Annotated in this window: 45 protein-coding genes, 1 tRNA gene and 1 pseudogene; 19 read left to right on the forward strand and 28 right to left on the reverse strand. The window is 56.9% G+C overall.

Annotated features, from left to right (window positions below):
• Positions 1-143 precede the first annotated feature (143 nt).
• Positions 144-1,538 (reverse strand): glutamate--tRNA ligase, encoded by a 1,395-nt coding sequence (gltX, locus tag ACTF5F_RS12055; RefSeq protein WP_438957122.1) that lies wholly within the window; start codon positions 1,536-1,538, stop codon positions 144-146.
• Positions 1,539-1,728: 190 nt separating this feature from the next.
• On the opposite strand from gltX, the gene ACTF5F_RS12060 reads away from it, so the two are divergent.
• Positions 1,729-2,418 (forward strand): DUF4131 domain-containing protein, encoded by a 690-nt coding sequence (locus tag ACTF5F_RS12060; protein WP_438957164.1) that lies wholly within the window; start codon positions 1,729-1,731, stop codon positions 2,416-2,418.
• A 145-nt stretch (positions 2,419-2,563) separates the two neighbouring features.
• On the opposite strand, the gene lexA is transcribed toward ACTF5F_RS12060, so the two are convergent.
• The 4 genes from lexA to trpC all read right to left on the reverse strand — a co-directional run bounded on the left by lexA (position 2,564) and on the right by trpC (position 5,788).
• Positions 2,564-3,253: a transcriptional repressor LexA gene (gene lexA, locus ACTF5F_RS12065; RefSeq protein WP_438957123.1), complete on the reverse strand. Its 690-nt coding sequence runs from the start codon at positions 3,251-3,253 to the stop codon at positions 2,564-2,566.
• An 83-nt stretch (positions 3,254-3,336) separates the two neighbouring features.
• Complete coding sequence (locus ACTF5F_RS12070) at positions 3,337-4,509, reverse strand: molybdopterin molybdotransferase MoeA (RefSeq protein ID WP_438957124.1); 1,173 nt, start codon at positions 4,507-4,509, stop codon at positions 3,337-3,339.
• Positions 4,506-4,979, reverse strand: a complete 474-nt coding sequence (gene moaC, locus ACTF5F_RS12075; RefSeq protein ID WP_438957125.1) for a cyclic pyranopterin monophosphate synthase MoaC — start codon at positions 4,977-4,979, stop codon at positions 4,506-4,508. Before moaC ends, ACTF5F_RS12070 begins: the two co-directional genes overlap by 4 nt.
• Positions 4,979-5,788, reverse strand: a complete 810-nt coding sequence (trpC, locus tag ACTF5F_RS12080) for an indole-3-glycerol phosphate synthase TrpC (protein WP_438957126.1) — start codon at positions 5,786-5,788, stop codon at positions 4,979-4,981. The genes moaC and trpC overlap by 1 nt, the downstream gene beginning before the upstream one ends.
• Before the next feature lie 108 nt (positions 5,789-5,896).
• Here trpC and ACTF5F_RS12085 point away from each other — a divergent pair, with 108 nt between their 5' ends.
• Positions 5,897-6,181: a hypothetical protein gene (locus ACTF5F_RS12085; RefSeq protein ID WP_438957127.1), complete on the forward strand. Its 285-nt coding sequence runs from the start codon at positions 5,897-5,899 to the stop codon at positions 6,179-6,181.
• Between the two features lie 248 nt (positions 6,182-6,429).
• Here the strand turns inward: ACTF5F_RS12085 and trpD are convergent, their stop codons facing one another.
• Together trpD and ACTF5F_RS12095 are read right to left on the reverse strand one after the other, a co-directional pair.
• A complete protein-coding gene (gene trpD / locus ACTF5F_RS12090) occupies positions 6,430-7,449 on the reverse strand; it encodes an anthranilate phosphoribosyltransferase (protein WP_438957128.1) in 1,020 nt (339 codons plus the stop codon).
• Positions 7,446-8,027, reverse strand: a complete 582-nt coding sequence (locus ACTF5F_RS12095) for an anthranilate synthase component II (RefSeq protein ID WP_438957129.1) — start codon at positions 8,025-8,027, stop codon at positions 7,446-7,448. The genes trpD and ACTF5F_RS12095 overlap by 4 nt, the downstream gene beginning before the upstream one ends.
• A 245-nt stretch (positions 8,028-8,272) precedes the next feature.
• Between ACTF5F_RS12095 and ACTF5F_RS12100 the strand changes: the two genes are divergently transcribed.
• The 3 genes from ACTF5F_RS12100 to ACTF5F_RS12110 all read left to right on the forward strand — a co-directional run bounded on the left by ACTF5F_RS12100 (position 8,273) and on the right by ACTF5F_RS12110 (position 9,675).
• Positions 8,273-8,725, forward strand: a complete 453-nt coding sequence (locus ACTF5F_RS12100) for a hypothetical protein (protein ID WP_438957130.1) — start codon at positions 8,273-8,275, stop codon at positions 8,723-8,725.
• A gap of 216 nt (positions 8,726-8,941) precedes the next feature.
• Positions 8,942-9,400 (forward strand): hypothetical protein, encoded by a 459-nt coding sequence (locus ACTF5F_RS12105; RefSeq protein ID WP_438957131.1) that lies wholly within the window; start codon positions 8,942-8,944, stop codon positions 9,398-9,400.
• Positions 9,397-9,675: a divergent polysaccharide deacetylase family protein gene (locus ACTF5F_RS12110; RefSeq protein WP_438957132.1), complete on the forward strand. Its 279-nt coding sequence runs from the start codon at positions 9,397-9,399 to the stop codon at positions 9,673-9,675. The genes ACTF5F_RS12105 and ACTF5F_RS12110 overlap by 4 nt, the downstream gene beginning before the upstream one ends.
• On the opposite strand, the gene ACTF5F_RS12115 is transcribed toward ACTF5F_RS12110, so the two are convergent.
• The 7 genes from ACTF5F_RS12115 to fabI form a co-directional block, all read right to left on the reverse strand.
• A complete protein-coding gene (locus tag ACTF5F_RS12115) occupies positions 9,655-10,575 on the reverse strand; it encodes a DMT family transporter (RefSeq protein WP_438957133.1) in 921 nt (306 codons plus the stop codon). The two genes, ACTF5F_RS12110 and ACTF5F_RS12115, sit on opposite strands and share 21 nt — an antisense overlap.
• Before the next feature lie 50 nt (positions 10,576-10,625).
• Positions 10,626-12,134, reverse strand: a complete 1,509-nt coding sequence (gene trpE / locus ACTF5F_RS12120) for an anthranilate synthase component I (protein ID WP_438957134.1) — start codon at positions 12,132-12,134, stop codon at positions 10,626-10,628.
• Between the two features lie 5 nt (positions 12,135-12,139).
• A complete protein-coding gene (locus ACTF5F_RS12125; protein ID WP_438957135.1) occupies positions 12,140-13,981 on the reverse strand; it encodes a peptidyl-prolyl cis-trans isomerase in 1,842 nt (613 codons plus the stop codon).
• A gap of 76 nt (positions 13,982-14,057) precedes the next feature.
• Complete coding sequence (locus tag ACTF5F_RS12130; protein WP_438957136.1) at positions 14,058-15,233, reverse strand: aminotransferase; 1,176 nt, start codon at positions 15,231-15,233, stop codon at positions 14,058-14,060.
• A 26-nt stretch (positions 15,234-15,259) separates the two neighbouring features.
• A complete protein-coding gene (gene gpt, locus ACTF5F_RS12135) occupies positions 15,260-15,778 on the reverse strand; it encodes a xanthine phosphoribosyltransferase (RefSeq protein WP_438957137.1) in 519 nt (172 codons plus the stop codon).
• A gap of 12 nt (positions 15,779-15,790) precedes the next feature.
• Positions 15,791-16,408 carry a LysE family translocator gene (locus ACTF5F_RS12140; RefSeq protein ID WP_438957138.1) on the reverse strand — a complete coding sequence of 206 codons (618 nt, stop codon included), beginning with the start codon at positions 16,406-16,408 and terminating at the stop codon, positions 15,791-15,793.
• Positions 16,409-16,411: 3 nt separating this feature from the next.
• Positions 16,412-17,218 (reverse strand): enoyl-ACP reductase FabI, encoded by an 807-nt coding sequence (fabI, locus tag ACTF5F_RS12145; protein WP_438957139.1) that lies wholly within the window; start codon positions 17,216-17,218, stop codon positions 16,412-16,414.
• 129 nt (positions 17,219-17,347) lie between these two features.
• On the opposite strand from fabI, the gene pdxH reads away from it, so the two are divergent.
• The 5 genes from pdxH to ACTF5F_RS12170 all read left to right on the forward strand — a co-directional run bounded on the left by pdxH (position 17,348) and on the right by ACTF5F_RS12170 (position 23,458).
• The gene (pdxH, locus tag ACTF5F_RS12150) at positions 17,348-17,953 is read left to right on the forward strand and encodes a pyridoxamine 5'-phosphate oxidase (protein ID WP_438957140.1); all 606 of its coding nucleotides are present in this window, start codon (positions 17,348-17,350) and stop codon (positions 17,951-17,953) included.
• A gap of 117 nt (positions 17,954-18,070) precedes the next feature.
• Entirely contained in the window at positions 18,071-18,589 is a 519-nt protein-coding gene (locus tag ACTF5F_RS12155; protein WP_438957141.1) for a cold-shock protein, read from the forward strand.
• 104 nt (positions 18,590-18,693) lie between these two features.
• Positions 18,694-19,059, forward strand: a complete 366-nt coding sequence (locus ACTF5F_RS12160) for a DUF192 domain-containing protein (protein ID WP_438957142.1) — start codon at positions 18,694-18,696, stop codon at positions 19,057-19,059.
• A gap of 52 nt (positions 19,060-19,111) precedes the next feature.
• Positions 19,112-19,188: transfer RNA gene (locus tag ACTF5F_RS12165), tRNA-Pro, on the forward strand.
• 613 nt (positions 19,189-19,801) lie between these two features.
• Positions 19,802-23,458, forward strand: coding sequence for a vitamin B12-dependent ribonucleotide reductase (locus ACTF5F_RS12170; RefSeq protein ID WP_438957143.1), 3,657 nt, complete (start codon positions 19,802-19,804; stop codon positions 23,456-23,458).
• A 57-nt stretch (positions 23,459-23,515) separates the two neighbouring features.
• On the opposite strand, the gene ACTF5F_RS12175 is transcribed toward ACTF5F_RS12170, so the two are convergent.
• The 9 genes and pseudogenes from ACTF5F_RS12175 to tyrS form a co-directional block, all read right to left on the reverse strand.
• On the reverse strand, positions 23,516-23,932 hold the full coding sequence (locus ACTF5F_RS12175) for a hypothetical protein (protein ID WP_438957144.1): 417 nt from the start codon (positions 23,930-23,932) through the stop codon (positions 23,516-23,518).
• Between the two features lie 283 nt (positions 23,933-24,215).
• Positions 24,216-24,635, reverse strand: a complete 420-nt coding sequence (locus ACTF5F_RS12180) for a cupin domain-containing protein (RefSeq protein ID WP_438957145.1) — start codon at positions 24,633-24,635, stop codon at positions 24,216-24,218.
• On the reverse strand, positions 24,625-25,230 hold the full coding sequence (locus tag ACTF5F_RS12185; RefSeq protein WP_438957146.1) for a GNAT family N-acetyltransferase: 606 nt from the start codon (positions 25,228-25,230) through the stop codon (positions 24,625-24,627). The genes ACTF5F_RS12180 and ACTF5F_RS12185 overlap by 11 nt, the downstream gene beginning before the upstream one ends.
• On the reverse strand, positions 25,230-26,507 hold the full coding sequence (eno, locus tag ACTF5F_RS12190; protein WP_438957147.1) for a phosphopyruvate hydratase: 1,278 nt from the start codon (positions 26,505-26,507) through the stop codon (positions 25,230-25,232). Before eno ends, ACTF5F_RS12185 begins: the two co-directional genes overlap by 1 nt.
• A gap of 35 nt (positions 26,508-26,542) precedes the next feature.
• Positions 26,543-27,436, reverse strand: a complete 894-nt coding sequence (locus ACTF5F_RS12195) for a DMT family transporter (protein ID WP_438957148.1) — start codon at positions 27,434-27,436, stop codon at positions 26,543-26,545.
• Complete coding sequence (locus tag ACTF5F_RS12200; protein WP_438957149.1) at positions 27,433-27,852, reverse strand: Fur family transcriptional regulator; 420 nt, start codon at positions 27,850-27,852, stop codon at positions 27,433-27,435. The genes ACTF5F_RS12195 and ACTF5F_RS12200 overlap by 4 nt, the downstream gene beginning before the upstream one ends.
• Positions 27,853-27,916: 64 nt before the next feature.
• Positions 27,917-28,563: pseudogene (locus ACTF5F_RS12205) on the reverse strand (PhzF family phenazine biosynthesis protein).
• Positions 28,533-28,763, reverse strand: a complete 231-nt coding sequence (locus ACTF5F_RS12210) for a PhzF family phenazine biosynthesis protein (RefSeq protein WP_438957150.1) — start codon at positions 28,761-28,763, stop codon at positions 28,533-28,535. The pseudogene ACTF5F_RS12205 and the gene ACTF5F_RS12210 overlap by 31 nt, the downstream one beginning before the upstream one ends.
• A gap of 18 nt (positions 28,764-28,781) precedes the next feature.
• Positions 28,782-30,032 carry a tyrosine--tRNA ligase gene (gene tyrS, locus ACTF5F_RS12215; protein ID WP_438957151.1) on the reverse strand — a complete coding sequence of 417 codons (1,251 nt, stop codon included), beginning with the start codon at positions 30,030-30,032 and terminating at the stop codon, positions 28,782-28,784.
• Between the two features lie 63 nt (positions 30,033-30,095).
• Here tyrS and ACTF5F_RS12220 point away from each other — a divergent pair, with 63 nt between their 5' ends.
• A complete protein-coding gene (locus tag ACTF5F_RS12220; RefSeq protein WP_438957152.1) occupies positions 30,096-31,196 on the forward strand; it encodes an anhydro-N-acetylmuramic acid kinase in 1,101 nt (366 codons plus the stop codon).
• Here the strand turns inward: ACTF5F_RS12220 and ACTF5F_RS12225 are convergent, their stop codons facing one another.
• Positions 31,197-32,756 (reverse strand): trimethylamine methyltransferase family protein, encoded by a 1,560-nt coding sequence (locus ACTF5F_RS12225; protein ID WP_438957153.1) that lies wholly within the window; start codon positions 32,754-32,756, stop codon positions 31,197-31,199.
• Positions 32,757-33,191: 435 nt separating this feature from the next.
• Here ACTF5F_RS12225 and ACTF5F_RS12230 point away from each other — a divergent pair, with 435 nt between their 5' ends.
• Entirely contained in the window at positions 33,192-33,395 is a 204-nt protein-coding gene (locus ACTF5F_RS12230; RefSeq protein WP_438957154.1) for a hypothetical protein, read from the forward strand.
• The gene (locus ACTF5F_RS12235; protein ID WP_438957155.1) at positions 33,370-33,576 is read left to right on the forward strand and encodes a hypothetical protein; all 207 of its coding nucleotides are present in this window, start codon (positions 33,370-33,372) and stop codon (positions 33,574-33,576) included. The genes ACTF5F_RS12230 and ACTF5F_RS12235 overlap by 26 nt, the downstream gene beginning before the upstream one ends.
• Positions 33,577-33,759: 183 nt before the next feature.
• Here ACTF5F_RS12235 and ACTF5F_RS12240 read toward each other — a convergent pair whose 3' ends face one another.
• Positions 33,760-34,020 carry an isocitrate lyase/phosphoenolpyruvate mutase family protein gene (locus ACTF5F_RS12240; protein ID WP_438957165.1) on the reverse strand — a complete coding sequence of 87 codons (261 nt, stop codon included), beginning with the start codon at positions 34,018-34,020 and terminating at the stop codon, positions 33,760-33,762.
• On the opposite strand from ACTF5F_RS12240, the gene ACTF5F_RS12245 reads away from it, so the two are divergent.
• From ACTF5F_RS12245 to ACTF5F_RS12260, 4 genes are all read left to right on the forward strand, one after another.
• On the forward strand, positions 33,998-34,324 hold the full coding sequence (locus ACTF5F_RS12245; RefSeq protein ID WP_438957156.1) for a hypothetical protein: 327 nt from the start codon (positions 33,998-34,000) through the stop codon (positions 34,322-34,324). The genes ACTF5F_RS12240 and ACTF5F_RS12245 overlap by 23 nt on opposite strands.
• Positions 34,325-34,466: 142 nt before the next feature.
• Complete coding sequence (gene cysS / locus ACTF5F_RS12250) at positions 34,467-35,834, forward strand: cysteine--tRNA ligase (protein WP_438957166.1); 1,368 nt, start codon at positions 34,467-34,469, stop codon at positions 35,832-35,834.
• A 124-nt stretch (positions 35,835-35,958) separates the two neighbouring features.
• On the forward strand, positions 35,959-37,578 hold the full coding sequence (gene cimA / locus ACTF5F_RS12255; protein WP_438957157.1) for a citramalate synthase: 1,620 nt from the start codon (positions 35,959-35,961) through the stop codon (positions 37,576-37,578).
• Complete coding sequence (locus ACTF5F_RS12260) at positions 37,575-38,342, forward strand: squalene/phytoene synthase family protein (RefSeq protein WP_438957158.1); 768 nt, start codon at positions 37,575-37,577, stop codon at positions 38,340-38,342. Before cimA ends, ACTF5F_RS12260 begins: the two co-directional genes overlap by 4 nt.
• Positions 38,343-38,346: 4 nt before the next feature.
• Here the strand turns inward: ACTF5F_RS12260 and ACTF5F_RS12265 are convergent, their stop codons facing one another.
• From ACTF5F_RS12265 to cobA, 3 genes are read right to left on the reverse strand one after another with little or no spacing between them, the layout of a single operon-like run.
• On the reverse strand, positions 38,347-39,558 hold the full coding sequence (locus ACTF5F_RS12265; protein ID WP_438957159.1) for an MFS transporter: 1,212 nt from the start codon (positions 39,556-39,558) through the stop codon (positions 38,347-38,349).
• 42 nt (positions 39,559-39,600) lie between these two features.
• Positions 39,601-40,863: a cobyrinate a,c-diamide synthase gene (locus ACTF5F_RS12270; protein WP_438957160.1), complete on the reverse strand. Its 1,263-nt coding sequence runs from the start codon at positions 40,861-40,863 to the stop codon at positions 39,601-39,603.
• A complete protein-coding gene (cobA, locus tag ACTF5F_RS12275) occupies positions 40,860-41,711 on the reverse strand; it encodes a uroporphyrinogen-III C-methyltransferase (RefSeq protein ID WP_438957161.1) in 852 nt (283 codons plus the stop codon). The genes ACTF5F_RS12270 and cobA overlap by 4 nt, the downstream gene beginning before the upstream one ends.
• 97 nt (positions 41,712-41,808) lie before the next feature.
• Between cobA and ACTF5F_RS12280 the strand changes: the two genes are divergently transcribed.
• Positions 41,809-42,855, forward strand: coding sequence for a cobalt-precorrin-5B (C(1))-methyltransferase (locus ACTF5F_RS12280; RefSeq protein ID WP_438957162.1), 1,047 nt, complete (start codon positions 41,809-41,811; stop codon positions 42,853-42,855).
• Positions 42,852-43,110: precorrin-6A/cobalt-precorrin-6A reductase (locus ACTF5F_RS12285; RefSeq protein ID WP_438957163.1), on the forward strand; the 259-nt coding region annotated here is incomplete at its 3' end. The genes ACTF5F_RS12280 and ACTF5F_RS12285, both read left to right, overlap by 4 nt.

The raw sequence follows: 43,110 nt of genomic DNA on the forward strand, positions 1-43,110 counted from the left end.
CTTGCCCATCAATAGTCAGCGTCGCGGTTTTCTTGGCTTCAGACATCTCTCTCTACCTCATAGCGCGGCGCGTGCGGATGCCCGCGCCGGTGTTTCAGTTGTAGCCTTTGGTGGACTTAACGAGGGTCCGTTACAGTCGCGTGTCAGGCGGATGCTTCTTCCAGACGCGCGATGGTTTCGTCACGCCCGATGACCAGCATCATGTCAAAGACCGAAGGGGATACAGACCGGCCAGCCAAAGCGGCCCGAAGCGGCCCAGCAAGTTTACCAAGTTTTGTCCCATGCGCCTCTGCAAGTGCGGCGACGAGACCCTCCAGCGTTTTGCGATCCCAGCTAACAGTTTGCAGCTGCGGCGTCAATTCACTCAGTATACTACGGGATACTGGGTCAAGCATTTTTTCTGATTTTTCATCTTGATCAAGAGTGCAAAAATTTAGAAAAAAATGTGCGTTATCAATAATTTGCCCAAATGTCTTTGCGCGATCTTTTAGGCAATACATGGCCTTCAATAGACCGTCATTTTGTGTGTCAGTCAGAGGAGCGGCATCCTTTGCGGCCAGAAATGCCTGAATTTCATGCAGCAGCGCAGCATCGTCCGCAGCAGCGATGTGTTGTCCGCAGATATTTTCAAGCTTTTTGAAGTCAAACCGCGCTGGTGATTTGCCGATCCCATCCAGATCGAACCACTCTTTGGCTTGGGCATCGGTGAAGAATTCGTCGTCGCCGTGGCTCCACCCCAGACGGGCGAGGTAGTTGCGCATGCCCGCCGCAGGATAGCCCAGCTTTTGGTATTCAGCAGCACCGGTCGCGCCATGTCGTTTTGAAAGCTTTTTACCGTCTGGACCAAATATCAGGGGGATATGCGCCAGTGTCGGCTTGTCCCAGCCCATCGCGTCGTAAATCAGGTTTTGGCGGAAGGCATTGGCAAGGTGATCATCGCCACGTATTACATGCGTGACGCCCATGTCATGGTCGTCGATCACGACAGCCAGCATATAGACCGGCGTTCCGTCGGACCGCAGGAGGATCATGTCGTCCAATTGTTCGTTTTTCCATGTGACATTGCCTTGCACTTCATCTTGGAGGGTGGTCGCGCCTTCACGCGGGGCCTTGATCCGAATGACGAAAGGCGCGTCAGGGTATGTGCTCTCATCTGCATCTCGCCACGGGGAGCGGAAGAGGGTCGATGTTTTCTCCTCCCGTGCTTTCTCGCGGAAGGCTTCGATTTCTTCGGGGGTGGAGAAGCATTTGTAGGCTTTGCCCGCCTCAAGCAGCGCATTGGCAACCTTTGCGTGGCGGTCTGCGCGGGCGAATTGGCTTTCAGGCTCACCGTCCCAATCGAGACCGAGCCAAGTCAATCCATCTAAGATCGCTTGAGTGTTCTCATCCGATGACCGCGCGCGATCGGTGTCCTCAATCCGCAACAAGAATTTACCACCGCGCCCCCGTGCATAAAGCCAATTGAAAAGGGCCGTCCGTGCACCGCCAATGTGGAGCGAGCCGGTGGGAGACGGAGCAAAACGGGTGACGACTGTCATGAGCGGTTAACCTTTGATTTACCTTGAAGAGCCACTGTGGCGTTGTTCAGGGGATACGAGAGACGGGAGGCGAGAACAAGTGCAGCCCGTCAGGTTCGTGGTGGACGGTTTTCTTGCCCAACGCGGTCATACGTATGGCTGGGTGCCTGTCTGTCTTGCCATGAGGATTGAGGCGTAATTTTCGTTCTAGATTGAGCCGGAAACGGCACATTGGTGGGGCCTCGTCGCGGCCTCGCTTTGCATGAGTTTCGTGGGCTTTTTCATCAACGCCAACTTTCGACCCATTCTGATTGCGTTGCTTCTGGTCGCGGTTGGATTTGGCTTCGCGAAAACACGGACGGAGGCGTTGTGGGGTCCGGTGCTGGAGTTTCGCTACGATGGACCCATTCAGGGGCGGGTTGTGAATATCGACCGTTCCGCCAGTGAGGCCGTCCGTTTGACGCTGGATCGTGTGGTGCTGTCGAACGTCGCAACACTGAAAACCCCTAGCCGGGTGCGCGTGCGGTTGCATGGCACCCAACCGCTGACCAACATTGCACTGGGCGATACCTTGACGATGACAGGAAATCTATCCCCACCGTCGGGCCCAGCTGAACCGGGCGGGTTTGATTTCCAGCGCCACGCTTGGTTTCTGCGGCTGAGCGGTGTGGGCTACATGCGGACACCTGCGTTACGGTTATTTCCGCCGGAAGGGGATCCGGCGCTGGCGCTTTTCAAACTCCGCGTTGGGTTAGCTGCGCAACTTGTGGAGCAGATTGCGCCCGACACTGTAGGCATCGCCGCTGCCATCACAACAGGCGACCGATCTGCTATCCCAGCCGAGACGTTGGAGCACCTGAGGGCTGCTAATCTTGCGCATCTTTTGGCGATTTCGGTGTAGGAGGATCACCTTGTCATCACGTCGTCCAGACACCTCACCGGTTATCGCGCGTGGAATGCAACGCGTGTGTCGAATTTACCAACAGAGTTTGTTCTAAACTGAAAAAGGCGGCCGAAGCCGCCCAATTCCAAATTTGTCACGCCGGTCAGTAGGACCGGATCAAACCAGCCAGCTTGCCTTGAACCTTGACCTGATCATCGCGGAAGATGCGGGTCTCATAGGCGGGGTTAGCGGCCTCCAGTGCAATGGAGCCTCCTTTGCGGCGAAGCGTTTTCAATGTCGCCTCTTGCCCTTCGACGAGGGCCACAACGATATCACCGTCATCCGCGACAGCGGTTTCGCGCACAATCACGATGTCACCATCATTGATGCCCTCGTCGATCATCGAGTCGCCTTTGACCTCCAACGCGTAGTGGTTACCCTTAGACAGCATCGAACTGGGGACGGAGACGTTGTGCGACCGGTTCTGAATTGCCTCAATCGGAACACCAGCAGCGATCTTGCCCATTAGCGGCACGTCCGTCGCGCTCCCCTCTACAGCCAAAGCGGCGGGCGGCGTTTCATCTGGGCGGTCGCCTTCGATCACGCGCGGTGTAAACCCGGAGGGCGCAGCGCCCATGCTGTCGGGCAGCTTCACAATCTCCAAGGCGCGGGCGCGGTGGGCGAGGCGACGGATGAAGCCGCGCTCTTCCAACGCGGTGATCAAGCGATGAATGCCGGACTTAGATCGCAAATCCAGCGCTTCTTTCATTTCATCAAAGGAAGGAGGAACACCGTCGCGTTGTACGCGCTTATGGATAAATTCCAACAGATCGAGTTGTTTCTTCGTCAGCATCGAAAACCTCGTTTTTCGCGCGAAAGCGCCCTTAGTTTTCTTTACGTTCTACACATGTTCTTGTTTTGTGTCAACAAACGGTGTCAAAGTGGGATGATCTCGACGGTTTCGCCCTTTGCGGCGGTCGCCGCGTAGGGAGGTCGGACGCAGAGGCAGTTTGCTTCTGCAAGAACGGTGAGAAGGGCGCTGTCTTGGCGTTCAAAGACAGTGACCTCACCGTTCTTAAGTTGCGCGCGCATGTAATGCTCCCGCGGGCCGTTGGCGGGGAAGTCATTGGCGAGGGGGGCCGTTTGCCGTTTGGCCGGTGCTGCACCGAGGCCAAGCATCTTGTGAAGGACCGGCAAGACGAAGACATGCCCGCAAACCATTGCCGAAACAGGATTGCCGGGCAGACCGATCATTGTGGCGCTGCCAAGCCGCCCGGCCATCAATGGTTTTCCAGGGCGCATGGCGATTTTATAGAACGACCGCTCCATTCCGCGGCTCGCCGCTGCATCTGCTACCAGATCATGATCGCCGACTGATGCGCCGCCGATGGTCACTACCAAATCTGCACCATCGGCCAATGAGAACGCCAGCTCGAGCGATGCAAGATTGTCGCGCGCGATGGGGAGAAGGCGGACTTCAGCCCCGTGATGCTCCAGCAGCGCCTTTAGACCATAGCTGTTGGAGGCGATGATCTGATCTGGCCCAGGGGTTTCGCCGGGCTGCACCAATTCATCGCCCGTCGCGATGATCGCTACAACAGGCTTGCGCGTGACCTCGACCGTCGGATGGTTCATCGCGGCGAGAAGCGCAATGTCGGAAGGCGTCAGGTGCCGTGGTGCGGTCAGTGCGTCGCCCGCTTTGAAATCCGCGCCGGAGGCCCGGATATAAAGTGCGCTAGCAATCTCTCTGCCAATCATGATCGTGTCTGCGTTGCGGGTCACATCTTCTTGGATGACGACACGTTTCGCCCCATCTGGTAGCGGCGCACCGGTGAAGATGCGAATGGCTTGGCCCACTGAGAGGGTGCCGTCGAAGGCATGGCCAGCGGCCGCCTCCCCAATAATGGCGAACGTGTCGCCGGTGTCCACTTCTGCCACAGGCACCGCGTAGCCATCCATGATCGAGGCGGCGAAGGGCGGTTGGTTTCGGGTAGCGTGTGCGTCTTTGGCAAGGATGCGGCCCGATGCTTCGGTGAGCGGCACGGTTTCAGAGGGCAAAGGTGCGACAAGCGCAAAGAGCGCGTCGAGCGCCTCAGTGACGGAGATCATGGGGCCTCGAAACGGCCGGATTTTCCGCCGTCTTTCAACGTCACACGAATGTCGCCGATCACCATGTCCTTTTGCACGGCTTTCACCATGTCATGCACGGTCAGCGCCGCGGCTGAGACGGCGGTGAGCGCCTCCATCTCCACTCCCGTTTGGCCGGTTGTCTTTACCGTCGCGCTGATCCGAATACCCGGCAGGTCGGTGTCAGGTGTGAGATCGAGGCTAACTTTTGAGATCGGCAGCGGATGACAGAGCGGGATCAGGTCGGCGGTCTTCTTAGCCGCCATGATCCCTGCGAGCCGTGCGATGCCAAGCACATCGCCTTTTTCTGTCCGGCCTTCGGTGATCAATGCCAACGTCTCCGCCGACATGGTGATATGCCCCTCGGCCATAGCGATCCGCGCGGTGATGTCTTTGTCCGAGACATCCACCATATGCGCTTTGCCGCTGTTGTCGAAATGGCTGAGCGGCATCACATGCCCCCTGCGGTCAGCGGGTTCGCCAGAAGGTCGCGCGTGGCTTGGGCCACATCGTCCTGCCGCATCAAGCTTTCGCCAATCAAGAACGTGCGGGCGCCATAGCGGGCCATGTCCGCCAGATCATCTGGCGTAAAGAGCCCACTCTCGCATACGATCATGCGATCAGCGGGCACTTGATGGCTGAGGTCGCGTGTGGTGTCGAGTGTGACGTCGAAGGTTTTGAGATTGCGGTTGTTGATGCCCATCAGGGAAGATTTGAGCTTGCTTGCACGCTCAAGCTCTTCGGCGTCATGCACCTCCAGCAGCACATCCATGCCCCAGTGGAAGGCTGCGTCTTCCAGCTCTTGCGCTTGGGCGTCGCTGACGCTGGCCATGATGATCAGGATGCAGTCTGCATGAAGCGCACGAGCCTCCGCCACTTGATAGGGGTCATACATGAAGTCCTTGCGCAACGCGGGGAGGGAGACTGCGTCTCGCGCTTCGGTCAGGAAACTGTCGGCGCCTTGGAAACTTGGACCATCGGTGAGGATGGAAAGGCAGGTCGCGCCACCTTCTTCATAGGCTTTCGCCAAAGCCGGTGGATCGAAGTCAGGGCGTATCAGTCCTTTCGAAGGGCTCGCCTTCTTGATTTCCGCAATCAGGCCATAACCCTCGAGGCTCGCCTCTTGCAGTTTTTTGTGGAACCCCAGCGTCGGTGGCGCGGCTTTTGCTCTCGCCTCAACCTCGCTCAACGGCACAGAGGCTTTGCAAGCTTCGATGTGCTCAAGCTTGTAGGCTTTGATCTTGTCTAAAATATCAGTCATGGCCGGTCCAGTTGATCGGGGTGTGCCCCCGTTCAATAAGCCACTGATTGACCCTTGAAAATGGGCGGGAGCCGAAAAAAAACCACGGTAGGCTGACAAAGGCGACGGATGCGCCGTTTCGATTTTGAGATGATTGGGTCCGAGGGGCGCGTCAAACGCCTGCGCTTGTTTGCCCCAAATGAGCCACGCCCCGTACTGGTCGGAGAGCTTGTCGACCACCTGACGTGTCAATGCGGCCTAGCTAAGTTTAGCATGAACGCCTGCCTGATGCGGCAGGACGGACAGGGATGTGTTGAGAAGAAAAACCCGTTGCTCGGCCCAGTGGTGGAGATTGGGGGAAGAGGGTTTTGCGCAAAGATCATCCCCTATCTCACTGAAAGTATTCGTCAATGATTTGGGGTATGGGACGACTGAAGCATCAGCTGATAACGCCAAACCATGCGCATACCCCGGCGATGGGTGCGGATCTTGGCCGAGGATGACGACCTTGGTGTAGCTCGGTTGGCACAGTTTGAGCGCTGCGAATGTTTGGTGTGGTGGCGGCAGGATGTCTTGTCCTACCAGCGCGATTTCTATTTCAGGAAGGGGATCTGAAAAGAACAACAGATCGACCCAATCATCAAGCCCCGACAGGTCAAACACTAGGCAGCGGAAGTAACGCGGGCAAGCGCTTCAACGGAGGATTTCGCCTTGCCGCTGTCGATGCTTTCCGCTGCAATTTCAACACCTTCTTTCAGGTTGCCCGCGCGATCTGCTACGACCAGAGCCGCAGAAGCGTTCAAGAGAACTGCGTCTCGGTAGGCATTCTGTTCCCCACCCAAAAGTGCACGGAATGCGACCGCGTTTTCTGCTGGTGTGCCGCCCAAAATGTCTTTGAACGGGTGGACCGGCAGCCCTGCATCCTCCGGATGTATTTCCATAGACTTGATCTTGCCATCCGTGCCCAAGGCGGCGACAGCTGTCGGGCCGCAGATTGTGGTCTCATCCGTGCCGTCTGACCCGTGGACCAGCCATGCGGCCTCCGACCCCAATTCCTTGAGGGTTTCTGCCATTGGGAAAATCAAATCAGGCGCGAAGGCCCCCGTCAATTGACGCTTGGCACCAGCGGGATTTGTCAGTGGCCCCAATATGTTAAAGATTGTTTTGCATCCAAGTTCTTGGCGCACCGGCATCACATGTTTGACGGCTGGATGGTGCATTGGGGCCATCATGAAGCCGATGTTGGCTTCCGCCAGAGCAGTCTCCACCACATCCGGCCCGACCATAATGTTGACGCCCATTTCAGTGAGGATGTCGCCCGCGCCTGAAAGCGAGGACAGGTTTTTGTTGCCATGTTTAGCCACTGGCACGCCTGCGCCCGCAACCACAAAGGCCGACGCGGTCGAAATATTCAGTGTTTTCATCCCGTCGCCGCCAGTGCCCACGATGTCGATCGCACCTTCTGGTGCTTTGACAGCGTTGCATCGCGCCCTCATCACGGCTGCGGCGGCGGCATATTCGGCGACGGACTCACCACGGGCTCGCATCGCCATCAGCAAGCCACCGATTTGGGAGGGCAAAGCCTCCCCATCAAAGAGGAGCGCAAACGCTTCTTCGGCTTGCACTTTGGACAGGGGACCTTCGCTCGCCGCGAAGATAAGGGGTTTCATGGCGTCGCTCATGCCGGTACCTTTACGAGATCAAGAAAGTTTTGCAGCAGCGCATGACCATGCTCGGATGCGATAGATTCGGGGTGAAACTGGACTCCGTGAATAGGCAAAGTTTTGTGCTGTAGGCCCATGATTGTGCCGTCTTCAAGTTCAGCCGTGATCTCAAGACAGTCGGGCAGGCTTTCCCGCTCCACCACCAAGGAATGATAGCGGGTTGCTTCAAATTCTGCTGGCAAGCCTTTGAAAAGGCCTTTGCCCTTGTTTTTCATGGTCCCCATTTTACCGTGAACGATTTCATGACAACGGACCACTTTGCCGCCAAACGCTTCTCCGATGGTTTGATGTCCAAGGCAGACACCCATCAGCGGAATATCCGTTTCAGCCGCTGCTTCTGTGAGCGCTAGGCAAATTCCTGCCTGTGCTGGGTCGCACGGTCCTGGCGACAACAGGATCATTTCGGGGCGCAACGCCATCGCTTCTTGCACGTTAAGCGCATCATTGCGGTGCACTTGAACATCAGCGCCTAGTTCGCCCAAATAGTGGACCAAATTATAGGTGAAGCTGTCGTAGTTATCTATCAGTAGGAGCATGTCTGGCGTCACTTGCTAAATTAAGGCTACCGCTTGCAGGTAGGGTGGCGGTATGGTCATGGCAATACATGAGGCAAGCGGGCAGACCGCGTCAAGACCAGCTGGACGTTCAGAAAGACGACAGGGTAGTTAGATCATTTCTTATGGGCGCGCTCGGCGCCACGGCTTGAACGAGTCTTTGTCTCGTCTCTCTGGTGCTTTTGACACCGTCTCCGATCACAGACGAACCACCGGCGACGGCACAGATGGAACCGTCATCTGATGAGCCGCCGGTTACGCCACAGACAGAGTTGGAGGTTGAAGCGGAGACACCTGAGATTGTTGACGCGATTGAGGTTGAGACACCAGCGACCGACGATGAAGAGGTTGCTGTCACAGATGCGCCCGACGTCACTACACCAAGCGTCGATGCAGTCGAGGATGTGGCTGATGCTGACCCGCTCGACAAAGCTGAGGCAACGATTGTTGAGGCTGAGATTGAAGCGGCGGCTATGGATGAAACGGCAGGCGTGGAGACCGCGACCATGGACACGGTACTGATCGCATCCCAAGGTAATGCACCGCAAGCGCCACAAACCGACCAGATCGCAGATGTGTCAACGCAGTCGGCTGATCCGATTGCCGTGCCTGACGCATCTGGGGAGGAACTCACTTATGACAGTGCGGAACCTAGTGCCGACGTATCCGCAGAAGCCTAAGAGACTTCCGAACCCGCGGCACCTGAAGCGCAAGCAGAGCAAGTTATTTCACTTTCAGAACCGTTTACGCTGCCTGAGAACGAAGAAGACAGCGCAAGCTTAAGCCAGACGATTGAATTCCCGAACCCAAATGACGCGGAAGAGCGGACAACGCCACGGGTCATCAAGCTTTGGGAGGGCAGCAACAACCTCCCGACTGGGGATTCGGGTGTGCGCGTGAACCGCGTCATTACCGACACTGCGCCTGAAGCCGTTGAAATCGACGTGCCTGCTGCGGTGCCCTCAACAGCCTTCGATCGCTTTGTGGCGGATTTCGACAATCCGCAAGGAAAGCGGTTAATGGGCGTTGTTCTGTTGCATGAGGGCAGCTTGCTTGAGACGATTGACCATATTGCGACCTTGCCTTTACCAGTGACGGTTGTGCTCGACAGCGGCGATGAGCAGGTTCGCTCGACGATGTTGGACTATCGCACGGCGGGGGCCGAGGTGGCGCTCAAGGCCGATTTCCCCACGGGCGCGCGGGCCAATGATGTTGAGGTCGCGATGCAATCAGCGCTTGGCCTTGTACCCGACGCCGTCGCATTCGTTGATCCAGGCGATACGGGGACGCAAGACAGCCGTGATGTGACCAACCAAACCATCGAAGTGCTCGCCGTCGATGGGCGAGGTCTATGATTGCCAAGAAAGGGCTTAATGCTGCGCTGCACGTGGCTAAGGGTGCGGGCATTCCATCCGCGACTATCTATCGGGAACTAGATGCGGAAGGTCAAACCGCGCGGGTGATCGGTCGCTTCCTTGAACAAGCGGCGTTCCTAGCGCGGCGAGATGATGGTGTCATCCTTTTGGGTCGTATGAGTGATGAGATGATTGAGGCTTTGCGCAAATGGGCAGAGCTAAACGAAACTGGGCGTGTGACGCTGGGGCCGCTTTCAGCTGCGCTTCAGCCGTGATGCGGCAAGGGCGGGCAACCGCCCATCTGTGACGCATAACCCCACCGCTATGAACGCAAAGCCCGCCCAAGCGGTCGGCGTAAGACGCTCGTCCAGAAACGCGGCCCCCAGCAGGATCGCAAAGGGTGGTATCAGGAGTGTGACAAGCATGAGATTGGCTGCACCCGCCCGCGTCAGAATCGCGAAATAGAGCACGTAGGCCAAGACGGTAGACAGCGCTGCGAGACCAAAAACGGATGCTGTGGTTGTTGATGAAAGTGCGTAGGTCGGTGGCCCATCCACAATCAGAACAATGGGCAGCATCATCAAGCTGCTGCCCGCCACCATGCCAAATGCATTGACCAGCGCTGGCTGTGTGGAGAGTTGCGTCTTGGCCCAGACGCTTGCAAAGGCATAGGACAGTGCGGCGAGCACGACTGCACCTTGTCCAAGGTTAGTAGGCGAAAGCTCCGTCAAAGCGCTAGGTCCGATGATGACGGCAACACCGAGCAGGCCGAAGCCCGCGCCAATGAGCTTGCTTAGGGTCAGGGGTTCGTCTTTCAGAAGCATCCCAGCCACAACAGCACCGAAAAGCGCGGTGGTACCATTGAGGATAGACGCCAACCCGCTTTCAATTTGCGTTTGGCCCCAAAAGATGAGCGAAAAGGGGATGGCGTTGTTAAGCGCGCCCATCACGAGGAAGGCAAACCAGATGCGTGGGTCACGGGGCAGCGGGATTTTCCGGATTATAACAATCGCCAGAAGGATCGGGCAGGCCCATGAAACGCGGTGAAACGTCACTGTCAGTGGTGGCACCTCCTCCAACGCGACTACAGCAAAAAAGAATGACCCGCCCCAGACCGCCGCAAGGGCGAGGAGCATGAGTGTTGCTGAGAGTATCAGGCGTGGTGATTGGGTCATAAGCGAATCGTAGCTGTCGCTTTGCGGTCAAGCGACCCGTTTCTTGTGCCTTAGCCGTTGCCGTCGCCGGTAAACATGCCCGCGTCCGCTGCTGCCTTGCGAATGGCGTTTGATTTGTGGACGGTTTCCATATATTCCGCCTCTGGCTCACTGTCATAGACGACACCGCCGCCAGCCTGAATATAAAGTTTTTGGTCCTTCACCACGGCCGTGCGCAGCGCGATGCACATATCCATGTCGCCATTGACGGAGAAATACCCGCAGCCGCCGCCATAGACACCACGCTTTTCCGGCTCAAGCTCGTCGATGATCTCCATCGCACGAACCTTTGGTGCGCCCGATACGGTGCCCGCGGGCATCCCCGCGAAATAGGCGGAAAGGGCGTCTTGATCCTCCGCCAGCTCACCCGTCACGTTGGAGACAATGTGCATCACATGGCTGTAGCGTTCGATGATGAACTGCTCAGTGGGCTTCACCGTCCCGATTTTGGAGACTTTGCCAGTGTCGTTGCGCCCAAGGTCAAGCAGCATCAAATGCTCTGCCATTTCCTTGGCATCCGCCAACAAGTCCGCTTCGTTGGCGTCATCCTCTGTCGGCGTTGCGCCGCGCGGGCGGGTGCCTGCGATTGGGCGGATGGTGACTTCGCTGCCAAAGACGCGGACGAGGATTTCTGGGCTCGCACCCACAACTTGAAAACCGCCAAAATTGAAGTAGAACATGAACGGTGACGGGTTCGTGCGGCGCAGTGATCTATAGAGCGCGAAGGGTGGCTGCGGGAAGTCCTGCGTCCAGCGTTGCGACGGGACAACCTGAAAGATGTCGCCCGCACGGATGTATTCCTTGGCCTTTTCAACAGCGTCGAGATAGCCCTGATGCGTGAAGTTCGACGTCGGCTCCCGATCTGGCGCCGGTTCGCGGAAATCGCGGTCGTTGGGGATGGGCCGATCCAAGGCGCGTTTCGCGTCCATCACCCGCTCCGCCGCTTGAGCGTATGCCGCTTTGGCCGACAGACCCGAGCCTGTCCATGCAGGCGATACAAGGATCACATCGCCCTTAACGCCGTCAAGCACCGCGACCACAGACGGGCGCATCATAATGCCATCGGGCAGGCCGAGTGGGTCAGGGTTGATGTTGGGCAAATGCTCGACCAAGCGGATGGTATCATAGCCTAGATAGCCGAAAAGCCCCGCAGAAGCGGCGGGCAGGTCGGCAGGAAGGTCCATCCTGCTTTCTTCCAGAACCCCGCGAAATGCTGTCAAAGGATCGTCATCGCAATCGGTGAAGGCGTCCAAATCGACACGCGCGTTGCGGTTGATCTGTGCCTTGGTGCCATGACATTTCCAGATAAGGTCGGGGTTCATGCCAACCATCGAATAGCGCCCGCGCACCTCGCCACCAGTGACTGATTCGAGGATGAAGCTGTGTGTCCCAGCATTCGCCAAACGCAACATTAGCGAGACGGGCGTGTCAAGGTCGGCCGCCAATCGCGTGTAGACCACCTGACTTTCGTCCGCATCATATCGCGCGGCAAAGTCATCATATGCCGGTTGGATCGCCATAAGTTTTATTGAAACTGACTGTGAACCGCGTCGATAATCGCGGCATCAAGCTGCACATCGGTCCGGCGCTGCACGGCACCGGCGTAGGCATCAAACAAATCCTGCGCGATGCCACCCTGGGCAAGGCCGCTGATCTGCTCACGCTCTGCCGATGTCATGGTATTTTCTGGATTGGGCGGGTTGATTGCATCCACGCGGGCGATGATCGCGCCGGTTGGGGTTTCAACCACGACCGTTTCGGACAGCGGAGTTGCGAAAACCTCTGTTATAAACGCAGGTGGGGTGCCTTCAACAAAGCTGCGACGGGTGAGGCCGAACTCATTGATCGATGCCAGATCGAGGCTTGCAAAATCGGTTAGTGGATCGATTTGGGTTGACATCTCTTCTGCAAGCTCCACCACAGCCTCGCGTTCTTGATCGGCGGTCCAGAATGCAATCACTTGCTCTCTAACGCCCTCAAACGGGATCACGCTTGGCGGTGTCACACCATCAAGGCGCAGGGCAAAGATGCCACCGTCGGACAGGTTGTTGATCGCAGGAAAGTCGCTCTCGCTCGCCGTCGATGCTGCTACGCGGAACTCACCATAGGCTGCAATCTCGTCCGCGCTGTCAGGGGTGAGGCTAATTTGGCCAAACTGCATATCAGTTTCGTTCGCCAACTCTTCCAACGACGCGCCACCCACCAGCAAGTCCGTGATAAACTCAACCGACCCGTCAATCACGCGCCGCGCGCGGTCTGCTGAGGCTTCGACGCGCAACTGGTCAGCAGCGTCCTCAAAGCTTGTTTCTTGCGCATTCAAAACCGCGTTCATGCGGAACAGTGCTGGACCGATGGACGAATTAAGTGGCCCAACCACATCGCCAGCTTCCGCTCCAAACACTGCTTCGCCCGCAGCGCCCAATTCGTCCTTATCCACGTCGCCCAGATCAACATCGGCAAGGTCCAAGCCGCGCTCTTCTACCAGCGCGTCAAAATCGATCTCGCCGGCGTCGAGTTGGGCTTTCGCCGCAGTGGCAGACGCTTCGTCCACGAAGACCAACCGTTCCACCAAACGGCGCTCCGGCTGCACAAACTCAGCGATCCGATCGTTGTAGATTTGGCGAAGCGTGTCTTCCTCAATCTGAAGATCATCTTGGATCATGTCTGGCGTCAACCATGCAAAAGAAATCTCCCGCGCCTCTGAGGTGGTGAAGAGGTCTGGATTGGCCTCAAAAAACGCTCGTAGGTCTTCGTCCGTTGGCGCCGCAATCGCCGTCTCAAGATCATCAGCGGTCAGATTGGCAAAAACGAAGTCGCGCTGCTCCCCATAGAACTGAACCAGTTGGTCGGTGTAGGCCTCTGGCGCGGTAATGCCACCAACGATGGCGGACTGTAGGATTGTGCGGGCCGCGCTTTCGCGGATTGAGGTTTCGTAAAGCGCTTCGGTGATCCCATTGCGGCGCAGGGCGCTGCGGTAAGCTTCGCGGTCAAACGACCCGTCAAGACCACGGAAGCTCGGCACGCGAAGCACTTCTTCGCGGACGCGCTCATCACCGACGGAGAGGCCCATTTGCATCGCCTCATTGTCCAGCGTCCGTGCCGTGATCAGTTGCGATTGGGCGAGGGCGACAACGCCTAGGCTTTCCGCTTCTTGAAAGGTGATGCGGCTGCCCAGTTGCGATTCAAACGCGCTCAGTTGTTGGTTTAAAGCATTGCGGTAAGAGGTGACGGATACATCTTTGTCCCCAACCGTGCCGATTGAGCGGACATTGCTGTTAAATCCACCGGTGCCAAAGCCCAGCAAACCAACACAGAGCAACAACATAATTGCCCAAAGAAAATAACGTGGTTTCTTCTGTTCAGCCATCTGCGTGGATACCCTGTGCAATGAGCGGTTTTTGCTTTTGCAACTGCATATGGTGCAGGCGGGCGGGGCGCAAGGGTTAGGGGATGAAAGCCACCAGCCTGTCGAACAATTTTGCGATGCCAGAACGGTCGATATTGGCGAAAGCGACGCGCAGCTGCTGTGCACCCGACGGATCGCTGTCTGGAACGAACATTGTGCCGGGCAGCAATAGGATGCCTGCGTCTTTCACCAAGCGCGGGGCAAGGTCGGCTGACGACAGATCAAAAGGGTGTTTCATGTAGGCAAAATAGGCGCCGCATCCCAAAAGCTCCCAACCCTTTGCTTCGAGCTTTGGCATATTGTCCGCGATGGCCGCGCGGCGGTCTAAAATCTCCAACCGTTCGCCGGCGACCCAGTCGGACAGGTGTTGCATCCCCCAAAGCGCGGCGCGTTGGCCCAATTGGTTTGGGCAGATGGTGACAGTGTCGAGGAATTTCTCCATCTCCCTCAAACGCCCTGGTGCCGCAACAACAGCCCCGACGCGATGCCCCGTGAGACGATAGGCTTTGGAAAAGGAATAGAGGTGGATCAATGTCGCGTCCCAATCCTGCTGCGTAAACAGCGGGTGGGGTGCTCCCTCCCGACTGTCGAAATCGCGGTAGGTCTCATCAATGATCAGCGCAATGCCGTGGGCCTGCGCCAGCTTGAAAAAGGCGAGCACCGTGTCCGCAGGATATTCGACACCGCAGGGGTTGTTTGGGCTGACGAGTGCGATGGCACGAGTTTTGGGGGTGATCAACGCTTCGGCATCGCTGGAAATAGGGATCGAATTATCGCCGGTTTTGAGCGGTACCGTTTTGACGCCGCTCATGTCGAGCCACATTGCGTGGTTGAAGTAATAAGGCGTCGGAATGATGACCTCATCCCCATCGCTACAGAGCGACGCAATGGACGCGGCGAAGGCTTGGTTGCAGCCTGAGGTGATAGCTACCTTCTCCTCAGTAATCGCTGCGCCATAGGCATCTGACCACCGCGCCGCGACCTCTTGTCTGAGTGCTGGCAGACCCAAAACGGGGCCGTAGATATGGCTTGTTGGATCTTCAACAATCATCTGGGCCATCGCCGCCCGCAGGTTTTCAGGCGGGGGATCGACGGGTGCTGCCTGACTGACGTTGAGCAGTGGACGGTCGCCGGGATGATCCACGCCCTCAAGCCAGCGACGCGCCTCCATTACGGGCGGCGCAAAGGTCGAAGCGGTGCGGGGTTGGGTCATGTCAGTAGTGTCCTTGGCGGCTGAGATCAATCTTTGCCGCGATACGGCTCCACATATTGTAGGGCCATGTCCCATGGAAAAAAGATCCACGTGTCTTGGCTGACGCCCGTGATGAAGGTGTCGACCTGTGGCTCCCCTTCAGGCTTGGCATAGACGGTGGCGAAATGTGCGCGTGGGTAAAGCTGGCGCACGAGTTCCAGCGTCTTACCGCTGTCGACAAGGTCATCGACGATCAGGATGCCGGTGCCGTCGCCCATTATGTAAGTGTCAGGGGATTTGAGAACTTTCGCCTCCCGCCGCTGGTCGGCTTTGCCGCCGCCGGAGTGGTAAGACATAACAGAGATCGTATCGACCGTGCGGATATCAAGCTCCCTAGCCACGATCATGGCAGGGGCCATCCCGCCGCGCGTGATCGCAACCACGGCGCGCCATGCCCCGTCATCAGGGCCCTTGCCATCAAGTCGCCATGCCAACGCACGGCTGTCGCGGTGAATTTGGTCCCAAGAAATGTGGAACCCTTTTTCGTGTGGAAGGCGATCTGTCATGCTCAGCTCCGGTCAGGTCAGTGCGATTTTCATGCCCAACAGGGCGAGGAACGTGCCAAAAGTCCGGTCGATCCAGACCTTTGCACGGCGATAGCCACTTCGGGCTTTTTCAGTTGAGAAAAGCCCTGCAACTATCAAATACCAAAGGGTTTCATTAATAAGGATGATGATAACAATGGCCGTTTTCCAGCCGAGCGCCGTGTCTGGTGGCACCAATCCAATAAACACAGCGCCAAAGAAAACGGCTGATTTTGGATTGCTCAAGAAGGTCAGGTAGCCAAGGCGGATCGCGCTCCACGATGTGTGCGGATTCGCAGTGACTTCGCTAACGTCTGCCGTCGGCTCCTTTGCGTGCCGCCACATGCTGCAAGCAATGAAAAGGACGAAGGCCGCGCCTGCGAGTTTGAGGCCAACAAACAGGTAGGGTACCAGTTCGAAAAGAACGGCTACCCCCGTCATCGCCGCTATTGCCCATGTCGCAGCGCCCAAACCAAATCCTAAAGCCAATCCTGCCGCTGGTCCGAACCCTTCGGCGGCAGCAACCCGCAAGGAGACGATAAAGGCCGGGCCGGGGCTGATCGCGGCGGCCAAATGGATGGCCGCAATGGCGAAGAAAGCCGTCAGCGTCACTTATTATTCCTTCGTGATATCAGGGGCATCGACGGCTTTCATGCCAACGACATGGTAACCTGAATCAACGTGCAGCACTTCGCCGGTCGTGCCAGAGCCGAGGTCGGACAACAGGTACAGCGCGGATTTACCCACATCTTCAATCGTCACAGTCCGGCGAAGCGGGGAGTTGTATTCATTCCACTTCAGAATATAGCGGAAATCGCCGATGCCAGAGGCGGCGAGCGTCTTGATGGGACCAGCGGAGATCGCATTGACCCGAATGCCGTCTTTGCCGAGGTCTTCGGCCAGATAACGCACCGATGCCTCCAACGCCGCCTTGGCGACGCCCATGACATTATAATGTGGCATCACGCGTTCCGCGCCGTAGTATGTCAGCGTCAGGCAGGAGCCGCCATCGTTCATTATCTTTTCGGCACGTTGCACGACGGCGGTGAAAGAATAGACGGAGATATCCATCGACATCGCAAAATTGCCGCGTGTCGTATCCACATAGCGACCACGTAATTCATTTTTATCAGAAAAACCAATGGCATGCACGACGAAGTCCAAGCTGCCCCATTCCTCTTTCAATCTGTCAAAGAGTGCGTCAATCGACGCTTCATCGCCCACGTCGCACGGGAGGACCAAGTTGGAACTGACAGACTCAGCCAGCGGTCCCACGCGCTTTTTCAAAGCCTCGCCCTGATAGGAAAACGCAAGTTTTGCGCCGGCATCCGCGCAGGCTTTCGCAATTCCCCATGCAATTGATTTGTCGTTGGCGAGGCCCATGATCAGGCCGCGCTTACCGGCCAAAAGCTGATTGGACATATGCTCCGCTCCATCTATGTTTTTTTCGGGTGTAGGCTATTGCGTTTTTTGCCGCAAGCGCACTTGATCCGGATCAATCGAAGATCGGGTGGCGTTATCTATAGGTATCGTATCATGAAAGGGGACGCGATGTCGGAACGAACTGGTATTTTTGCGGGGGACAACCCGTTTGAGCTCGCGCGGTCTTGGTTGTCGGAGGCTGAGGCGTTGGAGCCGAATGATCCGAACGCCGTGTCGCTGGCGTCAGTGGATGAAAGCGGGATGCCCAACGTCCGCGTGGTTTTGCTGAAATCGATCGAGGATGATGCGTTTGTCATCTACACAAATTACACAAGTGCTAAGGGCCGTGAAATTCTGGGGTCGGGGAAAGCTGCGTTTGTGATGCATTGGAAATCATTACGTCGGCAAGTCCGCGTGCGCGGTTTGGTTAAGCGGGAAGATGGCGAAATCGCCGACACCTACTACAAAAGCAGGCCGCTTGAGAGCCGTTATGGGGCGTGGGCCTCGCGTCAGTCACAACCGCTTGGATCAAGAGATGAGTTGATGGCCGAACACGCCAAAGTGCAAGAACGCCTTAGCAACGATCCGGATCGACCTCCCTTTTGGGGCGGGCTACGTATCATCCCGGTGGAAATGGAGTTTTGGGCCGATGGGGAGTATCGACTGCATGACAGATTTAAGTGGGAACGTGCAACACTCGACACCAATTGGAAAATTTCGCGTCTATTTCCCTAAAAAGGGGTTGGTTTTTCCCATGTGTTAACTGTAGCGTATCGGGGTTAGACAGTTAGTAGACTGACAACCCACTCAAACCTTGCTCGGCACGACCGCGCACCCACAAAAGAGCGCTTAATGACCACTGACGACACGAACCAGGTGAATGGCCAAATCAAATGGTTTGACCCTGCGAAAGGTTTTGGATTCGTCGTGTCAGATGAAGCCGGTCCAGACATTCTCTTGCATGCCAATGTTCTACGGAATTTTGGGCAGGGGTCTGTCTCTGATGGGTCGCGGATCGAGATTGTTGTTCAGCGCACTAATCGTGGCCTGCAGGCGGTTGAAATCGTCTCAATCCAGCCGCCGGAAGATGATGGCACTCCACCGCTCGGCGACATGCAGGAAGTGACCGCAGAAGAAATCGCGGCGAGCCCTGTGCATCCAGCGCGGGTGAAATGGTTCGATGAGGGCAAGGGTTTTGGTTTCGCGAATGTCTTTGGCGATGACCGCGATGTCTTCTTGCATATCGAAGTACTACGTCGTTCTGGTTTAGCTGATCTTGCAACAGGCGAAGCGATCGCAATGCGCATGATGAATGGCAATCGTGGGATGATGGCGATTGATATTCTGAGCTGGGAATCTGCCGCCAAATGACGCGCGCGGCGTCGTTCGCAGTAATCTTTTATTTATCGTTACTTGGGCCAGCGGCCTCTGCTGCCTGTTCAGACGATCGCGTTACAGTCTTTGGGGACTGGGGTATGGCACGGTTTACGGTGCAAGTCGCCGATGACGCGGCCGAACGCAGTCAGGGTCTGATGTTTATAGAACAGATGCCAACACTCGAAGGTATGCTCTTTGTTTATGAGCGGCCACAGCGTGTGGCGTTCTGGATGCGCAACACGCTTATCCCTCTCGATATGATATTTGTCGAACCGGATGGTGTGATTTCCAAGATCCATAAAGAAGCAGTGCCGCTTGATGAGACAGGGATCCCAGGCGGTGACAATGTCCAGTATGTGTTGGAAATCAATGGTGGGCTGAGCGATCGGCTGGGCATCAGCGTAGGTGACATTCTCCAGCATCCATTTATCGGCCCCGGCGCTGCGAAACCTTGCGCAAATTAAACGCGATTAGGGTCTTTTCAAATCAGTTTCGTGAGCGTAGATAAGCGTCGATCGGGGCATAGCGCAGCCTGGTAGCGCATCTGTTTTGGGAACAGAGGGTCGGGAGTTCGAATCTCTCTGCCCCGACCATAAAAAAACGGTAGGCCAAATGGCCTGCCGTTTTTTTGTGATTACGGTGGATGTGGCAACGCTTTGACGCAGCGGGTAGCGGCGTCTTCGTGTGTCGTAACTCGTGTGACCGTGGCTAAATGAACACGTGTGTCCGGCTCGACAAAATTTGGAACCATGTCTGTGTGACGTCGTTAAGCAGTGTTAAGGGCGGTGGAATTCTTCACTCAAAACCTCAGCAAGATTTGCCAAGGTGCCGTGATTATTCGGATTCTTCTTATTCAACGATCGGATGATCACTGTGGACATCGATGTTGAGGAATCGGCAATTGTAAAAGCGGGGCCTGACTTCGCCAGTCGTCAACTTAAAAAACCCAATATTTAGTAAAGAAACCCGTTGACCCACTAGGTGTAGTTGTTCCAAGTTGTGCAGGCTGGCGCGGACAACACTACATGTGGTGTCAGCACGGGGATTGACAAACACAACCAGCGTATCGCGCCGGACGACCTGCTTGTAGCGGGCCGCTAAAGATTTGTCTCAATCGTGGTACCGCATAGCAATGTTGAGGGCGCACTGCTGTGCGCAGACTGATTTAAAAGTGCCGCAACGACGGCGATGACAGGGGCAGACGCGATGAAGATTGAACGTAACTTCACCACTTCCGGTAAAGATGCATACGATGGTTTGGACTTCTCCAACACCAGTTCCGAGATTCGGAACCCAGATGGAACCATTGTGTTCAAACTGGACGACTGTGAAATTCCAACATCTTGGAGCCAAGTAGCGAGCGACGTCATCGCGCAGAAGTATTTCCGGAAAGCAGGCGTCCCGTCAGTTCTGAAGAAAGTGAAAGAGAAGGGTGTGCCGGAGTTCCTGTGGCGATCCGAGCCGGATGAAGGCGCCGAGATGGGTGGGGAAACATCTGCAAAGCAGGTTTTCGACCGTTTGGCCGGCGCTTGGGCTTACTGGGGCTGGAAAGGCGGCTATTTCTCCACGGAAGAGGACGCGCGCACCTATTTTGACGAAATGCGCCACATGCTGGCCACTCAGCGCGCCGCGCCAAACTCCCCACAGTGGTTTAACACTGGCCTGCACTGGGCCTATGGCATCGACGGTCCTGCACAGGGGCACCACTATGTCGATTACAAGACAGGTGACCTGACGAAATCAAAGTCCTCTTACGAGCATCCACAGCCGCATGCTTGCTTTATCCAATCCGTCTCTGACGACTTGGTCAACGATGGCGGCATCATGGACCTCTGGGTCCGCGAAGCACGTCTGTTTAAATACGGTTCCGGTACGGGCACCAACTTCTCCTCCCTCCGTGGTGAGGGAGAGCCGCTCTCGGGCGGTGGAAAATCCTCCGGCTTGATGGGGTTCTTGAAAATTGGTGACCGCGCAGCGGGCGCGATCAAATCTGGCGGCACGACACGTCGCGCGGCGAAAATGGTCATCGTCGATGCCGATCACCCAGACATCGAAGAATTCATCGACTGGAAGGTGATTGAAGAGCAGAAAGTCGCATCCATTGTCGCAGGCTCCAAGATGCACGAGCAAAAGCTAAATGGCATTTTTGCGGCGATCAAATCATGGGATGGTGTGGAAGCAGACGCTTATGATCCGAAGATAAACAAATCTTTGAGGACAGCGATCCGAGAAGCCAAAAAGGTTGCGATCCCAGAGACATATGTGAAGCGTGTTCTGGATTACGCCAAGCAAGGCCACACCAGCATTGAATTCCCGACATATGACACAGATTGGGACTCAGAGGCTTACTCCTCCGTGTCCGGCCAGAATTCCAACAACTCCATCCGCGTCACCGATGCTTTCTTGAAGGCTGTCGAGGATGACGCTGACTGGCACCTGCGCAACCGCAAAAACGGCGAAGTGGCCCGGACCATCAAAGCCCGTAATCTGTGGGCCAAGGTGGGCCACGCCGCTTGGGCCTGTGCAGATCCGGGCATTCAGTACCACGATACGGTCAACGCATGGCACACATGCCCAGAAGACGGTGAGATTCGCGGCTCAAACCCTTGTTCTGAATACATGTTCTTGGATGATACAGCGTGCAACCTTGCCTCCATGAACCTGCTGACGTTCTACAAGGACGGTGAGTTCCAAGTCGAAGACTACATGCACGCCACACGTCTGTGGACAGTGACACTCGAAATCTCCGTTATGATGGCGCAGTTCCCATCGAAAGAGATCGCGCAGCGGTCCTATGACTTCCGCACCTTGGGCCTAGGCTATGCCAACATCGGCGGTTTGTTGATGAACATGGGTTTCGGCTATGACAGCGACGAAGGCCGCGCGATGGGCGCCGCTTTGACGGCGATCATGTCGGGCGTATCCTACGCAACCTCCGCTGAGATGGCGAGCGAGCTTGGCGCGTTTCCTGGATACAAGAAAAACGCTAAGCACATGCTGCGCGTCATCGAAAATCACCGCACGGCGGCGCAAGGCAAGATAACTGGCTATAAGAAACTGGCAGTGAAGCCCGTGGCCTTGGACCATGCGAATTGCCCTGACCCACGACTGGTCGATCTGGCGATGTCGAGCTGGGATGAGGCGCTGGAGCTTGGCAAAAAGCATGGCTACCGCAACGCGCAGGTCTCCGTTATCGCGCCAACAGGCACGATTGGTCTCGTCATGGACTGCGACACCACGGGGATCGAGCCGGATTTCGCGCTAGTGAAGTTCAAGAAACTCGCTGGTGGTGGTTACTTCAAGATCATCAACCAATCTGTTCCAGCAGCCCTTGAAAAGCTGGGCTATGGCTCCGCGCAGATCGAAGAGATCATCGCCTACGCTGTGGGCCACGGCTCCTTAGGTCAAGCGCCAGCCATCAACCACACATCCCTGATCGGACATGGGTTTGGTCAAGCTGAGATTGACAAAGTAGAGGCAGCACTCGCCTCTGCCTTCGATATTCGCTTTGTCTTCAACCAGTGGACGCTGGGCGAAGAGTTCTGCACCAAATCCTTGGGCATCCCGGCGGAGAAGCTGAACGATCCAACCTTCGACCTGCTGCGTCACCTTGGATACTCGAAGCAGGACATTGATGCCGCCAACGACCACGTCTGCGGCACCATGACCCTCGAAGGTGCGCCGTTCCTGCAGGAAGAGCACTTGAATGTCTTCGATTGTGCGAACCCATGCGGCAAGAAAGGCAAGCGCTTTCTCAGCGTCGACAGCCACATCACCATGATGGCGGCGGCGCAATCCTTCATCTCCGGCGCGATCTCAAAAACGATCAACATGCCGAACGATGCGACAATTGAGGATTGCCAGAAAGCATACGAGTTGAGCTGGTCCTTGGGCATCAAGGCCAACGCGCTCTACCGTGATGGTTCCAAATTGTCCCAGCCATTGGCCGCAGCGCTTGTGGAGGATGACGACGAAGCCGCTGAAGTGCTCGAAACAGGCTCTCCGCAGGAGAAGGCAGCAGTTCTGGCCGAGAAGGTGGTTGAAAAGATCATCGTTAAAGAAGTCATGCGCGAGCAAGAGCGTGAAAAGATGCCAGAGCGTCGTAAAGGTTACACGCAAAAAGCCATCGTGGGAGGTCACAAAGTCTACCTCCGTACAGGTGAATATGAAGACGGCAAGCTGGGCGAAATCTTCATCGACATGCACAAAGAGGGCGCGGGCTTCCGTGCAATGATGAACAACTTCGCCATCGCGGTGTCTGTCGGTCTTCAGTACGGCGTGCCGCTCGAAGAGTTTGTTGACGCCTTCACCTTCACCAAGTTCGAGCCAGCTGGCATGGTCCAAGGCAACGACAGCATCAAGAATGCGACGTCGATCCTCGACTACATCTTCCGCGAATTGGCGGTGTCCTACCTCGACCGCACCGATCTGGCACATGTGAAGCCCGAAGGCGCAGCCTTCGATGACATTGGACGCGGTGAGGAAGAGGGTGTCAGCAACGTGCAAGCACCTTCGGAGACGGCTGCAACACGGTCGCTGGAAGTCTTGAAGCAAATCAGCTCCACCGGTTACTTGCGCAAGCGGATGCCACAAGAGCTGGTCGTGCTGAACGGCGGACAGGGTGCGAGAGCCCTCTCGACTGGAACGGATCCGATGGGCGCACTGCAAACGTTGGTGCCTGAGGTGACTGAGACGGCAATGTCCACTGGCACCATCACCTCCACCGGCATCTCCGCCCGCGATAAGGCGAAGATGCAGGGGTACGAGGGAGACCCATGTGGTGAATGCGGGAACTACACATTGGTGCGCAACGGCACCTGCATGAAGTGCAACACCTGCGGTGGAACGTCAGGCTGTAGCTAAGAGAATCCGGGGCGGGTGTGCTCGCCCCCGGGCGCGGTTCGGGCCGCAGGCAAAAAACTACGAGCGGTATAATACGAGCCCGAAAAGCGAGACTATAAAGGGGGACTTTGGTCCCCCTCCTTTTTTGCTGCGGCGGGCAAAAAACACCGGATTATGGGTCTGGCGCCAGATATTAAAGACATTGCGGCATGTGACCGGTCGCCCCAAAAGAAATTCGGCGGCAAACATATTGGCGGAAAAGAGCGCCGTGGCTTTGAAAATGGTGCGGCTGATTTCCCTCGTTTTGGGAGTTGTGTCAAACAGGCCATCCTCCAACCCGATGGCGCAATTTACGAAGGCGAAGGCGGCTTGGCTTGCAGCGGTGTCGTGGAAGGCTTGAACCACGTCATAAACCACCGAAGTCGCATCAGGATGTGCAGCGGCGAGAAGGCGTTCTGCAAAGAATTCTTCGATCTCAGAATAGAGTGTGGTCAAGCGCGAGAGCTCGTATAGTTTCAATACGAAAATCAATCGCATGCCATTTGTGGAATTCTGGATCGTTTGTTTCGAAAATGGAAACTATGGGCAGATTGGTACCGATGCGTCTGGGGCGCTGCCCCGGAACCCGAGGTATTTTATGCGAAAGAGGGGCGAAAATTTTGCAAAAATTGAAGGGAAATTGCTTGGAGTTGCTATGCGACACAGGCTGAGGAGCCGATGATCGCGCGAAAGACGGCCCCCTTTATGGTGCCTGGCGCCCCACTGAAGGGGCCTGCATTTACCTTTTAATGTCGAAGTCAGGCTCGGCGAGGGTGAAGCCCGAAAATTCAAATCCAGGGGAGACTGTGCAGCCCACCAAAGTCCATGCGCCGGTGGTCCGTGCCGATTGCCAATGCTTTGTCGGCACCATGAGTTGCGGGTGTTGGCCATTGGTGAGGTCGGGGCCAAGGATATGGTCATGGGCAGGGCCATCAGCGGTTTCGGCCATTGAGAGGATCAGCGGTGCGCCAGCGTAGTAGTGCCAGATTTCAACCGCGTCGACGGTGTGCCAATGGCTTTTCTCGCCTTCTGCCAAGAGGAAATAGATGCAGGTGCCAACAGAACGGCCTGCGTTGTCCGCTTGCCACGTTTGCCGGTAGTGGCCGCCTTCGGGGTGCGGGGACAGGTTGAGCTGCGCGATAATTTCTTCAGCCGTCATCGCTTTGCTTTCTGATGAGGGGCAGATGCGGCGCAGCGGTTTCGGCAAAGAGACTGCCACGCGGATCATCGAAGAGTTCGACACAGCGTTTGACCGCCTTGAACCCATGGCGCTGATAGAAAGCCAGTGCGTGCGGTGAATCGAGCGTGCAAGTGTGCAGGGTGAACCTGTTGATCGGCCGCGAAAAGGCACGGGTCTGAGCCAGGGCCATCATCGCGGGGCCGAACCCTTTGCCCGTGGCGGAGGGGACGAGGCCGAAGAAGGCAAGCTCGCAGTCAGGGGCATCGCGAAAGTCAATCTCGACGAGGCCAATGGGCGTTTCGTTTTCACTGAACACCCATGTTTCGACGTCTGGATGGGTCAGGATTGCGGTAAGGTCGGTGTCCGAGAGTTTCAGGCGTGACACCCAGAGCCAATCTTCGCCAATGGCGCGGAAGAGGGCGCGGTAATCCACGACGGAAAGCCGTTTACGGGTTGCCGTGACCGTCGCGGGGAAGTCAGCCGTGAGATCGGGCTGCGGCGTTGTCATCTCTAGATGAGTGACGACCGCCGCGATCTGTCCGTTTGGGACGTCGTGAAAGCCCGATGTGAGCATTAAGATTTCAAGATGCTCTTTCCGGCGTAGACGGCTGTTTCGCCCAACACTTCTTCGATCCGAATAAGCTGATTGTATTTTGCCAAACGGTCGGAGCGGGAAAGGGAGCCAGTCTTGATCTGACCGCAATTCGTGGCAACGGCGAGGTCGGAGATGGTGGCATCCTCCGTCTCGCCCGAGCGGTGCGACATGACATTGCTGTAGCGGGCACGGTGCGCCATCTCGACCGCTTGAAGAGTTTCTGTCAAGCTACCGATTTGATTGACTTTTACGAGCATAGAGTTCGCCACGCCCCGCGCGATACCATCGGCCAAACGGGTTGGGTTGGTTACGAAAAGATCGTCGCCCACAAGCTGGACTTTGTCGCCAATGAGATCGGTGAGCATCTTCCAGCCCTCCCAGTCATCCTCATCCATACCGTCCTCGATGGAGATGATCGGATAGTCTTTGCAAAGGTCTGCGAGGTATTGTGCGTTTTCCGCAGATGTGAGCGATTTGCCTTCACCCACCATCTCATACTTGCCATCCTTGTAGTATTCAGAGGAGGCGCAATCGAGGGCGAGGTAGATGTCTTCGCCAAGCTTGTAGCCTGCTTTTTCAACGGACCTTTTGATGAAGTCCAAAGCAACACGCGTGCTTTCCAGATTTGGCGCAAAGCCGCCTTCATCGCCGATGCCAGTGTTGTGGCCGGCGATGGACAGTTCTTTTTTTAACGTGTGGAAGACTTCGGCACCCATGCGGATCGCTTCGCGGATGTTGGAGGCAGAGACTGGCATGATCATGAATTCTTGGATGTCGATTGGGTTGTCAGCATGTTCGCCGCCATTGATGATGTTCATCATAGGCACCGGCAGGGTGCGGGCCGAAGTGCCGCCGACATAGCGGAACAGGGGCTGCGCGGTGTAGTCTGCTGCGGCCTTGGCAACGGCGAGAGACACGCCAAGGATCGCGTTTGCGCCCAAGCGGCCTTTGTTTGGTGTGCCATCAAGTTCGATCATCGCTTGGTCGATGGCGACCTGTTCAATCGCGTCAAAGCCGACCAAGGCTTCTGCGATCTCGCCGTTCACGGCGGCCACAGCTTCCAAGACGCCTTTGCCCATGTAACGGGATTTGTCCCCGTCGCGTTTTTCCACAGCCTCATGCGCGCCAGTGGAGGCCCCCGATGGCACCGCCGCGCGGCCCATCGTGCCGTCTTCGAGGATCACATCGACTTCAACAGTTGGGTTGCCGCGGCTGTCGAGGATTTCGCGGGCGTGAATGTCGATAATGGTACTCATGTCTAAAGTCCTTTGGGAGGTCGTTGTAGGAGTGGCTATACCTTGGCTTCTTCCGCAGGGGAAGGTTGCAGGCCGCGGGATTCGCGCCAGAGAGTGAAAATACCGGCAGAAATGATGATGGTGACGCCGATGATTGTGGGCAGGTCGGGCACCTCAGCGAAGGTTATTCCTGCGACGAGAATGGCGAAGGGCATCCGAGCATAGCGGAAAGAGGAGATGACGGCGGCATTCCCGATACGGGTGGCGGCGATGATAAGGAGGTAGGCAATCAATCCAATGGCCACGCATCCGATTAGCAGAAGCGCGACGGTCAGGTTTGGAATGACGAAAGCGCCCCCTTGGAGTGGCATCAATGCCCAACCCGCGAAAATCAGGCAGATGAGCGCATGGATGGAAAGTTGCACGCCTGTGATATCGACCGTCACCGCGCGCGTGGTGATGTCGCGGGCAGCAAGGCCAAGCATGCCGCCAACGGCTAGTAGAGTGAGGGGGGTGAAGCTGTCTGTGCCTGGGCGTAAGACGATCAAGACGCCGATGAACCCAATCCCAATGGCGAGCCAGCGGCGCCAACCGACATTTTGGCCCAGAAACATCGCCGCGCCCATTGCGACGACAAGGGGTGTCGCTTGGATCACGGCGGAGGCCGTGGTGAGTGGGATCGTGGCAAGCGCGTTGACAAAAAAGAGGGTACCCAGAACTTCAAAGGATGATCGCAGCAGCACCAACGGGTCAAGATAGGCGCGTGTCCAGAGCTTTTGCCCGCGCAGAAGCTGCCAAAGCAAAAGAATTAGCGTACCTCCAGCGCCAATCACCATGATGATCTGGCCTGTGGGGAGCGTGGCGGAGATCATTTTGATAAACGCATCCTCCACAGCGAATGCGCTCATTGAGACGGTCATCAGCAGCGCGCCGCGCAGGTTTTCCGTCATGATTGGAGTTTCTTGATCGGGACGCCATAAAGCTCAAGCCGGTGGCCCATCAGTTTGTAGCCCAGTTTTTCAGCGATTCTTTCTTGCAGGGCTTCAATCTCTTCATCGACGAACTCGATCACTTCGCCGGAATTAACGTCAATGAGGTGATCATGGTGATCGCCATCTGCGGTTTCATAGCGCGCACGCCCGTCGCCGAACTCATGCTTCTCAAGTATACCTGTCTCTTCAAATAGTTTGACCGTGCGATAGACGGTGGCCAGTGAAATGCTCGCATCCTCAGCAGTGGCGCGGCGGAAAAGTTCCTCCACGTCCGGATGGTCAGTGGCGGCTTCAAGGACGGAGGCAATGACGCGGCGCTGCCCCGTCATGCGCAAGCCAAGGTCTTCGCATCTTTGGATGATACTTGTCGTCATTGCATCCCACCGCTGGTCTTGACGCTTTCATAGCTTGGGCAGCGGCGCGATGGAACCACTCGATTTAGAGCGTGAGTGTGCCTGTCATCGTGCGCACCGCCTGTCCGCTGATGGTGACGGAAAACGGGTCTTGCATTGTGGTGTCTTTGATCAAGGACGGTCGCCCCATATCGACACCTTGGTGGATGGTTAGGGTGAGCGGTGTCCCAAGCCTGTCTTGCTTGAGCGCGGCAAGGGCAGCTGAGGCGCTACCTGTCGGCGGGTCCTCTGCGATATTGTCGAGGGGGGGAACATGCGGGCGTTGATTGTATCGCCTTGCCGAGTGTAAGCGAAGACGGCGAAATTCAGTTCGGTTGGGTAGGCATCAGCGGCGGCGCGGAAGGCATCGGTGATAGGCGCGCATTGCGACAGGACGTCGTTGGAGGCAAGCTCAACCATCGTGAAGATCAAACCGACAGCAGCCTGCACGGGCGCATGGGTTGCGGTGGTGATGGACGTTGCATCGATGCCCAGACATCGCGCGACCGCTTCTGGGTCCAAATCAGAACCCAATACCAATGGTACAGTTGTCGTGAAGGCCGGGCTGTCACCTTCAAATATGCAGGGGATCGGGCCTACGCCCAACTCAAGCGTCATCGGTCCGTCGTGGCCCAGATCGCGCAGAACAATTGATGTGCCGATCATGGGATGACCTGCAAAGGGCACTTCCATAGTCGGGGTGGAAATCGAACTTTGGTTGTGTTTTCTGAATCGACGGGCGGGTAAACGATGGTTGTTTCTGAGAAATTTAATTCCCGCGCGATCTTTTGCAGTTGGTCTTCTTTCAGGGAAGTTGCATCTGGAATGACGGCAAACTTATTGCCGCCAAAAGCGCAATCGGTGAAGACGTCATAAACAACGAAAGAGGTCATCAGCGCCCCCAGATGTGCTTAACTCAGTTGCACCAAAGCGTGACGCTTCTTGCCCGCGCTCAGCTTCATGGGCTTGGACAGCATATTCGCATCGACCATGAGACCCGCATTCGACAGAGGTTCGTCGTCCAATTTTGCGCCATTCTCTGCAATCAGGCGTTTGGCTTCCTTGCCGCTGCCCGCGAGTCCGGATTTCACGATCAGTTGCACGATGGAGATGCCATCGCCGATGTCATTGGCACTTAGCGTTAGTGTCGGCAAATCGTCTCCGACGCCGCCTTTCTCAAAAACCTCGCGCGCTGTCGCCTCCGCCGCTTTCGCAGCTTCTGTGCCATGCAGCAATATTGTGACCTCGTTGGCGAGGATGATCTTAGCGTCGTTAACCTCAGACCCTTTGAGCGCGCCGAGACGGTCGCATTCTTCGACGGGAAGCTCCGTAAAGATTTTCAGGAACTTACCGGTGTCGGCATCAGTGGTGTTGCGCCAGAACTGCCAAAACTCATATGGCGAAAGCATATCGCCGTTCAGCCAAACAGCCCCGCCTTGCGACTTGCCCATCTTGCGACCGTCAGAGGTGGTCAGAAGCGGTGTCGTCAGGCCATAAATCTCCTGATCCAAGACGCGACGTGTCAAGTCGATACCGTTGACGATGTTGCCCCATTGATCTGACCCGCCCATTTGCAAAAGGCAGCCATAACGGCGGTTCAGCTCAAGGAAGTCATAGGCCTGCAGGATCATGTAGTTGAACTCAAGAAACGACAGCGACTGTTCCCGATCGAGCCGCGATTTCACGCTTTCGAACGATAACATCCGATTGACGGAGAAGTGCCGCCCGATGTCGCGCAGGAAGGACAGGTAATTTAGATCATCCAGCCATTCGGCATTGTTAAGCATCAACGCATCCGTCGGCCCATCGCCGTAGGTCAGGTATTTCGCAAAGACCTGCTTCATGCTTTTGATGTTGGCCTCAATCCCAGCTTCATCGAGCAGGGGGCGTTCGTCTGAGCGGAAGGACGGGTCGCCCACCTTGGTTGTGCCGCCGCCCATCAAGGTGATCGGCTTGCCGCCGCACTTTTGGAACCAGCGCAGCACCATGATGTTCATTAAGTGCCCGACGTGAAGCGATTTTGCGGTCGCATCGTAGCCAATATAGGCGGGCACTACACCCGCACTGATCGCGTCATCCAAACCTTGATAATCGGTGCAATCGGCTAGGAAGCCGCGCTTCATCATCACTGCTATAAAATCGGACTTCGGATGGTAGGTCATAGTCTTGTTCCCAAAGGCGTTTCACGCCACTCTATAAGGCGCACAATGGGGCAGGGAAAGTGCATGTTGAAGAATCGCGTTCTGCAAGCGGCGGGAACCATGTCGGGTACATCGCTCGACGGGGTGGATGTGGCCCAGATCGAAACTGACGGCCATCGTATTCACGGGTTTGGGGAGACTGCTTTTCGACCTTACACGGATGGTGAGCAGGCCCAACTGCGTGACGCATTAGGCAACTGGCAGGATGACGATATTGCGGATGTCTCGGAACTGATCGAGACGGCGCACGCACAAGCCCTGACACCGTTTGAAGACGCGGAGGTGATTGGTTTTCATGGTCAAACCCTCGCACATGAACCCGGCGGGCGCGGCACGCATCAGGCGGGGGATGGTCAGATGCTGGCGGAAGTGCTGCAAAAGCCGGTTGTCTGGGATTTTCGCAAAGCGGATGTTGACCTCGGCGGGCAGGGTGCGCCGCTGGCTCCGTTCTACCACTTCGCATTGGCAAAACGGATTGGCGCGACGGAACCATTGGCCTTTCTCAACCTAGGCGGCGTGGCCAACCTGACTTGGATTGATCCGACGGCAGAGCGCCCAGAAGACAAAGGCGTAATGCTCGCTTTCGACACTGGACCTGCCAATGCGCCGCTCAACGATCTCATGCGCGCGCGGCTGTTGCAGCCTTACGATGCGGATGGTGCCACTGCGCAATCTGGCAGGGTCGATGGTGAGATCATTGGGCGGTTTCTGACCAACGCCTATTTCTACCGAGTGCCGCCCAAGTCGTTGGACCGCGATGCCTTCGCCTTACTGCTCGTTGACCTCAAAGACCACACCACAGAAGACGCGGCAGCGACCCTTACGGCGGCTTGCGCGCTGAGTGTTGGGGAGGGGCTGCGCCATTGCCCAAGCCCGCCTACACGCATCCTTGTTGCTGGCGGAGGCCGTAAGAACCCGACGTTGATGCAGATGCTGTCGTTCAGCCTCGATTGTCCGGTGATGCCGGTTGAAGAGGTTGAGCTGGATGGTGACATGCTCGAAGCGCAAGCCTTTGCGCATCTGGCGGCACGGGTCGTCAACGGTTTGCCGACGAGTTGCTCCACCACAACGGGCGTCAAAGCCGCGGTCTGTGGCGGAACGTTGAGCATGCCGAAAAGCGGCTGATTACTGCGCCTTCAGGTGGATGTTGAAGCGCGCGCGGATGGCCTCATCCGTCGCAGGATCCAGCCACGCCGACGAAGGCTCTGACAGGATCTTCTCCTTTGCGGCCATCGCTGTTTCGATAAGGTCCGGCTTGTCGTTCTCCGCCCATTCCTTGGGGGAGGTTCGGTCGGCGACCTCTGGATAGATGTATTCCGTTTGCATCAGCGCCAAGGTCTGATCGGACCCCAAGTAGTGACCGGGGCCCTCCAGACAGACGGAGCGCATCGTGTCTAACCCCAATGTCGCCTCGTTCACCTCGATCCCGCGGACACAGCGCATTGCTTGGCCCAAGAGGTCGTTCCCAAGGATCAGGGACTCGTGACAGAACCCGAGGAGGGAAGCATGCATCCCCGCAGCCTCGTAAACCATGTTCAGACCCGACAGCCCCGCCATAACGTTCGAGCACATCTGCTCCCACCCCGCTTGCATGTCAGGTAGCTTCGCGTCGGCAATTCCTGCCGCAGCACCACCAGGGAGGCCGTAGAAATGATGCATCTGAGCGCAGCCAGCAGTCAGCAAGGCTTGTTCGCCCGATCCACCCGACATTGCACCTGTGCGCAGGTCACTTACGAAAGGCCACGTGCCAAAGACAGCCGGATGCCCCGGTTTGATCGCGTTGACATATACAACACCGGCCAAACATTCCGCCACGGCCTGAACAATCGCGCCTGCAATCGGGGCAGGGGCCGTCGCCCCCGCTTGCCCCGCGGAAAGAAGCAGGACAGGCATCCCGCCTGCGATACATTTCTCCATCACCTGACAACTTTCAGTGGCAAACTTCATTGGTGGGACGACGAAACAGTTGGAGTTCAGCACGAAGGGTCGCACCCGCCATGCTTCCTCACTGCCCGCCATCATGTGAAGCATCTCTAGGCAGTCATCGACAAAGTCCGGTTCGGTGAAAGATGTGCCGACGTGTTTCTTGGTGCCGGAAACGGCAGCGTAGATGGTGTTATAATCCATCTCCCGATTGTCGGGGATGTCGCGGCAGACCATTGGGCGTTGCAGGAAATGGATGTTGTCCATCCTGTCGACGATCTTGGCCGCGTCAAACAAATCCTGCACGGTGCTGTCGCGGTATGCGCGGCCTTGCACGTCAACCATGTGTACCGCTGCACCGGCCGTGCCGTAATGAACCTTCGCGCCCGTCAGGTCCAAATCATGTTTTGGGTCGCGGCCATGCAAAGTGACCGATTTCGCGGCTTTGCCCAGCATCTGCATCACCAGCCTGCGCGGGAAGCGCAGGCGATTGTCGTCCCCAAGGATTGCCCCTGCTTGGACCATCGCATCGACGCCAGATTCCGGCGCGTCGATGAGGCCGATCTCTTCCAGAGCCACGAGTGCTGCCTCATGGATGGCTTGGATGTCGGCATCGGATAGGGGTTTGTAGGTGCCACCGGGCAGACCGGCGCGAACAGGGCGCAAATCTTCGGCAAGTTTGGCAGAGCGGAGCGCTGTTCGCGCTGCACGCCCGCCAGAGCGTCGCGGCCGTCCGTCACGCTGTGGAGTTTGATCGTTCATGGTTTTGGTCTTTCGTTGTGTGAGTAGAAAAGTCGAAGCTCTTACTCACCAAACGGGCGACCGCGCGCAGCACGACCACGGCGAGCGCCGATGGTTCTGCTGACCAAAGCATATTTGATCCGACAGCGTGCCAAATGATCTCTCCTTTCCTGAACGTTAGAGAGAATCACAGCCGCGCATCTAGTTTAATTCCGACCTGATGTCGTTTTTACCTTTCAAGGACACATTTTTGCGATCAGTAGGGAAATGTCCTATCGCGATCCCATCCAGTGGGTTTTGGCGCATCCGCCGAACCATCAACCTTTTTTGGCCGAAAGGTACCCTGCATTTCGCAACCTTCAGCGCATGTATTTTAAACGGCCTCGTAAGGGGTTGAGCAGCGGGAAAAAGATGCTGATCTCAAGGCTCCTCCCAACTCAAAGAAGGAGTAACAAAATGGTTCGGACATATTTGGCGGCTGGTTTTGCGCTGGTGGCGCTGTCGACCGGCGCGGCGCAGGCGGAAACGACAATAGAGGGGACAGGTTTTTCTCTTCCAACTGAACGGGCGCAAGCGGTCCTTGGCCGCGCGGATTGGACGGGTTTTTACGCCGGTGCGCAGCTGGGCTACGGCCGTGTTGATAATCCTTTTCGACAGTGAAGCGCGTGATCTCATTTACGGTCTGCATGCGTGCTACAACTATGACTGGACGCAAATCAGTGACAGCGGATCGGGGATTGATCTGGACAACGTTGCCCGCATGAAAGCCCGTGCTGGCTTGGATATGGGTCAATACATGCCCTATGTAACGCTTGGCGCGGCACAGGCGTGGACTGGCTAGGCGGTTAGTGTTGATGATCGTGGCATATTTGGTGGTGTCGGTGTCGATTATCGCCTCAGCGATATGTTGAGCATGGGCGGCGAAATCCTCCAGCATCAGTTTGAAGACTTCCATGACAGTGGCGCGGATATTGATGCGACCATCTTGTCGGCACGGGTCAGCTATTCGTTCTGATCAGACTTGTCAGGGTTTGTCGGACAAAAACGGATCGCTCACATCCGACTCGATGCTGTTGGCCAGCACCGTAAAGTCCCCGCTTTCGATCATGCTTTTGCTAATGTCGTAGATCGCGCGATGTGTGACCCGCGCAAGGGAAGTGCCGATTGAAATCCGCGCCACGCCGATGTCATCAAGCGTGGCGCGGGTATAGTCTGCTGATCCGCTTGTGATGAGAATGTTGAGCGGTTTCGATAGAGCCGCCGTGAACCGCTGGATTGTCTCCAGATCGAGGAGGAGCGTGCATGAATTGGCGAGCCACTTCGCCCATTGCCCGTTCCCTGCAAGCGCTGCAAGGACTGTCTACGGCTTTTTCTGCCTCGACGCGCAGGAGCTCGATCAAGATGTCATCGCTCATTTTGCCACGACGGAAAAGGTGGTGGTTCACGGCCATACGGTCTGGCTGCACGCGCCAGATGGCTTTGGTGCCTCGAAACTGGCGGAGAACTTCCACCGCGCTGTGACCGGCACAACCTACACGGCCCGCAATCTTAACATGATCGACAAACTCGTGGACATGAGCCGCGATTGAGGCTACCAAACCATTCATGAAAAAGAGCTGCACCCTTATTTGCTGCATTTTGACCTGCTGACATCGTCGCGGGCCGCTTTTTCACGTTTCACTCATTCGCTGAACTCGCTAAGCCCGCAGGGACAGCTTGCGCGTGAAAGACATGACCGAGATCAAACTTCATAACACCAAGACCCGACGGAAAGAGGTCTTTGAGCCGATCGACCCGCAGAATGTGCGCATGTATCTGTGTGGACCAACAGTTTACGACCGCGCGCACCTTGGGAATGCCCGAAATGTGCTGATGTTTGATGTGCTCTTTCGGCTTTTCCGGCATGTCTACGGCGCAGAGCATGTCACATATGTTCGCAACTTCACCGACGTCGATGACAAGATTAACGCCAAGGCGGCAGAGACGGGCCGCCCGATCCGTGTCATCACGGACGAGACGATCGGCTGGTATCATGATGATATGGATGCGCTGGGCGCGTTGCGACCGACCCATGAACCGCGCGCGACGGAGTATATTCAGGAAATGGTCGAAATGATCGACACCTTGACCGCCAAAGGTCACGCTTATGAGGCGGAAGGCCATGTATTGTTCGCTGTGTCCACGGACCCTGAGTATGGCTCGCTCTCCGGTCGGTCTGTTGATGATATGATCGCAGGGGCCCGTGTGGAGGTTGCGCCTTACAAGCGCGACCCAATGGATTTCGTGCTCTGGAAGCCCTCGGACTTAGATACACCTGGCTGGGACAGTCCGTGGGGAAGAGGTCGCCCCGGATGGCACATCGAGTGCTCTGCTATGTCCAAAGAGTTGCTGGGGGAGACCTTTGACATCCACGGCGGTGGTAACGACCTGCAATTCCCGCACCACGAGAACGAGATCGCGCAAAGCCGTTGCGCCCATCCAGAGAGCGACTTCGCCAAGGTTTGGCTGCACAACGACATGTTGCAGGTCGAAGGCAAGAAGATGTCTAAGTCGCTTGGGAACTTCTTCACCGTACGCGATTTGTTGGATCAGGGCGTGCCGGGAGAGGTGATCCGTTTCGTTTTCCTATCGACGCACTACAGCAAGCCGATGGATTGGACCGAGAAGAAGCGCGAAGGGGCGGAGAAGACGTTAAGGAAGTGGTACGCGCAAGTTGACGGTCAGTCGGTTGGTGAGGTTCCAGACACTGTCTTGTCTGCTGTTTCAAATGATCTGAACACAGCCGGTGCATTGGCAGAATTGCACAAACTGTCGTCTAGCAATGAGGCGGCAGCGCTCGCCGCATCAATGAAAATGCTTGGCTTGTTTATCGGCGCGGCGCCTGATTGGGCGGCAGTTTCAGATGTTGACTTGTCAGCTCTTGAGGCGGCGTTGTCTGATGCTCGCAATGTGGCGATGGAGACGAAGGACTTTTCTAAAGTTGACGCCTTGAAGGCGACTTTGCTCGACGCTGGCGTAGAGGTTCAAATGAGCAAAGAGGGCGTCACTCTAAAGCCCAGTCCAAAGTTTGACCCTTCCAAACTGGAGGTCTTGCTATGAGTGTCTTCCATCGAAACGATCGCGCACGCGCCGAGGGGGGGGGGAGCATCGCACCCGCCCTGGGGGGCGGTGTGGGAGCGATCCGTGATTTGGGGCATCACGTGTATTTGGGAAGGGCAAGCCAATGACCAAAGACCGCCTCTACCTTTTTGACACCACCCTCCGCGATGGGCAGCAAACCCAAGGGGTGCAGTTCTCCACGGACGAAAAAATCCAGATCGCCAAGATGCTGGATGACCTTGGCGTCGATTACATCGAAGGTGGTTGGCCAGGGGCCAATCCAACGGACAGCGATTTCTTCAATGCCGCTCCCGAAACCCGCGCGACAATGACCGCTTTCGGCATGACCAAACGCGTTGGGCGCTCGGCGGAGAATGACGATGTCCTCGCCGCCGTTCTGAATGCCGGAACACCTGCGGTGTGCCTTGTCGGTAAATCCTCCGACTTTCATGTCACCGACGCGCTGGGCATCACGCTGGAGGAGAACACCGAAAATCTCACCGCGTCCTTTGCTCACCTTAAGGCGAAAAAACGCGAGGCGCTTTTTGACGCAGAACATTTCTTTGACGGTTACAAGTCGGATCCAGACTATGCGCTGAACGCGATCCATGCAGCCTACGACGCAGGCTGTCGCTGGATTGTGCTTTGCGACACCAACGGCGGAACGATGCCGCATGAGGTGAGCGAGATCGTAACCAAAGTAATCGAAAGCGGCATCCCTGGTGATCACCTCGGCATCCACACCCATAATGATACGGAGAACGCGGTTGCCAATACGCTGGCAGCGGTCCTTGCGGGCGCGCGCCAAATCCATGGCACGCTCAACGGACTTGGTGAACGCTGTGGCAACGCCAACCTGACAACGCTCATCCCGATATTGAGGTTGAAAGAGCCATTCGCCAGCCAGTTCGAGACCGGCGTATCCGATACGGCGCTTAAGGGCCTTTTGCCTGCGTCGCGGATGCTTGATGACATCCTGAACCGCGTACCTGTGAAACAAGCGCCGTTTGTTGGGGCCTCTGCCTTTGCGCATAAGGCTGGGCTGCACGCAAGTGCGATCCTGAAAGACCCGACCACCTACGAACATGTTGATCCTTCGAGCATCGGCAATTCCCGCATCGTGCCTATGTCAAACCAAGCAGGGCAATCAAATCTGCGCGAACGGCTCGCCAAAGCAGGAATCGAGGTGGCCAAAGACGATCCGGCCCTGCCGCGCATCCTTGAACGCATCAAAGTGAAAGAGGCGGAGGGCTATTCCTACGACACCGCGCAAGCCTCTTTCGAGCTTTTGGCGCGGGAGGAATTGGGTCTGTTGCCATCTTTCTTTGAGGTGAAGCGCTACCGCGTCACGGTGGAGCGTCGCAAAAACAAGAAGAATGAGATGGTGTCGCTCTCCGAGGCGGTTGTGGCCGTGAAGATGGGCGAGGATCGGATGCTGAACGTCAGCGACAGCCTGAGCGATGACGGCCAAGACCAAGGTCCGGTGAACGCGCTCGGTCGCGCGCTTAGTAAAGACTTGGGCAAATACCAAAGCTACATCGAAGACCTGAAGCTGGTGGACTATAAGGTGCGGATTACCAACGGCGGGATTGAAGCTGTGACCCGCGTTATCATCGACAGCGAAGACGATCAGGGCCATCGTTGGTCCACGGTCGGGGTCAGCGCGAACATCGTTGATGCGTCGTTTGAGGCGCTGGTGGATGCGATCAATTGGAAACTGATCCGCGTCGGGGCCAAGGCTTGAGCTTTGAGGCCTGCGCTGCGCTCGTTGAACGGGGCGATCCTGATCGCTTCCGCGCGACAATGGCGGCTCCGTTAGAGGCGCGCCGCGTCTTGTTCCCACTCTACGCGTTCAATATTGAAGTGACCCGCACGCCATGGGTGACGCAGGAGGCCATGATCGCAGAAATGCGTCTGCAATGGTGGCGCGATGCCTTAGAAGAAATCGGGCAGGGCGGCCCCGTGCGTAAGCACGAGGTTGTCGATGAACTGGCCAAAATCCTCGATCAAGATGCCTGCGCTCAATTGGATGCGTTGGTCGCCGCGCGGCGTTGGGACATCTATTCCGACCCGTTCGAGGATGTCGCCCATTTTGACGAATATATTCATGCGACATCAAGCAATCTTATGACGGTTGCAGTGAACGCCCTTGGGGCTGCAGATCAAGAGGCCGTGCGCCTTGTTGGATTCGCCTCCGGCATCGCAAACCTCTTCCGCGCGATCCCTGCGTTGGAAGAAGCAGGCCGCAAACCGCTTGTCGATGGCCGCGCGGTGGCCGTGCGGACGTTGGCAGAACGTGGGCTGGAATGCCTTAAACGGGCGCGGTCGATGAAACAGGGTATCTCGAAAGCAGCGGCCCCCGCGTTATCGCCCGCGTTTTTAGCGAAACCCACGTTGGAACAGGCGCTGAAGTCGCCAGAACTGGTTGCAAACGGGGGACTCGGCCTCGGCCCAGCTCGTGAAAGTCTGCGATTTGCGCATGTGTCGCTGTGGGGCTGGTGGCGTTGACCGCCTATGCAGGGCGTCTGGACCGCATTGCCAACCAACCCAAAGACCACGCCGCCAATACCAAGAACGGCACCATCGCATAGTTAACGGCATTCCAACCCTCAACAGGGTCGCCGCCAGAGCAATTCATCAGGCCGCCCGACGCCAACGACGCGACCGTCACCAAGCCATAGACCAACATGTCGTTCATGCCTTGCACTGCGCCACGTTCGTCTGGGGAATGGGCGCTGGAGAGCATTGTTGTCGCGCCGATAAACCCGAAGTTCCAGCCGAGGCCGAGCAGGATAAGCGCGACAAAGAAGTTGCCAAGCGCCACGCCGGACAGGGCCACAATGCCTGCCGCGGCCAAAATTGCGATGCCAGCGCCAATGATCTTTTCAACGCCAAACCGCGCAATCAAATGCCCCGTGAAGAACGACGGTGCGAACATGGCTAGCACATGCGCGGACACGATGTCATTGGCGTTGTTCCGGGTAAAGTTGCAGCCAACAACGGCCAATGGGGTCGAGGTCATGACGAGATTCATCAAAGCGTAGCTGACCATCGCGCAGATGATGGCGACAAGGATCCTTGGGTCGCGCAACAGCTCGATCCGTGTGCGAGACTTTGCAGTTGCCTGCACGCGGTCTGCGACGCGCGTTGGCAGATCAAGGAAGATGAATAGTGCCATGCCAACCAGGTTCAACATCACAACAGCGGCATAGGTGCCAAGGAACGGGACAACAGAATAGCCTTCGACCAGTTTATTCAGTTGAGGCCCAATCACTGCCGACAAGAGCCCACCGGCGAGAACGTAGGAAATGGCCTTGGGACGAAACGTTTCGGAGGCACGGTCAATCGCGGCGAAGCGATAAAACCCTTGGGCGGACATGTAGATGCCGGTGAAATAGGACCCGACCAGCAAGAGCGTGAAGGATGAGACACAGAGCCCATAGGCCGAAACCGCCGCCCCGAACGCACCTGCCAAGGCGCCGATATAAAAACCAATCTTCCGCCCGCTCCGTTGCATCAATAGCGAGATCCATGGGGCAGTGTTCATGGAACCGAAGACAATGACGGAGATGGGCAAGGTCGCAAGGCAGATGTTGGGCGCCAACATGCCGCCCGCGAGACCGCCAACGACAAAGATCATGGGCATCTGCGCGCCAAGGATCGCTTGCGCCGCCACAAGGATCAGCACGTTGCGCCGCGCGATGGTGTCGTTAATCTCACTCATGACGCCTCGGTATCCCGCCGGTGCGGGAGTGTCCATTGGCGATCAGGCGCGGTCGATCACATGTGCAAAGCTGCCTGAAACATTGCAGTTGATAAGACCCATCGCAGGCAGTTGCGTGCCTTCTGCATCGGAGGCTTCGAACAGGGGTGGACCATCGGCCTTTAGGGTGCTGGCATAATGGAATTCATGCCCCTTCCAATTGCCATCAAAGGGGCCATGTGCCGCAGTCAAATAATGGTACCCGAGGTGGAGCTTTCGCTTGGCAAACGACGTCTCCAACCTCAACAATCCCGCCATCTTGTGAGGGGTGCCGTCCGCGTCGGTCAGGGCGTCGCCCAAAACCATATAGCCACCACACTCCCCATAAACGGGTCGTGTTGCGGCGTGGTCGCGCAGGCTGTCTAGGAATATGGTGTTGGACGCGAGGCGTCCCGCATGAAGTTCCGGATACCCGCCTGGCAGAAAGACAAAATCAAAATCTGGCACAGCCTCATCCGCAAGCGGGGAGAACTGGGAAACCTCCGCTCCTGCGGTGCGCCAGTCGTTCAGGATATGCGGGTAGGCGAAGGCGAAGGCTTCGTCCTGTGCAACAGCAATCCTTTGGGCGGGTGGGGCGATCGCGGGGCAGTTTCCGCCGGCAGGCAGTGGGGACAGGAGGGCTTCAATTGCCTCAAGATCAACGCAAGCTTCGACCTTATCGACCACGGCATTCAGGAATTGCTCCAATTTCGGATGCTCCGCTGCTTGCACCAGCCCCAAATGGCGGGACGGATGGGTCAAACTGCTGTCGCGCATGAAGACACCAAAGATTGGAACTCCCAACGGCGCCAGCGCCCGTTCCAGCATCTTGGCATGTCGGGGGGAGCCGACTTTGTTCAGGATAACGCCAGCGATGGTCACGTTTGGATCATGGTTCGCAAATCCACTGACCAACGCGGCCACAGATTGCGCCATGTGCGCCGCATCGACCACAAGCACAACAGGCACCTCTAGCATGCGCGCAAGGTCTGCACAGGCCCCTTTGCCATCGGGCGGTGCCCCGTCAAATAGGCCCATCGCGCCCTCAATTATGAGCGGTGTTGAACCAGCTGCGAGCGACCCAATCCGCGCTTCCGACATCGCCCAAGCATCGAGGTTGAAGCACTCTAGCCCACTTGCAGCAGCATGAAAGCGCGGGTCGATGTAATCAGGGCCAGATTTGGCCCCACGCACTGTGTGGCCGCGCCTTACCAGCGCTCGCAGTAGCCCCAAAGTTATTGTGGTTTTGCCGCTGCCGGACCCCGGCGCAGCGATCAGAAAGCTCATGCGCTCTCAGCCGGTTTTCCGCGCTCCAGCGGGTCAAGATTGCGTGGCGCGTCACCCGCGGCCATGCCTTGCCAATCGAGGACCTGCCGCATCAGCACAGAGCGACCAACGCAGATGATCGACGGTGGCTCCATCCCCGTGCGGGTGATGTCATCGACAACCGTACCAAGGGTGGTTTCCAGCACCTTCTGATCTTCTGTTGTCGCCGTGCTCACCACAGCGACAGGCTCTGCCAGACTGCGCCCCGCCTTGATCAATTCGCCTGCGATATGGGCGATGTGCTTCATGCCCATATAAATGACGATGACTTGCGATCCGCGGGAGATGCTCGGCCAGTCGAGCGATCCCGTGACGTTGCCGGATTGGTCGTGGCCAGTCACAAACGTCACAGACTGGTTCACGTCGCGGTGGGTCACAGGAATACCAGCATAGGCCAACCCACCGATACCTGCGGAAACACCCGGAATAATGCGAATAGGAATGCCGTGCTGCACAAGGGTCTGTGCTTCTTCACCGCCGCGCCCGAACACAAACGGATCGCCACCTTTAAGGCGCAACACCCGCTTGCCCGCCCGTGCCAGATCAACGAGCCGGAGGGATATATCACGTTGCTTGGCGCTCGGCTTGCCACCGCGCTTGCCGGCATAGATATGCTCCGCTTGCGACGCCCATGTCAAAATGGTCTGCTGCACCAGTGCGTCATAAATCACAACATCGGCCTGCTTCAGCGCATTGAGAGCGTGGAGCGTCAAAAGCCCTGGATCGCCTGGACCAGCACCGCATAGCCAGACCCATCCCGGCTCCATCTTGGGCCAGCTGTGATCGGGAAGAGGGGCAGCTTCTAACATGTTGCGATAATGACGGTTTGCTCCGTCGAAGGAAAGAGAACAAACGACACGCGATTTCGCATTGGCGGCATGACGTGGTGTTTCTATAGTCCGCTGGATGACTGAGACGCCCAAAACCGAATTGCGCAAAGGCTGGACGACGGGTACCTGCGCCACCGCCGCCACGAAAGCGGCGTTGATCCGGCTTTGGGGCGTGGCGTTTCCCAGTAACGTCGGGATCACATTACCACGGGGGGAGACGCCGGAGTTTCCGCTGGCGTGGACCGATGTTGGCGATGGCTGGGCGGAGGTTGGGATTACCAAAGACGCCGGCGACGACCCAGATGTCACCCATGGAGCACTCATAATTGCGCGGGTGCGGGCTGTGGGCACAGGCGTGACGTTCAAAGCGGGTGAAGGCGTCGGTGTTGTGACCAAAGCAGGCTTGCCAATTGCGGTTGGGGAACCCTCTATCAATCCCGTGCCGCGCCAGATGATGACCGGCGTGGTGGAAGAGGTTGCAGAGGAATTCGGCAAGTCACCGAATGTCGAAATCACCGTCGCCATTCCCGACGGTGCGGAGATTGCCAAGAAGACGTGGAACCCGAGGTTGGGAATCGAAGGTGGTTTGTCGATCTTGGGGACGACAGGGATCGTGCGTCCATTCAGTTGCGCGGCATGGATCGCCTCCATCCATCGCGGGATTGATGTGGCGAATGCTGATGGGTTGTTGCATGTGGCGGGTTGCACGGGTGCGACATCTGAGCGTGTCGTACAGGGGCTGTACGGTTTGCCCGATCACGCGATGCTGGATATGGGCGATTTCTTGGGTGGGATGATGAAGTACATCGCCAAACATCCTGTGAAACGCCTGACAATCGGCGGTGGCCTTGGCAAGATCACCAAGGTCGCGCAGGGCGCGATCGATCTGCATTCTAGCCGATCTCAGGTTGATTTTGAGCGGCTGGCAAGGGATTTGAGCGCGCCGGAATTGGCAGGCGCAAACACCGCGCTGGAGGCGTACCAGCTGGTGCCCGCCTTGGCGGACAAGGCCGCGCAGGGGGCGGTTGCGCAAATCCGAGAGCGGTTTGATGGGGCGGCGGAGCACCTCGATGTGGTGGTCATCGATCGGGCTGGCGAAATCATAGCGAGGGCGGAGGGATGACGCTGCTGCTCTTGGGCGGCACAGGGCATGCCAAACGTATCGCAACGGAATTGGCCGTGAAAGGCGTTGATGCCATCGTCTCCCTCGCCGGAGCCACGCGCAGCCCGGACACCATGCCACTGCCCACGCGGATCGGCGGGTTTGGCGGGGCGAAGGCTTTTGAAACCTATCTCGACGCGCAGAAAATCACCGCGGTCCTCGACGCCACGCATCCTTTCGCGCATCAAATTACTGATCGTACCGCCGCGATTTGTC

This window comes from Cognatiyoonia sp., from assembly GCF_965661665.1.
Taxonomy (GTDB): domain Bacteria; phylum Pseudomonadota; class Alphaproteobacteria; order Rhodobacterales; family Rhodobacteraceae; genus Cognatiyoonia.

What these genes read in the sequence shown, in the direction of transcription:
- gltX (WP_438957122.1), bottom strand. Translation starts at nt 1,538, where the DNA reads ATGACAGTCGTCACCCGTTTTGCTCCGTCTCCCACCGGCTCGCTCCAC.
- fabI (WP_438957139.1), bottom strand. Translation starts at nt 17,218, where the DNA reads ATGTCCAATCAGCTTTTGGCCGGTAAGCGCGGCCTGATCATGGGCCTC.
- ACTF5F_RS12225 (WP_438957153.1), bottom strand. Translation starts at nt 32,756, where the DNA reads ATGAACGATCAAACTCCACAGCGTGACGGACGGCCGCGACGCTCTGGC.
- cobA (WP_438957161.1), bottom strand. Translation starts at nt 41,711, where the DNA reads ATGTTAGAAGCTGCCCCTCTTCCCGATCACAGCTGGCCCAAGATGGAG.
- eno (WP_438957147.1), bottom strand. Translation starts at nt 26,507, where the DNA reads ATGAGTACCATTATCGACATTCACGCCCGCGAAATCCTCGACAGCCGC.
- cimA (WP_438957157.1), top strand. Translation starts at nt 35,959, where the DNA reads ATGACCAAAGACCGCCTCTACCTTTTTGACACCACCCTCCGCGATGGG.
- ACTF5F_RS12160 (WP_438957142.1), top strand. Translation starts at nt 18,694, where the DNA reads ATGGCACGGTTTACGGTGCAAGTCGCCGATGACGCGGCCGAACGCAGT.
- trpE (WP_438957134.1), bottom strand. Translation starts at nt 12,134, where the DNA reads ATGGCGATCCAACCGGCATATGATGACTTTGCCGCGCGATATGATGCG.
- ACTF5F_RS12230 (WP_438957154.1), top strand. Translation starts at nt 33,192, where the DNA reads ATGGTTCGGACATATTTGGCGGCTGGTTTTGCGCTGGTGGCGCTGTCG.
- ACTF5F_RS12185 (WP_438957146.1), bottom strand. Translation starts at nt 25,230, where the DNA reads ATGCTCACATCGGGCTTTCACGACGTCCCAAACGGACAGATCGCGGCG.
- pdxH (WP_438957140.1), top strand. Translation starts at nt 17,348, where the DNA reads ATGTCGGAACGAACTGGTATTTTTGCGGGGGACAACCCGTTTGAGCTC.
- gpt (WP_438957137.1), bottom strand. Translation starts at nt 15,778, where the DNA reads ATGACAGATCGCCTTCCACACGAAAAAGGGTTCCACATTTCTTGGGAC.
- ACTF5F_RS12100 (WP_438957130.1), top strand. Translation starts at nt 8,273, where the DNA reads ATGGAACCGTCATCTGATGAGCCGCCGGTTACGCCACAGACAGAGTTG.
- ACTF5F_RS12095 (WP_438957129.1), bottom strand. Translation starts at nt 8,027, where the DNA reads ATGCTCCTACTGATAGATAACTACGACAGCTTCACCTATAATTTGGTC.
- ACTF5F_RS12125 (WP_438957135.1), bottom strand. Translation starts at nt 13,981, where the DNA reads ATGGCTGAACAGAAGAAACCACGTTATTTTCTTTGGGCAATTATGTTG.
- ACTF5F_RS12210 (WP_438957150.1), bottom strand. Translation starts at nt 28,763, where the DNA reads ATGACCTCTTTCGTTGTTTATGACGTCTTCACCGATTGCGCTTTTGGC.
- ACTF5F_RS12270 (WP_438957160.1), bottom strand. Translation starts at nt 40,863, where the DNA reads ATGAGCTTTCTGATCGCTGCGCCGGGGTCCGGCAGCGGCAAAACCACA.
- trpC (WP_438957126.1), bottom strand. Translation starts at nt 5,788, where the DNA reads ATGACTGATATTTTAGACAAGATCAAAGCCTACAAGCTTGAGCACATC.
- ACTF5F_RS12280 (WP_438957162.1), top strand. Translation starts at nt 41,809, where the DNA reads ATGACTGAGACGCCCAAAACCGAATTGCGCAAAGGCTGGACGACGGGT.
- ACTF5F_RS12155 (WP_438957141.1), top strand. Translation starts at nt 18,071, where the DNA reads ATGACCACTGACGACACGAACCAGGTGAATGGCCAAATCAAATGGTTT.
- ACTF5F_RS12200 (WP_438957149.1), bottom strand. Translation starts at nt 27,852, where the DNA reads ATGACGACAAGTATCATCCAAAGATGCGAAGACCTTGGCTTGCGCATG.
- ACTF5F_RS12180 (WP_438957145.1), bottom strand. Translation starts at nt 24,635, where the DNA reads ATGACGGCTGAAGAAATTATCGCGCAGCTCAACCTGTCCCCGCACCCC.
- ACTF5F_RS12170 (WP_438957143.1), top strand. Translation starts at nt 19,802, where the DNA reads ATGAAGATTGAACGTAACTTCACCACTTCCGGTAAAGATGCATACGAT.
- lexA (WP_438957123.1), bottom strand. Translation starts at nt 3,253, where the DNA reads ATGCTGACGAAGAAACAACTCGATCTGTTGGAATTTATCCATAAGCGC.
- moaC (WP_438957125.1), bottom strand. Translation starts at nt 4,979, where the DNA reads ATGCCGCTCAGCCATTTCGACAACAGCGGCAAAGCGCATATGGTGGAT.
- ACTF5F_RS12070 (WP_438957124.1), bottom strand. Translation starts at nt 4,509, where the DNA reads ATGATCTCCGTCACTGAGGCGCTCGACGCGCTCTTTGCGCTTGTCGCA.
- ACTF5F_RS12085 (WP_438957127.1), top strand. Translation starts at nt 5,897, where the DNA reads ATGCGCCGTTTCGATTTTGAGATGATTGGGTCCGAGGGGCGCGTCAAA.
- ACTF5F_RS12195 (WP_438957148.1), bottom strand. Translation starts at nt 27,436, where the DNA reads ATGACGGAAAACCTGCGCGGCGCGCTGCTGATGACCGTCTCAATGAGC.
- tyrS (WP_438957151.1), bottom strand. Translation starts at nt 30,032, where the DNA reads ATGACCTACCATCCGAAGTCCGATTTTATAGCAGTGATGATGAAGCGC.
- ACTF5F_RS12130 (WP_438957136.1), bottom strand. Translation starts at nt 15,233, where the DNA reads ATGACCCAACCCCGCACCGCTTCGACCTTTGCGCCGCCCGTAATGGAG.
- ACTF5F_RS12110 (WP_438957132.1), top strand. Translation starts at nt 9,397, where the DNA reads ATGATTGCCAAGAAAGGGCTTAATGCTGCGCTGCACGTGGCTAAGGGT.
- trpD (WP_438957128.1), bottom strand. Translation starts at nt 7,449, where the DNA reads ATGAGCGACGCCATGAAACCCCTTATCTTCGCGGCGAGCGAAGGTCCC.
- ACTF5F_RS12115 (WP_438957133.1), bottom strand. Translation starts at nt 10,575, where the DNA reads ATGACCCAATCACCACGCCTGATACTCTCAGCAACACTCATGCTCCTC.
- cysS (WP_438957166.1), top strand. Translation starts at nt 34,467, where the DNA reads ATGACCGAGATCAAACTTCATAACACCAAGACCCGACGGAAAGAGGTC.
- ACTF5F_RS12220 (WP_438957152.1), top strand. Translation starts at nt 30,096, where the DNA reads ATGTTGAAGAATCGCGTTCTGCAAGCGGCGGGAACCATGTCGGGTACA.
- ACTF5F_RS12265 (WP_438957159.1), bottom strand. Translation starts at nt 39,558, where the DNA reads ATGAGTGAGATTAACGACACCATCGCGCGGCGCAACGTGCTGATCCTT.